49 protein-coding genes and 8 pseudogenes (1 of these 57 cut by a window edge) are annotated in these 56,071 nt (G+C 71.0%); 37 read left to right on the top strand and 20 right to left on the bottom strand.

Annotation, left to right across the window (positions count from 1 at the left end; translation table 11 throughout):
* Nucleotides 1–46: the final stretch of a M20 family metallopeptidase gene (locus IG90_RS0113185; protein WP_030582482.1), read on the top strand. It extends 1,142 nt beyond the left edge of the window; 46 of the gene's 1,188 nt are visible here — the last part of the coding sequence; its start codon lies off the left edge, out of view; it ends in the stop codon at nt 44–46.
* Nucleotides 47–75: 29 nt separating this feature from the next.
* Here IG90_RS0113185 and IG90_RS0113180 read toward each other — a convergent pair whose 3' ends face one another.
* Nucleotides 76–1,083 carry an ABC transporter substrate-binding protein gene (locus tag IG90_RS0113180; protein ID WP_030582479.1) on the bottom strand — a complete coding sequence of 336 codons (1,008 nt, stop codon included), beginning with the start codon at nt 1,081–1,083 and terminating at the stop codon, nt 76–78.
* Between the two features lie 148 nt (nt 1,084–1,231).
* On the opposite strand from IG90_RS0113180, the gene IG90_RS0113175 reads away from it, so the two are divergent.
* A complete protein-coding gene (locus IG90_RS0113175) occupies nt 1,232–2,023 on the top strand; it encodes an ABC transporter ATP-binding protein (RefSeq protein WP_030582476.1) in 792 nt (263 codons plus the stop codon).
* Between the two features lie 265 nt (nt 2,024–2,288).
* Here the strand turns inward: IG90_RS0113175 and meaB are convergent, their stop codons facing one another.
* From meaB to IG90_RS0113160, 3 genes are read right to left on the bottom strand one after another with little or no spacing between them, the layout of a single operon-like run.
* A complete protein-coding gene (gene meaB, locus IG90_RS0113170) occupies nt 2,289–3,308 on the bottom strand; it encodes a methylmalonyl Co-A mutase-associated GTPase MeaB (protein ID WP_030582473.1) in 1,020 nt (339 codons plus the stop codon).
* A gap of 12 nt (nt 3,309–3,320) precedes the next feature.
* Nucleotides 3,321–5,546, bottom strand: a complete 2,226-nt coding sequence (gene scpA / locus IG90_RS0113165; RefSeq protein ID WP_030582469.1) for a methylmalonyl-CoA mutase — start codon at nt 5,544–5,546, stop codon at nt 3,321–3,323.
* Nucleotides 5,546–7,408 carry a methylmalonyl-CoA mutase family protein gene (locus IG90_RS0113160; protein WP_030582466.1) on the bottom strand — a complete coding sequence of 621 codons (1,863 nt, stop codon included), beginning with the start codon at nt 7,406–7,408 and terminating at the stop codon, nt 5,546–5,548. Before IG90_RS0113160 ends, scpA begins: the two co-directional genes overlap by 1 nt.
* 268 nt (nt 7,409–7,676) lie before the next feature.
* Between IG90_RS0113160 and IG90_RS0113155 the strand changes: the two genes are divergently transcribed.
* Both IG90_RS0113155 and IG90_RS0113150 read left to right on the top strand, forming a co-directional pair.
* On the top strand, nt 7,677–8,213 hold the full coding sequence (locus tag IG90_RS0113155; RefSeq protein ID WP_030582463.1) for an SHOCT domain-containing protein: 537 nt from the start codon (nt 7,677–7,679) through the stop codon (nt 8,211–8,213).
* A gap of 121 nt (nt 8,214–8,334) precedes the next feature.
* Nucleotides 8,335–9,132 carry a tyrosine-protein phosphatase gene (locus IG90_RS0113150; protein WP_030582461.1) on the top strand — a complete coding sequence of 266 codons (798 nt, stop codon included), beginning with the start codon at nt 8,335–8,337 and terminating at the stop codon, nt 9,130–9,132.
* Between the two features lie 87 nt (nt 9,133–9,219).
* On the opposite strand, the gene IG90_RS39385 is transcribed toward IG90_RS0113150, so the two are convergent.
* The gene (locus IG90_RS39385; protein ID WP_233435946.1) at nt 9,220–9,615 is read right to left on the bottom strand and encodes a hypothetical protein; all 396 of its coding nucleotides are present in this window, start codon (nt 9,613–9,615) and stop codon (nt 9,220–9,222) included.
* Entirely contained in the window at nt 9,612–10,190 is a 579-nt protein-coding gene (locus IG90_RS0113140) for a hypothetical protein (RefSeq protein WP_030582455.1), read from the bottom strand. Before IG90_RS0113140 ends, IG90_RS39385 begins: the two co-directional genes overlap by 4 nt.
* A 225-nt stretch (nt 10,191–10,415) precedes the next feature.
* Between IG90_RS0113140 and IG90_RS0113135 the strand changes: the two genes are divergently transcribed.
* Both IG90_RS0113135 and IG90_RS0113130 read left to right on the top strand, forming a co-directional pair.
* A complete protein-coding gene (locus IG90_RS0113135; protein ID WP_030582452.1) occupies nt 10,416–10,820 on the top strand; it encodes a DnaJ family domain-containing protein in 405 nt (134 codons plus the stop codon).
* A 31-nt stretch (nt 10,821–10,851) separates the two neighbouring features.
* Nucleotides 10,852–11,349, top strand: coding sequence for a GNAT family N-acetyltransferase (locus tag IG90_RS0113130; RefSeq protein WP_030582448.1), 498 nt, complete (start codon nt 10,852–10,854; stop codon nt 11,347–11,349).
* Nucleotides 11,350–11,434: 85 nt separating this feature from the next.
* Here IG90_RS0113130 and IG90_RS0113125 read toward each other — a convergent pair whose 3' ends face one another.
* Nucleotides 11,435–11,815: a VOC family protein gene (locus IG90_RS0113125; RefSeq protein ID WP_030582445.1), complete on the bottom strand. Its 381-nt coding sequence runs from the start codon at nt 11,813–11,815 to the stop codon at nt 11,435–11,437.
* Between the two features lie 207 nt (nt 11,816–12,022).
* On the opposite strand from IG90_RS0113125, the gene IG90_RS0113120 reads away from it, so the two are divergent.
* Nucleotides 12,023–12,583, top strand: coding sequence for a DUF6328 family protein (locus IG90_RS0113120; protein ID WP_030582442.1), 561 nt, complete (start codon nt 12,023–12,025; stop codon nt 12,581–12,583).
* 6 nt (nt 12,584–12,589) lie between these two features.
* Here IG90_RS0113120 and IG90_RS0113115 read toward each other — a convergent pair whose 3' ends face one another.
* From IG90_RS0113115 to IG90_RS0113105, 3 genes and pseudogenes are all read right to left on the bottom strand, one after another.
* Nucleotides 12,590–13,402 carry a VOC family protein gene (locus IG90_RS0113115; RefSeq protein WP_030582439.1) on the bottom strand — a complete coding sequence of 271 codons (813 nt, stop codon included), beginning with the start codon at nt 13,400–13,402 and terminating at the stop codon, nt 12,590–12,592.
* Between the two features lie 143 nt (nt 13,403–13,545).
* Nucleotides 13,546–13,893 (bottom strand): annotated as a pseudogene (locus tag IG90_RS41115) (cation diffusion facilitator family transporter); the annotation flags it as partial.
* Nucleotides 13,894–14,088: 195 nt separating this feature from the next.
* A complete protein-coding gene (locus IG90_RS0113105) occupies nt 14,089–14,430 on the bottom strand; it encodes a DUF6479 family protein (protein WP_030582436.1) in 342 nt (113 codons plus the stop codon).
* A gap of 88 nt (nt 14,431–14,518) precedes the next feature.
* On the opposite strand from IG90_RS0113105, the gene IG90_RS0113100 reads away from it, so the two are divergent.
* From IG90_RS0113100 to IG90_RS0113070, 7 genes and pseudogenes are all read left to right on the top strand, one after another.
* On the top strand, nt 14,519–15,484 hold the full coding sequence (locus tag IG90_RS0113100) for an LLM class F420-dependent oxidoreductase (RefSeq protein ID WP_030582433.1): 966 nt from the start codon (nt 14,519–14,521) through the stop codon (nt 15,482–15,484).
* A 93-nt stretch (nt 15,485–15,577) separates the two neighbouring features.
* On the top strand, nt 15,578–15,967 hold the full coding sequence (locus IG90_RS0113095; protein WP_030582430.1) for a hypothetical protein: 390 nt from the start codon (nt 15,578–15,580) through the stop codon (nt 15,965–15,967).
* Nucleotides 15,968–16,122: 155 nt separating this feature from the next.
* Nucleotides 16,123–16,407 (top strand): annotated as a pseudogene (locus IG90_RS41870) (hypothetical protein); the annotation flags it as partial.
* Between the two features lie 107 nt (nt 16,408–16,514).
* Complete coding sequence (locus tag IG90_RS0113085; RefSeq protein WP_030582427.1) at nt 16,515–16,973, top strand: ATP-binding protein; 459 nt, start codon at nt 16,515–16,517, stop codon at nt 16,971–16,973.
* 161 nt (nt 16,974–17,134) lie between these two features.
* On the top strand, nt 17,135–18,547 hold the full coding sequence (locus IG90_RS0113080; protein WP_030582424.1) for an NADP-dependent succinic semialdehyde dehydrogenase: 1,413 nt from the start codon (nt 17,135–17,137) through the stop codon (nt 18,545–18,547).
* Nucleotides 18,548–18,595: 48 nt separating this feature from the next.
* Nucleotides 18,596–20,974 (top strand): phosphoketolase family protein, encoded by a 2,379-nt coding sequence (locus IG90_RS0113075; RefSeq protein WP_030582421.1) that lies wholly within the window; start codon nt 18,596–18,598, stop codon nt 20,972–20,974.
* A gap of 85 nt (nt 20,975–21,059) precedes the next feature.
* Nucleotides 21,060–22,019: a D-2-hydroxyacid dehydrogenase family protein gene (locus IG90_RS0113070; protein WP_030582418.1), complete on the top strand. Its 960-nt coding sequence runs from the start codon at nt 21,060–21,062 to the stop codon at nt 22,017–22,019.
* A gap of 29 nt (nt 22,020–22,048) precedes the next feature.
* Here IG90_RS0113070 and IG90_RS0113065 read toward each other — a convergent pair whose 3' ends face one another.
* Nucleotides 22,049–23,164, bottom strand: a complete 1,116-nt coding sequence (locus IG90_RS0113065; protein ID WP_030582416.1) for a baeRF3 domain-containing protein — start codon at nt 23,162–23,164, stop codon at nt 22,049–22,051.
* Between the two features lie 119 nt (nt 23,165–23,283).
* On the opposite strand from IG90_RS0113065, the gene IG90_RS0113060 reads away from it, so the two are divergent.
* From IG90_RS0113060 to glsA, 3 genes are read left to right on the top strand one after another with little or no spacing between them, the layout of a single operon-like run.
* Nucleotides 23,284–23,778 (top strand): DUF1269 domain-containing protein, encoded by a 495-nt coding sequence (locus IG90_RS0113060; RefSeq protein WP_030582413.1) that lies wholly within the window; start codon nt 23,284–23,286, stop codon nt 23,776–23,778.
* Between the two features lie 57 nt (nt 23,779–23,835).
* Complete coding sequence (locus IG90_RS0113055; protein ID WP_030582410.1) at nt 23,836–24,399, top strand: hypothetical protein; 564 nt, start codon at nt 23,836–23,838, stop codon at nt 24,397–24,399.
* Between the two features lie 15 nt (nt 24,400–24,414).
* A complete protein-coding gene (gene glsA / locus IG90_RS0113050) occupies nt 24,415–25,764 on the top strand; it encodes a glutaminase A (protein WP_030582407.1) in 1,350 nt (449 codons plus the stop codon).
* A 25-nt stretch (nt 25,765–25,789) separates the two neighbouring features.
* On the opposite strand, the gene IG90_RS0113045 is transcribed toward glsA, so the two are convergent.
* Together IG90_RS0113045 and IG90_RS0113040 are read right to left on the bottom strand one after the other, a co-directional pair.
* Complete coding sequence (locus IG90_RS0113045) at nt 25,790–26,608, bottom strand: endonuclease I family protein (protein WP_030582404.1); 819 nt, start codon at nt 26,606–26,608, stop codon at nt 25,790–25,792.
* 147 nt (nt 26,609–26,755) lie between these two features.
* On the bottom strand, nt 26,756–27,202 hold the full coding sequence (locus tag IG90_RS0113040; RefSeq protein ID WP_078585232.1) for a GH25 family lysozyme: 447 nt from the start codon (nt 27,200–27,202) through the stop codon (nt 26,756–26,758).
* Nucleotides 27,203–27,358: 156 nt separating this feature from the next.
* Here IG90_RS0113040 and IG90_RS0113035 point away from each other — a divergent pair, with 156 nt between their 5' ends.
* From IG90_RS0113035 to IG90_RS0113025, 3 genes are all read left to right on the top strand, one after another.
* The gene (locus IG90_RS0113035; RefSeq protein WP_030582399.1) at nt 27,359–27,571 is read left to right on the top strand and encodes a hypothetical protein; all 213 of its coding nucleotides are present in this window, start codon (nt 27,359–27,361) and stop codon (nt 27,569–27,571) included.
* Nucleotides 27,572–27,698: 127 nt separating this feature from the next.
* Nucleotides 27,699–28,853, top strand: a complete 1,155-nt coding sequence (locus IG90_RS0113030; RefSeq protein WP_030582395.1) for a methyltransferase — start codon at nt 27,699–27,701, stop codon at nt 28,851–28,853.
* A 159-nt stretch (nt 28,854–29,012) separates the two neighbouring features.
* Nucleotides 29,013–30,191: an acyl-CoA dehydrogenase family protein gene (locus IG90_RS0113025; RefSeq protein ID WP_030582392.1), complete on the top strand. Its 1,179-nt coding sequence runs from the start codon at nt 29,013–29,015 to the stop codon at nt 30,189–30,191.
* Between the two features lie 33 nt (nt 30,192–30,224).
* On the opposite strand, the pseudogene IG90_RS41865 reads toward IG90_RS0113025, so the two are convergent.
* A pseudogene (locus IG90_RS41865) lies at nt 30,225–30,691 on the bottom strand (NAD(P)/FAD-dependent oxidoreductase); the annotation flags it as partial.
* Between the two features lie 147 nt (nt 30,692–30,838).
* On the opposite strand from IG90_RS41865, the gene IG90_RS0113020 reads away from it, so the two are divergent.
* Nucleotides 30,839–31,756, top strand: coding sequence for a universal stress protein (locus tag IG90_RS0113020; RefSeq protein ID WP_051860051.1), 918 nt, complete (start codon nt 30,839–30,841; stop codon nt 31,754–31,756).
* Between the two features lie 88 nt (nt 31,757–31,844).
* Nucleotides 31,845–32,522, top strand: a complete 678-nt coding sequence (locus IG90_RS0113015; protein ID WP_030582386.1) for a helix-turn-helix domain-containing protein — start codon at nt 31,845–31,847, stop codon at nt 32,520–32,522.
* Nucleotides 32,523–32,562: 40 nt separating this feature from the next.
* Here the strand turns inward: IG90_RS0113015 and IG90_RS0113010 are convergent, their stop codons facing one another.
* On the bottom strand, nt 32,563–33,441 hold the full coding sequence (locus tag IG90_RS0113010) for a universal stress protein (RefSeq protein WP_030582383.1): 879 nt from the start codon (nt 33,439–33,441) through the stop codon (nt 32,563–32,565).
* A 179-nt stretch (nt 33,442–33,620) separates the two neighbouring features.
* Between IG90_RS0113010 and IG90_RS0113005 the strand changes: the two genes are divergently transcribed.
* The 7 genes and pseudogenes from IG90_RS0113005 (at nt 33,621) to IG90_RS0112980 (ending at nt 42,588) form a co-directional block, all read left to right on the top strand.
* A complete protein-coding gene (locus IG90_RS0113005) occupies nt 33,621–34,526 on the top strand; it encodes a universal stress protein (RefSeq protein ID WP_030582380.1) in 906 nt (301 codons plus the stop codon).
* A gap of 96 nt (nt 34,527–34,622) precedes the next feature.
* The gene (gene ppsA, locus IG90_RS0113000) at nt 34,623–37,031 is read left to right on the top strand and encodes a phosphoenolpyruvate synthase (RefSeq protein ID WP_030582377.1); all 2,409 of its coding nucleotides are present in this window, start codon (nt 34,623–34,625) and stop codon (nt 37,029–37,031) included.
* A 1-nt stretch (nt 37,032) separates the two neighbouring features.
* A complete protein-coding gene (locus tag IG90_RS0112995; protein WP_030582374.1) occupies nt 37,033–37,536 on the top strand; it encodes a flavodoxin domain-containing protein in 504 nt (167 codons plus the stop codon).
* 153 nt (nt 37,537–37,689) lie between these two features.
* A pseudogene (locus IG90_RS47080) lies at nt 37,690–37,851 on the top strand (hypothetical protein); the annotation flags it as partial.
* Nucleotides 37,852–38,316: 465 nt separating this feature from the next.
* Nucleotides 38,317–39,360, top strand: coding sequence for a zinc-dependent alcohol dehydrogenase family protein (locus IG90_RS45770; RefSeq protein WP_030582371.1), 1,044 nt, complete (start codon nt 38,317–38,319; stop codon nt 39,358–39,360).
* Entirely contained in the window at nt 39,347–40,180 is an 834-nt protein-coding gene (locus tag IG90_RS0112985; RefSeq protein WP_030582368.1) for an HAD family hydrolase, read from the top strand. Before IG90_RS45770 ends, IG90_RS0112985 begins: the two co-directional genes overlap by 14 nt.
* A complete protein-coding gene (locus IG90_RS0112980) occupies nt 40,177–42,588 on the top strand; it encodes a glycoside hydrolase family 65 protein (protein WP_030582364.1) in 2,412 nt (803 codons plus the stop codon). The genes IG90_RS0112985 and IG90_RS0112980 overlap by 4 nt, the downstream gene beginning before the upstream one ends.
* A gap of 38 nt (nt 42,589–42,626) precedes the next feature.
* Here the strand turns inward: IG90_RS0112980 and IG90_RS0112975 are convergent, their stop codons facing one another.
* A complete protein-coding gene (locus IG90_RS0112975) occupies nt 42,627–43,619 on the bottom strand; it encodes an Acg family FMN-binding oxidoreductase (protein ID WP_030582362.1) in 993 nt (330 codons plus the stop codon).
* A gap of 70 nt (nt 43,620–43,689) precedes the next feature.
* A complete protein-coding gene (locus tag IG90_RS0112970) occupies nt 43,690–44,283 on the bottom strand; it encodes a CBS domain-containing protein (protein ID WP_051860045.1) in 594 nt (197 codons plus the stop codon).
* Between the two features lie 407 nt (nt 44,284–44,690).
* Between IG90_RS0112970 and IG90_RS0112965 the strand changes: the two are divergent.
* The 3 genes and pseudogenes from IG90_RS0112965 to IG90_RS0112955 all read left to right on the top strand — a co-directional run.
* Nucleotides 44,691–44,852, top strand: a pseudogene (locus IG90_RS0112965) (universal stress protein); the annotation flags it as partial.
* 10 nt (nt 44,853–44,862) lie between these two features.
* Nucleotides 44,863–47,511: a cation-translocating P-type ATPase gene (locus tag IG90_RS0112960; protein WP_324604268.1), complete on the top strand. Its 2,649-nt coding sequence runs from the start codon at nt 44,863–44,865 to the stop codon at nt 47,509–47,511.
* 60 nt (nt 47,512–47,571) lie between these two features.
* Entirely contained in the window at nt 47,572–49,308 is a 1,737-nt protein-coding gene (locus IG90_RS0112955) for a sensor histidine kinase (RefSeq protein ID WP_030582349.1), read from the top strand.
* A 36-nt stretch (nt 49,309–49,344) separates the two neighbouring features.
* On the opposite strand, the gene IG90_RS0112950 is transcribed toward IG90_RS0112955, so the two are convergent.
* A complete protein-coding gene (locus IG90_RS0112950) occupies nt 49,345–50,043 on the bottom strand; it encodes a response regulator (RefSeq protein WP_030582346.1) in 699 nt (232 codons plus the stop codon).
* Nucleotides 50,044–50,162: 119 nt separating this feature from the next.
* Nucleotides 50,163–50,660 (bottom strand): annotated as a pseudogene (locus tag IG90_RS41850) (CBS domain-containing protein); the annotation flags it as partial.
* Between the two features lie 186 nt (nt 50,661–50,846).
* Between IG90_RS41850 and IG90_RS0112945 the strand changes: the two are divergent.
* The 3 genes and pseudogenes from IG90_RS0112945 to IG90_RS0112935 all read left to right on the top strand — a co-directional run.
* Nucleotides 50,847–51,086, top strand: a pseudogene (locus tag IG90_RS0112945) (site-specific integrase); the annotation flags it as partial.
* Nucleotides 51,083–51,364: pseudogene (locus tag IG90_RS0112940) on the top strand (amidase); the annotation flags it as partial. The pseudogenes IG90_RS0112945 and IG90_RS0112940, both read left to right, overlap by 4 nt.
* Before the next feature lie 201 nt (nt 51,365–51,565).
* Nucleotides 51,566–52,102: a DUF2087 domain-containing protein gene (locus tag IG90_RS0112935; protein WP_030582337.1), complete on the top strand. Its 537-nt coding sequence runs from the start codon at nt 51,566–51,568 to the stop codon at nt 52,100–52,102.
* A 408-nt stretch (nt 52,103–52,510) separates the two neighbouring features.
* Here the strand turns inward: IG90_RS0112935 and IG90_RS39375 are convergent, their stop codons facing one another.
* On the bottom strand, nt 52,511–53,062 hold the full coding sequence (locus IG90_RS39375) for an ISAs1 family transposase (protein WP_233435944.1): 552 nt from the start codon (nt 53,060–53,062) through the stop codon (nt 52,511–52,513).
* A 188-nt stretch (nt 53,063–53,250) separates the two neighbouring features.
* Between IG90_RS39375 and IG90_RS46865 the strand changes: the two genes are divergently transcribed.
* Nucleotides 53,251–53,403 carry a hypothetical protein gene (locus IG90_RS46865; protein WP_324604267.1) on the top strand — a complete coding sequence of 51 codons (153 nt, stop codon included), beginning with the start codon at nt 53,251–53,253 and terminating at the stop codon, nt 53,401–53,403.
* Nucleotides 53,404–53,672: 269 nt separating this feature from the next.
* Nucleotides 53,673–55,868 (top strand): serine/threonine-protein kinase, encoded by a 2,196-nt coding sequence (locus IG90_RS0112920; protein WP_030582334.1) that lies wholly within the window; start codon nt 53,673–53,675, stop codon nt 55,866–55,868.
* The last annotated feature ends 203 nt before the right edge of the window (nt 55,869–56,071 follow it).

Raw genomic sequence — 56,071 nt, 5'->3', positions numbered from 1 at the left:
CGCCGACTTCGCCGCCGCCAGGACCGCGGCCCGCGCCTGCGGCTGACGGAGCACGCCGTGAAGGTCACCCGAAGGTCACTTGGCCGAGAGCGCCTTGACGTAGTCGTCCAGGACGACGTCGGCGGCGAGCGGGCCACCGCGCGTGGACCACACCGAGCCGTCGACGGTCACCGCGTGGCCGTTCTTGACGGCGCCCAGCTCCTTGTAGGCGGGCTTGGACCGGACGTCCTTGAGCGCCTTCTCGCCGTCCGAGGTCAGCGTCGACAGGAACAGCCAGTCGCCGTCGATCTCGTTGATCTTCTCCAGGCTCAGCGAGGGCGTGTGGGCGTTGCCGTCCTTGTTCTGGGACTTGGGCCGCTTCAGCCCCATCTCCAGGGCGATGCCACTGGCGAACTGCTTGTTCTCCATCCAGCTCGGCCCGTCCGGGTTCCAGCGGACGATCGAGACCTCGGCGCCCTTGTGGGTACCGAGCTTCTCGCCGGCGGCCTTGGCGGCGGCCTCGTGGTCGGTGATGAACCTGTTGGCGTCGTCGAGCTTGTTGACGGCGTTGCCGATACCGCGGAAGAACAGCTTCCAGTCGTCCGCCGGCGCCATCGTCACCAGCGTGGCCGGGGTGATCTCGCGGAGCTGCTCGAGTACCTGCTCGTCCTGCATGTCACCGGCGAGGATCAGGTCGGGCTTCGCGGCGACGACCTTGTCCATGACCGGCTGCAGGAGGTTGCCCACGATGTCGATGCCCTCGACCTTGTCGGCGAGGTAGGCCGGGGGCTTGTCCAGGCCCTGCCCGTTGGTGATGCCGACCGGCTTGAGGTCCAGGGCCAGCACCGCGTCCAGGTCCTCCTGGGTCAGGGTGACGATGCGCTTGGGCTCCGCCGGTATCTCCACGGCCTTTCCGGTGGCGTCCTTGACCGTGCGGGTCGCGGAGGAGGCGCTGTCCGCCTTGCCGGCCTTGTCCCCGGAGGACTTGCCCGAGTCGGAGTCCGTGCCGCAGGCCGTAAGGAGCAGGGCGGCGGCTCCGAGCGTGGCGACTGCTTGCGCCGCTCTTCGGACGGCGGCGCGGGCGGGGCGGTGGTGCAGGATCATCAAGGACTCCGGGTTCAACGGGACATGAAGCGGTGACGGCCGGACGGTCGCACTGATGCGGCCGTCGGCTCGTGAGCGAGCTAAGGTTAGCCTTACTTTAGTGGCATCGGGCAAATGGTGCCCCATACCTTCGGAAAGGCCGGTCCCTGTGGAAATCCGTGTCGAACAGCTCACCGCTGGATACACCGGTCATACCGCCGTGGACCAGGTCGACCTGACGGTCCCCTCCGGACAGGTCGTGGCGATCGTCGGCCCCAACGGCTGCGGCAAATCGACCCTCCTGCGCTCCATGGCCCGCCTCCACCAGCCCCGCTCCGGCACGGTGTCCGTCGGCGACGCCGACATCTGGCAGCTGCGCCAGCGCGACGCCGCCCACCGCATCGCCCTGCTGCCCCAGGCCCCGCAGGCCCCCGAGGCGGTCACCGTCGCCGGACTCGTACGGTACGGACGCCACCCCCACCAGGGCCTCTTCCGCCAGTGGTCGCAGGAGGACGAGGCGGCCGTCACCCGCGCCCTGGAGGCCACCGGCACCGCGGCTCTGGCCGGCCGCCGGATCGACCAGCTCTCCGGCGGCCAGCGACAGCGCTGCTGGCTCGCCATGGCCCTCGCCCAGGAGACCCCCGTCGTCCTGCTCGACGAGCCCACCAGCGCCCTCGACATCGGCCACGCCGTGGAGGTCCTGGACCTGGTCCGCGAAGTCGCCGCACAGGGCCGCACCATCGTCATGGTCGTCCACGACCTCGCCGCCGCCGCGCGGTACGCCGACACCCTGGTCGCCATGCGCGACGGGCGGATCATCGCCTCGGGGCCGCCCCGCGAGACCGTGGACGCCGCACTCGTCCAGGAGCTCTACGGCATCGAGGCGGAGATCCTCACCGCGACCTCCGACGGGGCGCCCGTCGTCGTACCGACCGTGCGGGCGCCCGCCGTCGGTGTCTGAGAGCCTGTCAGGTGGCCTTCGATCGGAAAGCGGACGCGGTCCGGTGCGTGCGGTTCCCAGGCGTCGAGAGGTCCTCCTAGCGGAGCTATCAGGATATTTCGGCAACACCGGAAGCGTGCGTGCCAGGGCGTGTCCGCCCGATCAGAGGTCACCCGACAGGCTCTCAGACACCGCCACCCCACGCCGGCCCGCAGGCGCCCGAAACGCCGAGGGGCCCTCCGTCCGGGGGCCCCTCGGTCCGTATCCGCCCCATGGGCCGACGCGTTCAGGCGGACTCTCCCGCACCCCCGCCACGGAGCGTGCCTCCGCGATACACGCCGAGGATCTCCTCGGCGGCCAGGGTCGCCGTCAACGTGCCCTCCCGGACCCGCTGTTCGAGCTCCGGCGCCAGCTTCCGCACCTCCGGGTGGCTGCGCAGACCGTCCAGCAGCTCGTCGCGGACCATCGTCCACGTCCAGTCCACCTGCTGGTCCCGGCGCTTGGCCGCGAGCCGCCCGGTCGACTCCAGGACCGCACGGTGCTGCTCCAGCCGCTCCCACAGGGTGTCCAGGCCGAGCGACTCGCGCGCGCTGCACGTGAGTACGGGGGGCGTCCAGGCCGCGTCCGCCGGGTGCATCAGCCGTAGCGCACCCGCCAGTTCGCGGGCCGCCGAGCGGGCGTCGCGTTCGTGCGGGCCGTCGGCCTTGTTCACCGCGATGACGTCCGCCAGCTCCAGGACGCCCTTCTTGATGCCCTGCAACTGGTCGCCGGTCCGGGCCAGGGTCAGCAGCAGGAACGTGTCGACCATGTTGGCCACCGCCGTCTCCGACTGTCCGACGCCCACGGTCTCGACCAGCACCACGTCGTACCCCGCCGCCTCCATCACCACGATGGACTCCCGGGTCGCCTTGGCCACCCCGCCCAGCGTGCCCGCCGTGGGGGAGGGGCGGACGAAGGCGGCCGGGTCCACCGCGAGGCGTTCCATCCGGGTCTTGTCGCCCAGGATGGAACCGCCCGTACGGCTGGAGGACGGGTCGACCGCAAGCACCGCCACCCGGTGCCCGAGCCCCGTGAGCATCGTGCCGAGCGCGTCGATGAACGTGGACTTGCCCACGCCCGGCACCCCGCTGATCCCGATCCGCCGGGCCGCCCCCGCGTGCGGCAGCAACCGGCTCAGCAACTGCTGTGCCAGCAACCGGTGTTCGGCCCGCGTCGACTCGACGAGCGTGATCGCACGCGCCACGAACGCGCGCTTCCCGTCGAGCACTCCCTGGACGTAACCGTCGATGTCGATCTTCGCAGCCATCCGGTCAGCGGCTCACAGCTCGTGGCCGAGCGCGGCGCCGAGCCGCGTCACCAGGTCGTGGGCCGCGTCCGGGATCACCGTCCCCGGCGGGAAGACCGAAGCGGCGCCCGCCTCGTGCAGGGCCTCGATGTCCTGCGGCGGAATCACCCCGCCCACCACGATCATGATGTCCTCGCGCCCCTCGGCGGCCAGCTCCTCGCGCAGCGCGGGCACCAAGGTCAGGTGCCCCGCCGCCAGCGAGGAGACGCCCACGATGTGCACGTCGGCCTCGACGGCCTGCCGCGCCACCTCGCCCGGCGTCTGGAACAGCGGGCCGACGTCCACGTCGAAGCCCAGGTCGGCGAAGGCCGTGGCGATCACTTTCTGGCCCCGGTCGTGGCCGTCCTGCCCCATCTTGGCGACCAGGATGCGCGGACGGCGGCCCTCCGCCTCCTCGAACGCGTCGACCAGCGCGCGGGTGCGGTCCACCGAAGGGGAATCCCCTGCCTCTTTGCGGTACACACCGGAGATCGTACGGATCTGCCCGGCATGCCGCCCGTACACCTCCTCCAACGCGTCCGAGATCTCCCCGACCGTGGCCATCGCCCGCGCCGCGTCGACCGCCAGCGCCAGCAGATTGCCCTCCAGGCCCGGACCCGGGTCGCGCACGGCCGCGGCCGTCAGCGCCCGCAGCGCCTCCTGGCACGCCGTCTCGTCGCGCTCCTCGCGCAGCCGGCGCAGCTTGTCGATCTGCTGGGTGCGCACCGAGGAGTTGTCGACCTTGAGCACATCGATCTTCTCGTCGGTCTCCACCCGGTACTTGTTGACCCCGATCACCGGCTGCCGCCCGGAGTCGATCCGCGCCTGCGTGCGCGCGGCGGCCTCCTCCACCCGGAGCTTGGGGATGCCCGCGTCGATGGCCTTCGCCATCCCGCCGGCCGCCTCCACCTCCTCGATGTGCTGCCAGGCCCGGTCCGCGAGGTCGCGCGTCAGCTTCTCCACGTACGCGCTGCCGCCCCACGGGTCGATGACCCGGCAGGTACCGGACTCCTGCTGGAGCAGGAGCTGGGTGTTACGGGCGATCCGCGCCGAGAAGTCGGTGGGCAGCGCCAGCGCCTCGTCCAGGGCGTTGGTGTGCAGCGACTGGGTGTGCCCCTGCGTCGCGGCCATCGCCTCCACGCACGTACGCGTCACGTTGTTGAACACGTCCTGCGCGGTCAGCGACCAGCCCGAGGTCTGCGAATGGGTGCGCAGGGACAGCGACTTGGGGTTCTTCGGGTCGAACTGCTTCACCAGTCGCGCCCACAGGAGCCGGGCCGCCCGCAGCTTCGCGACCTCCATGAAGAAGTTCATGCCGATCGCCCAGAAGAACGACAGCCGCGGCGCGAACGCGTCGACGTCCAGACCGGCTTCCTGCCCGGCGCGCAGATACTCCACGCCGTCGGCCAGCGTGTACGCCAGCTCCAGATCGGCCGTCGCCCCGGCCTCCTGGATGTGATAGCCGGAGATCGAGATGGAGTTGTAGCGCGGCATCTTCCTTGAGGTGAACGCGAAGATGTCGGAGATGATCCGCATCGAGGGAGACGGCGGATAGATGTAGGTGTTGCGGACCATGAACTCCTTCAGAATGTCGTTCTGAATGGTCCCGGCCAGCTTCTCGGGCGGTACGCCCTGTTCCTCGGCCGCCACGATGTACAGCGCCAGCACGGGGAGCACCGCGCCGTTCATCGTCATCGACACCGACATCCGGTCCAGCGGAATGCCGTCGAACAACTGACGCATGTCGTAGATCGAGTCGATCGCCACCCCGGCCATGCCGACGTCACCGGTCACCCGGGGGTGGTCGCTGTCGTAACCCCGGTGGGTCGGCAGGTCGAAGGCGACCGACAGCCCCTTCTGTCCGGCCGCGAGGTTGCGCCGGTAGAAGGCGTTGGACTCCTCGGCCGTGGAGAACCCGGCGTACTGACGGATCGTCCAGGGCTGGTTGACGTACATCGTCGGGTAGGGCCCGCGCAGATACGGGGCGATGCCCGGGTACGAGTGCAGCGCGTCCAGGCCCTCCAGGTCCTCGCCGGTGTAGAGCGGCTTGACCGTGATGCCCTCGGGCGTCTCCCAGAGCGGGGCCTCGGCGTCGTCGGCCGCCTTGGTCACGGCCGCCTGCCACTCCCCGGCGGATCCGGCGGGCGGTGCGGTGGACGCCAACGGCACGTCGGAGAAGTCGGGAACGGAGGGCTTCCGTTCCGTGGGCGATGTCGGCATCACGCCACTCCCATGCGGTCGAGTACGGAGGTGAGAACGGCGACCGCGTCGCAGCCCGCGAAGATGTAACTGTCGACACCGGCGTACTCGCCGGGCCGGCCGGCGAGGAACACCTGCGCGGCTCCCGCCGACTTGAGCGCACCGGCCACCTGCTCCGCCTGCTCGGCGTACAGCGCGTCCGACGAACACAGAGCGGCGAGTGCCGCCCCGGAGGCGGTCAGCGCGTCGGCAGCCGTGCCCGCGTCCACCGACACCGGATCGTGCACCGCCTCGATCCCGCCCGCCCCGAAGAGGTTGACGGCGAACGAGACCCGCGGGGTGTGCGCGGCGGCCGGGCCGAGCGCGGCGATGAACACCTTCGGGCGGCTTCCGGTCGCCGCGAGGTGCGCGTCCGACCGGGCGCGCAGCGCCTCGAACGCCTCGTCCCGCCGGACCCGGGGCAGACCGCCCGGAGCCCCGGCGTACGCGTCGGCCGCCGGCTCGCGCTCCACCGGACGCTCGCCGGGCATCGGGAACTCGCTGACCCCGGTGATCGGCTCCTTGCGGCGGGCCAGCTTCGCACTGCGCGCCGCCCAGGTCGCGGCGAGCCGCTCCGCGACCATCCCGGAGCGCAAAGCGGCGGGCAGTCCGCCGACCCGCTCGGTCTCCTGGAAGAGCGCCCAGGCGGCCGCAGCGAGTTCGTCCGTCAGCCGCTCCACGTACCAGGAACCGCCCGCCGGGTCGATGACCCGCGCCAGGTGCGACTCCTCCATGAGGATCGTCGAGGTGTTACGGGAGATCCGCCGCGCGAACGCGTCCGGCAGGCCCAGCGCGTGATCGAACGGCAGAACGGTCACGCAGTCCGCACCGCCGACGCCCGCGCCCAGCGTGGCCAGCGTGGTGCGCAGCATGTTCACCCACGGGTCGCGGCGCGTCATCATCACCGGCGAGGTGACGGCGTGCTGCCGCTGGGCACCGGCGGCGGGAGCACCGCAGGCCTCGGCGACCCTCGCCCACAGCCGGCGCGCCGCGCGCAGCTTGGCGATGGTCAGGAACTGGTCGGCGGTGGCCGCGTAACGGAACTCCAGCTGCCCGCAGGCCGCCTCCACGCTCATCCCGGCACCGGTCAGGGCCCGCAGATAGGCGACGCCGGTGGCCAGGGAGAGCCCCAGCTCCTCGCCGGCCGAACCGCCCGCCTCGTGGTACGGCAGCGCGTCCACGGCGATGGCCCGCAGTTCCGGGTATGCGGCCTCGCATCGCTGTGCCCAGCGCACGGCGGGGGCGAGGTCCGCCTCGACGCCCGTCCGGGCCTCGTGGCCGAGCGGGTCGGCGCCCAGCGTGCCGCGCGCCTGGTGCTGGGCGACGCCGCGTTCCTCGTACAGCCGCAGCAGTTCCGTCGCCGCGGCGTCCAGGTCGGCCGGGGCGTCGAGGGCGACGGGTGCGAGGTCGAGGTACACGCCGTCGAGCGCCCGGGCGAGCCCGTCGACGGGGACGCCCGCCGGACCGCCCACCGTGAGCCAGAGCGAGGTGACCCCGTTCTCCAGATCGCCGAGCACCGCCTCGTTCAACCGGGCGGGGTCGGTCAGGCTGTGGCGTTGGCGCACGTCCCAGCCGCCGGCCGCGTTCCCTTCGGCCCTGCTGCCCCGGGTGAAGGGGGCGAAGCCGGGAAAGCCGGTGTCCGGCGACTCGTCGTGCGCGGTGTAGAGGGGGCGGGTGGTGAGCCCGTCCTCCAGTGTGGTGGACAGCGCTTCCTCGGCGGCCGAGCCCGAGACTTCCTTGCCCGACTTGCGCAGAACGCCTTCGACGAGGCTCTGCCACTGGTCATGGGAGGGGTCGGGGAACGCGGCGGCCGGAGAGAGCCCGTCAGCAGGCTGGACCGTCATGCTCAGATGCTAGGCCAGCGCGCCGAACCAGCAGCAGGGGCACCTGCTGTGACCTTGCCCTCTCGAACATGTACTTGATCCTTTACATACAGTCGCGTAACCGGCGTGACGGACGGACCATGGGCAACACGGCGACCCTCGACATCGGGATGAATCGGGACACTGATGCATATTATGTGGGAAGTTTCCTGATTTCTTATGCCATCCCTGGAATGCCGTATCCACCCCGGCGCCCCTGCGGCCGCCGGGATACGGAGAGGACACGACCGTGGCCGTCGGACCTGTGGAGTACCTCGTCATCGCTTTCCCCGGCAGTCGCTTCGCCGGGTCGGTCGCCCCCGCGCTCGCCGACGCCGTGTCATCCGGAGCCGTACGCGCCGGCGACCTGGCCTTCGTCCGTCGGGCCGGGGGTGGCGCGCTGACCCCGGTGGAACTGCGGGAGCTGGACCCCGAGGGAACGGTTCCCGCCGATGCGGCGGAGGGCGGGGCGGCGGCGGTACTGGGCGCGGCGGACGTCGACCGGCTCGACGGGAGCGTGCCGACGGGTGATGCCGTGGCGATCGTCGTCCGGGAGGACCTGTGGACCACACAGCTCGCCCGTACGGCGCGCGAGGCGGGCGGAACCTTCGTCGCGCACGAGCGCCTCGGCGCCGACGGGGACGGTGGGTCCGGTGGTTCCGGCGAGGAGGATGCCGCGGGAGACGACATCATCACCCGGCTGGAGCGGCTCGCCGAACTGCGGAAGCGGGAGGTCCTCACCGACGCCGAGTTCGTGGAGCAGAAGACGAAACTCCTGTCGGACTGAGGTCCGGCCGGCGCCCCGGGGTGCCGCCCGGCGTTTTCCGGTGGTGCATTCCTTGCCGCATGCGACGTTGATCCTGATATGTGGAATTCCTGGAATTCATCGGGGAAAGAGGCAGTTCATCGTGCAGACCGCCCGGACCGTTCCGGCCGCCACCGTTGTCAATCTGCGCGACCTGGGCGGCATCGCCCTGGGCCGTGACCGCCGGGTGCGGCAGGGCGTCCTGTTCCGCTCGGGCCAGCTGAGCGAGTTCGACCCCGAGAACGACCGGGCGGTGTCCGCACTCGGTATCCGCACCGTCGTGGACCTGCGCACCGCCGACGAGCGCCAGTGGGCCCCGGACCGGCTGCCGGACCGGGCCAGGCTCTTCGTCGCCGACGTCCTGGGCGACCACCCGGGCGTGGCGCCCGCCCGGCTGCGGTCCCTGCTCGCCGACCCGGTCGAGGCGGAGCGGACGCTGGGGGGCGGCCGGGCCGAGGAACTGTTCGCCGAGACCTACCGGAAGATGGTCCTCTCGCCCGGCGCCGCGGCCGCCTACCGCGCCTTCCTGGAGACGGCGGCCGACCCCGGTGCGCGCCCGGTGCTCTTCCACTGCACGGCCGGCAAGGACCGTACCGGCTGGGCGGCAGCCGTCCTGCTGATGATCCTGGGAGCGGCCCGCGCGACGGTGCGGTCGGACTTCCTCGCGGTCAATCCCGCCGTACGGGCCGCCTTCGCCCCGTACGTGGCGAAGTTCCTGGACGGCGGGGGCGACCCCGCCGTCGCCGCGGCGATCATCGAGGTCCGCCCTCGCTACCTGGACGTGGCGCTCGACGCCATGGACGAGCGCTGGGGCGGCCTCGACGGCTATGTGCGCAACGGGCTGCGCGTGCCCGACGCCGCACTGGAGCGGCTGCGCGACGGCCTGGTCATCCGTGGCTGAAGTGACGGAGAACGCGGTGCGGGGGCCGGTCCGCCCGGAATCACCCGGCCGGACCGGCCCCCGCACCGCGCTCCGGGCAAGGCCCGGCTACAGGCGTACGAGGCGTTCCGTCAGGTCGCGGTAGTGCTGGAGGGCGATCCGCAGATCCTCGGTCCCCGCCCCGGTGGCCGAGTCGCTCCCGCCCTTTCCGGCGCGCAGTCGCCGCCCGCGTTCCTCCAGGGCGGCACCGAGGCTCGCGACGGCCTCCCCGAAGGTGGCGTCGGCGTCCCGTACCGCCCGCTGCGGATCCTCCACGAACCCGGTCACCGCCTGCTGGATCCGGGCGGCGAACGCCTCCTGCTCCTCGGCGGTGAACAGCGGCCGCCCGGGGCGCCGGCCGTCCTCGGCGACGGGGCCCCGTGCGGTCGCCGGCCCGGGTTCGGCGTGCTCGGCGTGGTCCGTTCCGCCGGGCAGGGGAGTCGTTCCGTCGGATGTCTGCGTCATGATGTGCCGCGTCCCTTCACCAGGTGCCGGTTGCCGTGCTCATGCCCCGACGGGCCGTCCGCGAGGAGGGCGTCGAAGAGCCCGCGGGCCTCGATCAGGGCCTCGCGCATCTCCTCGGTGCTCGCCTCCCCACGCCGCGCGGTGTGCACCCGGCGGTAGCCCTCGACGTGCGTGGCGTGGTGGACGGAGAGCGCGTCCGTACGGTCCTCGAAGTCCTCGCCGGCCGGGAAGCCGCGCTCGCGCGACAGGTCGGCCAGCAGCGCGTCGGCTTCGGTGAGCGCCCGCTCCGGCGATTCGACGAACAGTTCCTGGACGCTCGCCCAGCGGGCGGCGTAACCCGCGCGGGCCCCGTCGGTCAGCGGGCGCTCCTCCAGGTGCCCGTGTCGCTTCACCCGATCGCGGAGCTCCTGCTCGGCCGCCGTGGTGTCGCCGTTGTGCCGGGCGACCACGCGCTCGTACTCCGGTCCGAAGCGGCTGCGCAGTCCCCGGCCGCCGGCGAGGCGTCCACGGAGCAGGAAGAACGCGGCGATGGCCACCACGGCGACCACGGCGATGATGATGATCGCTGTCGTCATGGCTACCGCCCCCAACGCTCATCGGCCGGTACGTAGATCTGCTGTCGCACAGTGGTCAACCCCTTTCGGTCCGGGCCCGGCGTCGATCGCCGAACGGTGTGCAGGAGTTCGTGTACCCCCGGATCCCGGTTCGAGGCAGCCGCCCGGCGGCGGAAGGCTCCGCGCGGCGTTCTGGGTTGGGTAGGGTCAAGGAGTCGGATCGGCGGCAGGTCGGAGGGGCACGCGATGACGGAGCGCAAGCCACCGGGAGTCAGTTTCGAATCCTGGGTCGACCGGCAGATCCACGAGGCGGAACAGCGCGGCGACTTCTCCGCGCTCCCGGGCTTCGGCAAGCCGATCGCCGGCCTGGAGCGCCCGTACGACGAGGCCTGGTGGATCAAGCAGAAGATGCAGCGGGAGGGCGTGTCGATGCTGCCGCCCGCGCTGGCCCTGCGCAAAGAGGCGGAGGATGTGCCCGGCGCGGTCTCCGCGGCCCGCACCGAGGCCGAGGTGCGGCGCATCCTGACCGAGGTGAACGAGAAGATCGAGCGGGCGATCCGGATGCCTCCCGAGGGCCCGCCGCTGCAGCTGAAGCCCTTCGACGTGGACGGGACCGTACGCCGCTGGCGCGAGGAACGCCGATCGGCCTGAAGCGGCCGTCACGCTGGGTCATACTCGCTGTATGGGATCGGACAGGGCAGGACGCCGACGCGGGCGCGCCCCGCACCGTGCCGACGTGGTGGTCCGCCGGGCCGGGGCGGGCGACGCCGGCCGGCTGACCCGGCTGGTGCGCACATCACGCGCCTACGAAGGCCCGTACGCACCGATGGTCGAGGGCTACCGGATCGGCCCGGACTACATCGGGACGCACCGGGTCTTCGTCGCGGCGGACAGCGGTACGGGCCAGGTCCTCGGCTTCTACGCACTGCTCCTCGATCCGCCGGAACTGGACCTGATGTTCGTCGCCGACTCGGCCCAGGGGCTCGGCATCGGCCGACTGCTCATCTCGCATCTGCGTGAGGAGGCCCGGAGCGCCGGCCTCACGGGCGTCCGGATCGTTTCCCACCCGCCCGCGGAGGGCTTCTACCGGAGCATCGGCGCCGAACCCGTCGGCACGGTCCGGGCCAACCCGCCGGCCGTGATGTGGGACCGCCCCGAGTTGCTGCTGCGGACCGGCTGAGGCGCGCTGGGCCCGGCACGGCCGAAGCCCGGCCGCGTTGTGCGGCCGGGCTCGAGGACGAGGCAGGGGGGGCGGCCGGTGGTGATCAGCCGCCGTACGGGCGAGTGATCAGCTCCAGACCATGACCGCTCGGATCGGGGAAGTACACGCCCCGACCGCCGTCGTTGTGGTTGATCTCGCCGGGCAGCTTCTGATGGGGATCGGCGTAGTAGTCGATTCCCAGCTCCTTGATCTTCGCGAACGCGGTGTCGAACTCCGCCTCCGAGATGAGGAAGGCGTAGTGCTGCGGGGTGATCGAAGCGGCGGGAACCGTCGCGAAATCCAGCGTGACGCTGTTCGCGAGAACGACCGGAATGAACGGCCCCCACTCATCTCCGACCGTCAGGCCCAGCAGATCCGCCAGAAATCCGGCGGACTCGCGGTTGTCCCGGCAATGGACGATGGTGTGGTTCAACTCGACTGACACGGTGGAATGCCTCCAACGGGCATCTCACGGGCTACCTCCACGCCTCACCCGGCCGGTGACCGACGCGCGATGCCCTGCGGTGATCATAGGCACGCCGTACGCACCGGTCCACGGGGTTACGCCCGTCACCGCGGGGAACCTGTGAGATCCGGCAATCGGGACGCCGCCACCCCAGCCCGGGGGCTCTTGAGGAGGAAGGGAGGCCAGGTGACATCCAGCAGAGGCCGTCAGGAGACTGAGGAGGAGCGGGCGGACCGGCAGTGGTCCGAACTCCTCCAGGAACTGCGCGTCGCACAGACCGGGGTGCAGATCCTCTTCGGCTTCCTGCTCGCGGTGGTCTTCCAGTCGCGGTTCGAGGACCTGGGGGACACCGACCGGAACATCTACGTCGTCACGGTCATGCTGGGCTCGGCGACCGCGGCGGCGCTCATCGGCCCGGTGTCGTACCACCGGCTCCTCACCGGCCGCCGGATGAAGCCCGAAACGGTCATCTGGGCGTCCAGGATGACCGTTCTCGGCCTGGTGCTGCTCTTCGGCACGATGTGCTCGGCGCTCCTGCTGATCCTGCGCGTCGCCCTCCACAACCAGCTGGCCCTGTGGCTGGTCGGCGCGATGGCCCTGTGGTTCCTGGCCTGCTGGTTCGTCTTCCCGGTGTGGGCCCTGGCCCGAGGGCGCTCCGCCCGGCGCGAGGACGGGAACGATGACGAGGGCGGGGAAGGGGACGGCGGGGGAGAGCCGCCCGCCGGGGGGAGCGACGACAGGCCTTAGAGCCGGTCAGGCCGGGCTGCGCACATTGGTCACCGCGAACAGCGCGCCGTCCGCATCCCGCAGCGTGACCTCGGTGCCCCCGAAGCCGGTGCGCTCCTCGACGAGGGCGCCGCCGTGCCGTCCGGCCGCGGCGACCGTCGCCGCGAGGTCCGTCACCGGGAACTGGACCTGCCAGTGCGGGCGTACCCACGGGTCGACCGCGGCCTCCACGGCTCCGGAGCTGATCCGGGCCAGCGGATGCCCCTCGCACCGCACGATGACCTCCTCGCCCTCGTATGCCACATCGCAGCACCCCGGCCGCCCGCTCGCCCAGTCGAGTACCTCGCCGTAGAAGATCGCCGCGTCGAAGGCGTTCCGGGTCCGCAGTCGCAGCCAGGCGTGTGCGTGGTCGGCCGGGGCCGGAGGCGAGGTGGAGGGTTCGGAGCGCTCCCAGAGGCCGAAGGACGCCCCGTCCCGGTCCGATGCCAGCACCCCGCGCCCCGCGCCGAGCGTCAGCGGCCCCACCGCCACGGTCCCGCTGCGCTCGCGGACCCGGGCGGCGGCCACGTTCGCGTCCTCCACCGCGAAGTACGGCGTCCAGGCCACCGCGACGTGGTACGCCGACGAGACGGCGAAGACACCGGCCACCGGCACCTCGCCGCGGTAGGCCACGGAGAAGTCCGCCCCGAGCCGCCCGGGGCGGAACGACCAGCCCAGCACCTGGGCGTAGAACCGCTCGGCGGCCGCCAGGTCCCGGGTCATGAGGGTGACCCAGCACGGTGCGGCCGGCCCCGTCAGGGGTGCCGCCGATGAGGCCGTACGGGGATCGCTTCCGGTCATGTGGTCCACTGCCTTCTTCCGGGAGCGGCGTCATGCCCGGCCGCTGCGGTCCAGCAACCAGCCTTGACCGGCCCGCCCGGTCCCGCAACGCGGGTCATGGCGTGTCCGGCGGATCAGGGCCGGGTCCGCCGGACACGCCCAGGTCACAGCCCGGCGCGCGGCGGGGCGTTCGTGATGTCGAGGAAGATCTGGTCGGCCTGCGGCCACCGGCCGGACATCGCCGCCCGGACGCGCATCGAGACCTCCTCCACCCGCTCGCTGTCGATGCCGGAGACGAGGTCGATGCGGGCCGCCACCAGCACCGAGTCCATGCCCGGCCGCATCGTGAGGAGCTCGGCGACGTTGTCGATCTCGTGCTGGCGCATCAGGAAGCCCACCAGATCGCGGCGCAGTCCGGGATCGACGGACTCGCCGATCAACTGGTCACGGGCGTCCCGTCCGAGCCGGAAGGCCACGTAGACGAGCAGCAGCCCGATCCCCGGCGAGGCCGCCCGAGTGGGCTGCCTCCGACAACAGGGCGGGGGAGCCGGAGACCAGCCCGCCCGAGGTTGTGGCCGCCGCGATCACGCGGCTGGCCGCGAGCGCCACCAGGACCGTGAGACGGGTACGTCGGTCGGCGGCCGAGCCGGCCATCTCCACCTCCTGAACAGAGGGGGCCGGCGCGACGCCCCCGCCGTACGGGCCGGTCAGCCGCGAGGCCGCTCATCGTCGGGCGGCAGCGGCCCGTTGCCGTGGTCCTTGAGCTCGTACGGCGTCAGGGCGTGACCGTCCACGGGGAACTGGTCGGAGGAATGCGGGTCGCGCTGCTCGATGTGGGTGCGCCGCTCGGGCTTCCGCGGCTGCTCATAGGGCTGGGGCGGCGGTGGCTCGGCGTCGTGCTTGCGCTTGCTGAGGATGAAGCCGCCGATCAGCAGGGCGACGACGGCCAGCGCCACGATGGGCAGGAGGATCCCGAGGGCCCCCGTGCTCGCCGCCAGCGGGACCTCGGAGGACACCACGACTGCGTTGACTCCATTCAGAACATCCATGTAACCCGCATACCCCGGGAGGAGGGCATCAGTCTGCTGTTCACATCAATTCATGTTTTATGGGTATCTCCCGGGAAACGCGTTTCGCATGGTGCGAATCGGCTACACGATGATGACCGAACAGACCGGACCGCGTGAGCTCGTCGGCGACGTGATGGCGGCGGAAGAGGCCGGGTTCGACTTCTCGGTCACCTCCGACCACTACTTCCCCTGGCTGGCGGAACAGGGGCACGCCCCCTACGCCTGGGCGGTGCTGGGCGCCGCGGCACAGGCCACCTCGCGCATCGGCCTGATGACGTATGTGACCTGCCCGACCACCCGCTACCACCCCGCTGTCGTCGCCCAGAAGGCGGCGACGGTGCAGATCCTCGCCGAGGGCCGCTTCCGGCTCGGTCTCGGCTCCGGCGAGAACCTCAACGAGCACGTCGTCGGCGGTGGCTGGCCCGCGGCCCCCGTACGGCTGGAGATGCTGGAGGAGTCCGTGCGGATCATCCGGCAGTTGCTGGAGGGGCGGACCCTCAACCACCGCGGCACCCACTTCGACGTGGAGAACGCCCGGCTGTGGGACCTGCCGGAGACCCCCGTCCCGGTGGGCGTCGCGGTCTCCGGCCCGGACTCCTGCGCGGTCGCCGGAGCCCACGCCGACCTGGTGATCGCCACCGAGGCCAAGAGCTCTCTGCTGGAGGCCTTCGACCGGCACGGCGGCGCCGGCAAACCCCGCGTCGGCCAGCTCCCCGTCTGCTACGACCGGGACCGGGACGCGGCGGTCGCCCGCGCCCACGAACAGTTCCGCTGGTCGGTGGGCGGCTGGAAGGTCAACGCCGAACTCCCCGGCCCGGCCGCCTTCGCCCAGGCCACCGGCCACGTCCGGCCCGAGGACGTCGCCTCCGCGATCCCGTGCGGGCAGGACGTCGGGGAGTTCGTGGCCGCGGTCCGCGCCTACACCGACGCGGGCTTCACCGAGATCGCCCTGGTCCAGGTGGGCGGGGAACACCAGCGCTCCTTCATCGAGTGGGCGAGAACAGCCCTACTGCCCGCACTGCGGGAGCTCTAGACACTTTCGCGCGCTTCCCGTGTCGCCGCCGGCCGGATACGGGGTCAGCCTGGAGTGGTCCCGACGGCCGGCACCCCAGCGGAAGGAACCACGGTGAACAGCACCCCCGAACAGAACGGCGAGGATCACCCGGCGGGCCGGGAGGTGGTGGTCTCGCTCAGCCGCTGCGACACCCAGGACGCGCGAACCGTGTTCGACGTGCTCGCCGCCTCCTTCGCCTCGGACCACCCGATGGGCGAGACCCCCGCGCCGGTCTCCGGCCCCCGCCCGACCGTCTGGGTCACCACCGTCGACGTGTCCGAACCGAGGGCCGACGCCACCCCGGCCCGCCTCACCGCACCGGTCACGGTGGACGCCCAGGGCGGCTACTGGGCCGTCGACCGGCTGCGGACCCACCTCACCGGCGCCTTCGCGGTGAGCGTCGTCGGCACGGCCGCCGGGGACCAGGAGCAGGAGGTCAGGCTGCGGCTGGAGACCCGCTGACGGCCCGGACGAGAACACGACCGGGGTCACCCGCCCCGCGGCGAAGCGAAAGGCGTACGCATGGATTCCCTCGCTCTGGGAGCTGGTCTCGAACCCAGGGCCGAGGCCGAGCCGCGTGGCGCCCCCGCCACACCCGCCGTCTCACCGGGTGACCGGACCTCGTCTCTTACCGCGTGCCCGTCTGCGCGGACACGGCCGACATCCAGGCGCACTGGATCGAGGAGGACGACCGCCACCTCGACCCGATGGGCTCCAAGGGCATCGGCGCGATCGGGATCGTCGGCACCGCCGCCGCCATCGGGAACGCGGTGGCCCGGCTGCGCGAACCCCCCACCCGGACACCTTGCTGCCCTGCCTCCTGCGACCGAGCACCGCCTCCCACCTGGACGGACGGCCCAGCTGTTGCGCGTCCGGCGTACGCGGCGCACCCTAATGAGTGACCCAGAAGTTATCAGCGCTCACGCTTCGTGTTCGGGGGTCGTTCGTACGACGGGGTGAAAGTACGACGGGGTGAAGCGCGTGGGCCTCGTGGTGAGGAGCCTCGACGATGACCGTTCCACTCGACCGGCACTACTCGGTCGAAATGCAGGTGTCGGCTGAGCGCGTTTCCCAGCTGCGGCGGATCGTCGCCGCACACCTTCGTCACTGGAGTCTCGACCTGCACGTCCGGCCGGTGTGCCGGGCCCTGGACGAACTCCTGGAAAACGTCCACCGGCATGTCGGCGACGGCAACAGCTGCGTCCTCGAACTCCGCTGGACCGGACGGCACGTGACCGTGTCCGTCGCGGACAACAGCGCCCGGATGCCCCGGCTGCTGCCGGCCGGCGGCGGGCTGAGCCGGGTCATGGCCCTGAGTGACAGCTGGGGCACCTGCCGGACCACGGACGGCAAAGTGGTCTGGTTCACCCGCTACGCCGAGGCGCCGCAGCCCGCGGGGCTGCTCCCGTACACCCCGCTGCCCGGCGTCCGCACCGCCCGCCGCAGCCCCCTCGCGGCGCTCGTGTAACCGCCCCACAGGCGGCCCGCTCGCCCGGCCGACGCGGAACGTGCTGCCCCCGGCACGCATGATCCGCGTCGGCCGGGTACGTGCAGGGGAGGGGAGGGCCGCGTTGCGCGGACCAGTGCGGCGCGGCACGGTCGGAGTACCGATGCAAGGAGGCCACTGCCATGCCCATCGCGACGGTCAATCCCGCGAACGGCGAACTGATCAGGTCTTTCGACGCCCTCGGCGAGGAGGAGACCGAACGCAGGATCACCGCCGCCGCGGAGACCTTCCGCCAGTACCGCACCACCCCCTTCGAACAGCGTGCGGCCTGGCTGAACCGGGCCGCCGACCTCCTCGACGAGGACCGCGACACCATCGCCCGCACGATGACCGTCGAGATGGGCAAACCCGTCACGGCGGCCCGTGCGGAGGCGGCCAAGTGCGCGAAGGCGATGCGCTGGTACGCCGCCCACGCCGGGGGCCTGCTCGCCGACGAGCACCCGGACCCCCACGACGTGAAGGACGCCGGCGCCTCCCGCGCGCTGGTCCGCTACCGCCCGCTCGGCGTGGTCCTCGCCGTGATGCCGTGGAACTTCCCGCTCTGGCAGGTGGTGCGCTTCGCCGCCCCCGCGCTGATGGCGGGCAACACCGGACTCCTCAAGCACGCCTCGAACGTCCCGCAGACCGCCCTCTACCTGGAGGACCTCTTCCACCGCGCGGGCTTCCCCGCCGGCTGCTTCCGTACGCTGCTGATCGGCTCGGGCGCCGTCGAGGCGGTCCTGCGCGACCCGCGCGTCGTGGCCGCCACCCTCACCGGCAGCGAACCGGCCGGGCGCGCCGTCGCCGCCACCGCCGGTGACGAGGTGAAGAAGACCGTCCTGGAACTCGGCGGCAGCGACCCCTATCTCGTCCTGCCCTCGGCGGACGTGGAGAAGGCCGCCGCCACCGCCGTCACCGCCCGCGTCCAGAACAACGGCCAGTCCTGCATCGCCGCCAAGCGCTTCATCGTGCACGCCGACGTCTACGACGCGTTCGCCGAGCACTTCACCGCGGGCATGCGCGCCCTGACCGTCGGCGACCCGCTGGAGGACGCCACCGACATCGGCCCCCTCTCCACCGAACAGGGTCGCACCGACCTGGAGGAACTCGTCGACGACGCCGTCGAGCGGGGCGCGCAGGCACTGTGCGGCGGGCGCCGTCCGGACAAGCTCGGCGGCGGCCTGGAGAACGGCTGGTTCTACGAGCCCACCGTGCTCGCGGGCATCACCACCGCCATGCGCGTCCACCGCGAGGAGACCTTCGGGCCGGTCGCCACCCTCTACCGGGTCGCCGACCTCGACGAGGCGATCCACCTGGCCAACGACACCCCCTTCGGCCTCAGCTCCAACGTCTGGACCCGCGACCCGGGCGAGCAGGAGCGCTGCGCCCGCGACCTGGAGGCCGGCGGGGTCTTCTTCAACGGGATGACCGCCTCGCACCCCGCCCTGCCCTTCGGCGGGATCAAGCGCTCCGGCTACGGCCGTGAGCTCGCCGGACACGGCATCCGCGAGTTCTGCAACGCCACCACACTCTGGTACGGCCCCGAGGCGTCCTGACATCCCACCACCGCCCGTGCGCCGTCACCCCACGAGGAGATCCGCTCCGTGAGCGACACCCGTACCCCCTCCACCCCCTCCGACGACGAGCTCGCCGCGCTCGACGCGCACTGGCGCGCGGCCAACTACCTCGCAGTCGGCCAGATCTACCTGATGGCCAACCCCCTGCTGACCCGGCCGCTCGTCCCCGAGGACATCAAGCCCCGCCTGCTCGGCCACTGGGGAACCTCGCCGGGGCTCAACCTCGTCCACACCCACCTCAACCGGGTGATCAGAGCCCGCGACCTGAGCGCGCTGTGCGTCTGGGGCCCCGGCCACGGCGGACCCGCCGTCCTCGCCAACTCCTGGCTGGAGGGCAGCTACTCCGAGACCTACCCGGACGTCGGCCGGGACGCCGAGGGCATGGGGCTGCTCTTCAAGCAGTTCTCGTTCCCCGGCGGCGTGCCCAGCCATGTCGCGCCCGAGACGCCCGGCTCCATCCACGAGGGCGGCGAACTCGGCTACGCCCTCAGCCACGCGTACGGCGCCGCCCTCGACCACCCGGACCTGCTGGTGGCCTGCGTGGTCGGCGACGGCGAGGCCGAGACGGGGCCGCTCGCCGCGTCCTGGCACGCGAACAAGTTCCTCGACCCGGTCCACGACGGAGCCGTCCTGCCCATCCTCCACCTCAACGGTTACAAGATCGCCAACCCGGCGGTCATCGCCCGGATCCCCGAGGAGGAACTCGACCAACTGCTGCGCGGCTACGGGCACGATCCCCTCTACGTCACCGGCGACGACCCGGCCGCCGTCCACCGGGCGCTGGCCACCGCCATGGACACCGCCCTGGACCGCATCGGCGCCCACCAGCGGGCGGCCCGCGAGGACGGTGCGACCGAGCGCCCCCGCTGGCCCATGATCGTGCTGCGCACCCCCAAGGGCTGGACCGGCCCCGAGGAGGTCGACGGGCTGCCCGTCGAGAACACCTGGCGCTCCCACCAGGTCCCGCTCTCCGGCGTCCGCGACCACCCCGACCACCTCCGGCAACTGGAGGCCTGGCTGCGCTCCTACCGCCCCGCCGAACTCTTCGACGCGGAGGGCCGCCCCACCGAACAGGTCCTCGCCTGCGTACCCGAGGGCGAGGCCCGGCTCGGCGCCACCCCGTACGCCAACGGCGGTCTGCTCCTGCGTGACCTCCCGCTGCCCGACCTGGCGGACCACGCGGTACGGGTCGACAAGCCCGGCACCGCCCTCCACGAGCCGACCAAGGTGCTCGGCGGCCTCCTGGAGAGCGTCATGGCCGCCACCGACGGCCGCAGGGACTTCCGGGTGGTCGGCCCCGACGAGACCGCCTCCAACCGGCTGGACGCCCTCTACCGGGCCACCGGCAAGGCCTGGCAGGCCGAGACCCTCCCGACCGACGAACACCTCGCCCGCGACGGCCGGGTGATGGAGGTGCTCTCCGAACACCTCTGCCAGGGCTGGCTGGAGGGGTACCTCCTCACCGGACGCCACGGCCTCTTCTCCAGCTACGAGGCGTTCGCCCACATCGTCGACTCGATGGTCAACCAGCACATCAAGTGGCTGCGCACCTCGCGCCGGCTGCCCTGGCGGCGCCCCATCGCCTCCCTCAACTACCTGCTCACCTCGCATGTCTGGCGCCAGGACCACAACGGCTTCTCGCACCAGGACCCCGGGTTCGTCGACCACATCCTGAACAAGAGCCCCGAGGTCGTGCGCGTCTATCTGCCGCCGGACGCCAACACCCTGCTCTCCGTGGCCGACCACGCGCTGCGCAGCCGGGACTACGTCAACGTGATCGTGGCGGGCAAGCAGCCGACGTTCGACTGGCTCACGATGGAGGAGGCCCGCGCCCACTGCGCCCGCGGGGCCGGGGCGTGGGAGTGGGCCGGGACCGAGGACGGCAGCCGCGAGCCGGACGTGGTGCTCGGCTGCGCCGGGGACGTACCCACCCAGGAGACCCTGGCCGCCGCCGACCTGATCCGCCGCCATCTGCCGGAGCTGGCCGTACGCGTGGTCAACGTCGTCGACATCGCCCGCATGATGCCGGAATCCGAGCACCCGCACGGCATGCCGGACTCCGAGTACGACGCCCTGTTCACCCGCGACAAGCCGGTGATCTTCGCTTATCACGGCTACCCGTGGCTGATCCACCGGCTCGCCTACCGCCGGACCGGCCACGCCCACCTCCATGTGCGCGGCTACAAGGAGGAAGGCACCACGACCACCCCGTTCGACATGGTGGTCCGCAACGACCTCGACCGTTACCGGCTGGTCATGGACGTCATCGACCGGGTGCCCGGCCTCGGAGGCCGCGCCGTCGCCGTACGCCAGGAGATGGCGGACGTCCGCACCCGCCACCACGCCTGGATCCGCGAGCACGGCACGGACCTGCCGGAGGTCGTGGACTGGAAGTGGGGCGGCTGACCGCGTCGTTCACGGGGTCCCGCCCTTCCGGACCGGCCGGTGAGCGATCATGGGCGGTGACCCGAGACCCACCGGAGAGGCCGCCATGAAGCTGCGCTGTGCTGTGATCGACGACTTCCAGTCCGTGGCCACCACCGTTGTCGACTGGTCGCCCGTCACCGCCGACGTCGAGGTCGTGTCGTTCGCCGAACACCTCGCCACGGAGGACGAAGCGGCCACCGCACTCGCGGACTTCGACATCGTGGTGACCCTGCGCGAGAGGGTGTCCTTCCCGGCGGAGCTGTTCGCCCGGCTGCCCCGGCTGCGGCTGCTGATCGCCTCCGGCATGCGCAACTCCGTCATCGACTTCGACGCCGCGGAGCGGCACGGCGTCGTCGTCTGCGGCACCGCCAGCTCCTCCACCCCGCCCGTCGAGCTCACCTGGGCGCTGCTCCTGGGCCTGGCACGCGGGATCGTCCCCGAGGCGGAGGCCCTGCGCACGGACGGGCCCTGGCAGTCCACCCTCGGGGCCGATCTGCACGGCCGGCGGCTCGGTCTGCTGGGGCTGGGGAAGATCGGCGGCCGGGTGGCGCAGGTGGGCCTGGCCTTCGGCATGGAGGTCCTGGCCTGGAGCCAGAACCTCACGAGGGAACGTACCGACGAGGTCGGGGCGACCCTGGCCGCATCCAAGGAGGAACTGCTGGCCACCAGCGACTTCGTCTCCGTGCACCTGGCGCTCGGCGAACGGACCCGGGGCCTGGTCGGCGCGGCCGAACTCGCCCGGATGCGCCCGACCGCGTACCTGATCAACACCTCCAGGGCGGCCATCGTCGACACGGGCGCCCTGCTCGCGGCGCTGCACGCGGGCGCCATCGCCGGCGCGGCCACGGACGTCTTCGACATCGAGCCGCTCCCGGCCGGCCACCCGGTACGCACGGCCCCGCGCCTGCTCGCCACCCCGCACCTGGGCTACGTGTCACGCGCCAACTACGAGACCTACTACGGCCAGGCCGTGGAGAACATCAGGGCGTTCCTCGACGGGCAGCCGCTCCGCCGCCTGAGCTGACGGCGGAGGACCGCTCATTGCGGCTTCGGTCAGTAGCGCAGCGCCGCCGCGATCCGACCGTGGTCAGCCAGCGAGCCGTCCTCGACGAACGCCACGTCGGCGCCGCTGTCCAGCGCCGCTTCGACCAGTTCGTCGACGATGTCCTCGCGGACCGTGCCGTCGGCGCTCTGTGTGCTCCCCTCGGGCACCGGCTCCAGGTGCTCGTCGGTCACCTGCACGGCCGCCTGGAAGTGTTCCTCCACCGCGACCAGCCCCGCCCGGCCCTCCCGGACGGCGGCCCACACCTCGTCGAGACCCCCGGCGAAGGAGTGCGCGCCCCGGGCGTGGTCGAGCCGGGTCTCCACCTCCGCGGCCGCCAGGCGTCCGCCCTCGTCGAGGGCGGGCCGCAACTCCCTGAGGACCTCGGTGGGCGACAGGTCGGCCGGCGCGCCCTTGGTGACCCGGCCGAGGGCGGACCCGGAGCCCGTGCCGACCTCGTCCAGCAGCGCGAGAGCGGGGGCCAGGCCCATCAGGTAGAGCGGCCGAGGATCATCGGCGAGCACCGCGCGCAGCTTCTCGTCGACCGTACGGAAGAAGTTCCGGGTCTCCTCGTCGGTGAAGGTGCTCGGGGTGTCCCCGATCCGCTCCTCGCGCTGCGGGTTGGGCGGCTCCTTCGGCGCGGTCAGCGGGAAGCCGTCCGCCTCCTCCGGCCGGATGCCGTCGCCGGTGCCGATCCACAGCGTGGCGTGGTCGGCGGCGACGGTCAGCGCCCGGAACGGCCGGGTCTGGGCCTTGGCCGCGACGAGGTTGCGGGTGAGGTAGGTGTCGCTGAGCACCACCCGTTCGGGTGCGGTGCGCGGAAGCTGCCAGATCCAGTACTCGTCGGTGGTGGCCAGAAGCACCAGGGAGTCCAGCGCCTTGCGGGGGTCCACCTCGCCGGCCGCCCGCTCCAGCTGGGCCTGGAGGGCGGCCCGGACCTCGCGGCTGACCTGCGGATCGGCGTCGAGACGGTGTCCGGCCTCGGCCACCAGGTTCCGCAGGCGGACCGGGTCCTGCGCGTTGTCGGGGGCCTTGCGGTGGGTCGGCATGGTCAGGGACAGGGCCGGATAGGGCCGGGTCGCCCGCAGCTCCCGCAACAGGTCGGCGGTCAGGGCGTCCGTATCCATCGTTCCCTCCCAGGGCTCGAACCCGCTCCCGTATGAAGCGGATGCTTCGACGAGTCAATTCATACCTTTTGATCCTAATATGAGCGAGTTGTTGCTCCTGGAGTGCGGGAGGTTGCGCGATGTCCACGCTCACGGTCTGGAAGTTCCGGACGGCCGACGGTGCGGAGAATGTCGAGGAGGCGCTGAAATCCCTTCAGAAGGAAGGGCTGCTCAAGATCCTCGACGCGGCGGTGGTGAGCTGGCCCGCCGACCGGGCCAGGCCGCGCACCAGACAGCTGCTCAACCTCGTCGGCGCCGGGGCCCTCAGTGGGACCTTCTGGGGCATGCTCTTCGGGCTGATCTTCCTCATGCCGCTGCTGGGCGCGGCCATCGGAGCGGCCGCCGGAGCACTCGGCGGGAAGCTCGCGGACGTCGGCATCGACGACGACTTCATCGCCGAGGTCAAGGAGAAGGTGACGCCCGGGACCTCGGCGCTGTTCCTGCTGACCATGAACGAGGTGCCCGAGCGGATCGGCGCGCAGCTGCCCGGCGACGGCGCCGAACTCCTCCACAGCAATCTCGACACCGAGCGCGAGGCGAAGCTCCGCGACGTCTTCGGCGACGAGACGGCGTGACCCGCGCGCACCCCCCTTCCTCGCCTGGATCCCCTCTCTGGATTGGACGGGCTGTCCGTGAAAGCGAACCTCCCCGCGCGCCGGGCGCGTGGCCGCCGCGCCGCCCGCACCCTGGCCCCCCTCGCGGCGGCTGCCCTGCTGTTCGCCGCCACGGCGGCCTGCGACTCCGACACGAGCAGCGAAGGCACCGACCGGGGCGTCCACACCCTCACGCCCGAGCCAAAGGAACCGCCGTCCGAGGCCGCGAGCCCGCGCACCCAGGAGAGCTTCGCGGCCTCGGTGTCCGCCGAGTCCGAACGCGTACGGCAGGAGGCGGCCGAGCGGCTGGACGAGGTCGAGGGCCGGGGCAACGCGGTCGGCGACGTCTCGGTCAACGGACTGCCGCTCACCGCGTCCGAGGAGGTCCGCAGCGCGCTCGTCCGGGTCACCAACCCCACCGACGAGGCCGCGTTCTACGCCGTGAAGGTGGAGTTCGTCGACGCCGAGGACAAGGTCCTCGACACCGTCGTCGTCGGCGTCCAGGACGCACCGCCGGACCGCACCGTCACCGCTCAGGCCAACAGCCGCAAGGCCGCCGGGGTGAAGACCTTCCCCCGGGTCGCCCAGGCCGAGCGCGGCTGAGGGGGGGCGCGGGCCGTGAGCGCCGCCGACGCGGTGACCGACTCGCTCCGGAGTCTGCGCGCCCGGTTCGTCGACGTACGGGAGGGGAAACCGGCCGACTACATCCCCCAGCTGGCCCTCGCCGACCCGGACGCCTTCGGTCTCGCGCTGGTCAGCATGGACGGACACCGCTACAGCGCGGGCGAGGCCGAGGTGCCCTTCACCCTCCAGTCCATCTCCAAACCGTTCGTCTACGCCCTCGCACTCTCCCTTCTCTGCCTCGACGAGGTGAGCCGCTGGGTGGGCGCCGAGCCGAGCGGCGAGGCGTTCAACGCCATCAGCCTCGAACCCGGTACGGGCAGGCCCGCCAACGCCATGGTCAACGCCGGCGCGATCGTCACCACCGCCCTGATCCCCGACGCCCCGGACGAATCCGCCTTCGACCGGATCCTGCACTGCCTCGGCCACTTCGCCGGGCGCGAACTCGACGTCGACGAAGAGGTGTTCAACTCCGAGTCGGTGACCGGCGACCGCAACCGGGCGCTGGCGTACCTGATCCGCTCCACCGGCACCATGCCCGTCGACCCGGTCCTGGCGGTCGACCGCTACTTCCGCCAGTGCGCGATCCGCGTCACCGCCGTCGACCTCGCCACGATGGCCGCGACGCTCGCCTACGGCGGGGTGAACCCGGTCACCGGCGAGCGGGTCGTCTCCGCCGAGGTCGCCGCCCAGGTCCTCGCCGTCATGGCGACCTGCGGCATGTACGACGGCTCCGGCGAATGGCTGCTGCGCGTCGGGCTGCCCGCCAAGAGCGGGGTGTCCGGCGGCCTCATCGCGGTGGGTCCCGCCCGCTTCGGACTCGCCACGTACAGCCCTCCGCTGGACACCACCGGCAGTTCGGTACGCGGCCACGCCGCACTCGCGGCACTCTCGCGACGCTACGGGCTCCACCTCATGCTCAACCCCGCGCTCCCGGGCTCCACCGTCACCCTCGTCACGACCGCCGACGACCTGCGATCGGCGCCCTCGACCGAGCGCGAACGGGTCCTCCACGAACAGGTCGGCGTCGTCGTCGCCCAGGGGGCCATCGACTTCACGGCCGCCGAACGCGTGCTGTACGCCCTGGACGAGTCCGGGCCGGACGGCGGCTCGGTGGTGCTCGACCTGCACGACGTCACGTCCGTCGACTCCGTGGCCCTGGCGATGCTGCACGACGGGCTCGCGCGGCTCGCCGGCGACGGCCGGCGCGCGGCGGTCGTCGATCCGGACGATCTGCTGGGCCCGCCCGGCCTCGTACGGGAGCGGACCGGCCAGGACCTGCCGCGCTACGCCACCCGTGAGGGTGCCGTCGAAGGCTGCGCGCGGGCCCTGGCCGGGGAGGGCTGAGCGGGGACTGCCCGATGAGCCGTGACTACCAGATGGATCCGACCCATTCGGGGTGGTCTATGAACGGGTTCCGGTTGTGCTGGAACTGCTCGAATATGACGTCGTTGCGGCGCTTCTCGAAGGTGTCCGGCGGGTCCTCCTGGCTCCACTGCTTCAGGACGGACAGCTTGCCCATCTTCGGCGCGGACCCGTTGTTGACCTGGTCGTTGGGTTCGAGGTCGGCGAAGGAGTCGTTCCCCTCGTAGCGCACCGCCATGTAGAGGATCATGCGGGCGACGTCGCCCTTGACCGCGTCGCGCGGCTCGAACGAGTCGCCGTCGGTGAAGTTGCCCGGTGCGGAGCCCAGTTCGCTCCCGCCGTTGTCGAAGTCCTTGTTGCCGCGCGTGGAGTTGACCTGGACGTCGGTGGGTCGCAGATGGTGGACGTCGGTTCCCGGGCCCGTCGCGGTGCCGAAGTCGCCGTGCGACTTGGCCCAGACGTGCTCCCGGTTCCACTGGCCCGAGTTGCCGCCGTTGTCGTTCTTGGACTGGGAGCGCCCGGTGTACAGCAGGACGACGTTGGAGGCGTTGGCGGGATCCTCGTCGGTCGCCTTGAGGGCGCCCCACACCTGGCTGTAGGAGAGCTTGGTCTGGTCGCTGATGATCGTGTGCAGGGCGGACTTCAGCTCGGCGCCGGTCTTGCCGAGCGCGTCCTGGTAGTAGGTGTCGTCGAGGGCGGCGGAGGCGGTGGTGTAGCGGTCGGGCGAGGCGTCCGCGGGGGCTGCGGCGGCGGTGCCGGCGAGCACGGTGACGGCCGCTGCCGCCGCCAGCAGTGGACGCGCGTAGAACCAAGGGCGACGGGACATGTGGGGTGTCCTCTCCGAGACGCGGGCGTCGCGGGAAGACCCTGGGTGGGGGTGCCCCCGCGGCGGCCGGGCGGTAGGTGGTCAGCCGGGAGCCTTCCACACGCACCGTGTCCCAGGTGTGAACACTGTGTACCTATCATGTGCAGGTCAAGAATGGGGGTGCGAGAACCCGCCGGGAACAGGCGTCTGCCCCGGCGGCCCAAGGCCTCCGGGGCGGACGGGGCGTCTCGGCCCGGTGCTGTCCGGTGCCCCCCGGCGGCCCGGTCGCGCAGGGCCCGGACCTCGGATGAACCGGTCCTTGTCCGCGTTGCTCGCCCGCGTCCCGCCGCCGGTCGGTTCCCGGTCGACCGCGAGCAGATCGCCTGCCTTCTCCGGGGCCCTGCTCATGAAGTACGCCACCTGGTCCGCCACATCCCCCGGCCGGAGGAAGTGATGGAAGCCGTTGGCGCACTCCGAGTGCCGGGCCCGTTCCACCTGGGAGTCCGGACGCGGATTGCCGTAGGTGCGGCCTTCGGTGGATCTGATGAGGGCGATGTCGAGACCGTCCGTGTCGTAGGAGGTCTGATAGGCGCTGACGTCGACACCGTGGAGCATGGGCACCGCCTCGGGGACGGGGCTGCGACCTCCCTCTTCTGCCCACTCCCCAGGCCCGCCAAGGGCGGATTCACCCTCCCGGGTAGCGGGCGCGCGCTCCTCGGATGCGGTCGGGTCCGCGGGGGGCGAGAATTGCCGCAAGGACGAGGAGGCGGCATGAGCGAAGAGTCCGAATCCGTATCCGCGGCCGTGTCCGGGCCGGGGGGCATCACGCCCGACCGGCTCCTGCACACGGGCGCGAGCGACCGGCCGAGCGCGGAGGACCTGGTGCTGGCCTCCGGGCGGGACCTGACGCCGGAGACCCTGGAATGGGCGCGGCGCAAGCTGGCCGCCGAGGGGCGGTCGGCCATCGACAAACAACTGCCCTGACGGCCCGGCGAGGCCCGCTGGAGCACCCGGCGGGCGGTGCGCGGAGCCGTAAGCCGAGGTCATGGCGGCCGAGGAGCCGGGGAGCGTGTGGGGCGCCCCCGGCTCCCTCGGCTAGCCTGAGTGACATATGAACCGTCTGACGACCTCACAGGGCGCTTTCGAGCTCGCCCGTTTCCCCGAGCACCCGCGCGATCCCTTCCGGGCATGGGACGCCGCCGACGAATACCTGCTCCGGCAGCTGACGGACCCCGAGACGGGCCCGGTCGACCTCTCGGGGACGGTCGCCGTCGTGGGGGACCGGTGGGGAGCGCTCGCCACCGCGCTGGCCGGGCACCGGCCCGTCCAGATCAGCGACTCCTACCTGGCCCGGCGTGCCACCCTCGCCAACCTCGACCGGAACGGTCTCGACCAGGACGCGGTCCGGCTGCTGTCCTCGCGTGACACCCCGCCGGACCGGATCGACGTCCTGATCGTCCGGGTGCCCAAGTCCCTGGCGTTCCTGGAGGACCAGCTCCACCGGATCGCCCCCGCCGTCCACGCCGGCACCGTGGTCATCGGCACCGGCATGGTCAAGGAGATCCACACCTCCACGCTCAAGCTCTTCGAGCGGATCATCGGCCCGACCCGCACCTCCCTCGCGGTGCGCAAGGCGCGGCTCATCTTCTCCACCCCGGACCCCGCGCTGCCGCGTACGCCGAGCCCGTGGCCGTACCGCTACGAGCTGCCCGCCGACGTGGGCCCCGTCTCGGGCCTGACCACCGTCAACCACGCGGGGATCTTCTGCGCCGAGCGCCTCGACATCGGCACCCGCTTCTTCCTGAAGCACCTGCCCACCCGTGGCGGGGCCGTCCGGGTCGTCGACCTGGGCTGCGGCAACGGCGTCCTCGGGCTCTCCGCCGCCGTCGCCAACCCCGACGCGCACGTCACCTTCGTCGACGAGTCCTACGGGGCGGTGGCCTCCGCCGAGGAGACCTTCCGGGCCGGTGCGCCGGACGGCGCGAAGGCCGACTTCCTGGTCGGCGACGGACTCGGCGACCTCGATCCGGGCAGCATGGACCTGGTGCTGAACAACCCGCCCTTCCACTCGCACCTCGCCACCACGGACGCGACCGCCCGCACGATGTTCGCCGGGGCGCGGACCGCCCTGCGCCAGGGCGGCGAGCTCTGGGTCGTGGGCAACCGGCACCTCTCGTACCACGTCCACCTGCGGCGGATCTTCGGGAACTGCACCACGGTCGCCGGCGACGCGAAGTTCGTGGTCCTGCGCGCAGTCAAGCGCTGACCGGGAGCGGCGCACCCGGCGCCGCTCACCCGGCGTCCGCCGGGCTCACCGTCCGGGCGCGGCTGCCGGCCGCTCTGCGACCCTTCCGGATTCTTGCAACACGTTCTAGTGTGTGCGCCGCCGCACACGGACGACGCCGAGCGAGACTCTGGAGGGGCCGTGCACCTCGAATACACGCCCGAGCAGCATCGGCTGCGCAGCGAACTGCGCACCTACTTCGCGACCCTGGTGCCCGACAACGCCTACGCCCGCTACGCGGAGCCCGCCGCGCAGAAGCGTTTCTACCGCGACACGGTCCGCAGGCTCGGCGCCGACGGATGGCTGGGGGTCGGCTGGCCGAAGGAGTACGGCGGCCGGGGACTGACCCCGATGGAACAGTTCATCTTCTTCGACGAGGCCGCCCAGGCCGGCGTACCGCTGCCCCTGATGGCCCTGAACACCGTCGGACCCACGATCATGCAGTTCGGCACCGACGAGCAGAAGGCCCACTTCCTGCCCGGAATCCTGGCCGGGGAGATCGACTTCGCGATCGGCTACAGCGAACCGGACGCGGGCACCGACCTCGCCGCCCTCAAGACCCGCGCCGTCCGGGACGGGGACGAGTACGTCGTCGACGGGCAGAAGATCTGGACCACCAACGGCGACACCGCCGACTGGGTCTGGCTCGCCGTGCGCACCGACCCCGACGCCCCGCCGCACAAGGGCATCACCATGCTCCTGGTCCCCACGAGCGACCCCGGCTACTCCTGCACCCTGATCAACACCCTCGCCTCGCACGACACGACCACGAGCTACTACGAGAACATCCGCGTCCCGGTGTCCCGCCGAGTCGGCGAGGAGAACAACGGCTGGCGGCTCATCACCAACCAGCTCAACCACGAACGCGTCACCCTCGCCGCCCACGGCACGATGGCGGTCCGCGCCCTGCACAACGTCCAGAGCTGGGCCGCCGGCACCAAGCTCGCCGGCGGCCGCCGCGTCATCGACCTCGGCTGGGTCCGCGCCCTGCTCGCCCGCACCCACACCCGCCTCGACGCGATGAAACTGCTCAACTGGCAGATGGTCGCCGCCCTCCAGGACGGCACCCTCACCCCCCAGGACGCCTCGGCGGTCAAGGTCTACGGCTCCGAGGCCCGCCGCGACGCCTACGCCTGGCTGATGGAGATCGTCGGCTCCGCGGGCACGCTGAAGGAGGGCTCTGCCGGTGCGGTGCTCCACGGCGAACTGGAACGCGGCTACCGCTCGGCGGTGATCTTCACCTTCGGTGGCGGCAACAACGAGATCCAGCGGGAGATCATCGCGTGGACAGGGCTGGGGATGCCGCGCGTGCGGCGGTGAGCGATGGTGACGAGGATTCGTGGGGCCTGGAGTGCTCAGTGCGGCGAGGTGGCGCTCGGCGTCGAGGGCTGCCGAAGCGCCACTGGCCGGCGGCGGTGACGGCCTGCCGACAGGTGTGGTCGACGACGTCGCCCGAGCCGAAGACGCCCGGGATGATCGTGCGGGTCGAGGGTGAGGCGACCTGGAGGTATCCGGAGTCGTCCAGACCGAGCTGAGCCCGAAGAGCTCGGTCCGCAGGTCGTGGCCGATCGCGATGAACAGCCGGTGACGGCGAGCTCCCGGGTAGCTCCGGTGAAGTCCCGCAGTACGACGCCGCTGAGCATGGAGCCGTCCCTTTTGAGGGCGGCGCCTTCGGTGTCGAAGGCGGAGGAGATCTTGTCGTCGCCGAGGGCCCGGTCCTGCGTCGTTCTGGACGCTCGGAGGGCCGAGCGGCGGTGGACGACGGTCACCGACTTGGCGAGACGGGTGAGGAAGGTGACCTCTTCCGTAGCGGTGCCGCCCCTGTCCGGCACCGATCAGCCCACGGCACCGCGCCGCACCGGCCGTGGGACGGACAGACGATGTGGGGACCGACCGGCCCTGGCCCGGCATGGTGCCCGGTGCCAACCTGGGGACAGTCAATCCTTCGAAGAAGGGTGGTGGGCATGATGCAAGCGCCGCTGGTGGTAGGGGTCGACGGCTCTGAATCGAGTCTCCAGGCGGTGGACTGGGCCGCTGACGAGGCCGCGCGTCATGCGACCCCGCTGAGGCTGGTGTACGCCTCGCTCTGGGAGCGGTACGAGGGCGCGGTGTTCTCGGGCGGCCTGGAGCGGCCGGCGGGTCGGATTCTCGCCGAGAACGTCATCGGCGCCGCTGCCGAGCGTGCACGGCTTCGCGTGCCCGGTCTGGCCGTCTCCACCGAGGTGCTCGCCGAGGACGCGACCAGCGCCCTGCTGAGAGAGGGAGCCTCGGCCTCGGCGGTCGTCGTGGGATCACGGGGGCGCGGGCAGTTGGCGTCCGTGTTGCTGGGCTCGGTGAGCCTCGTCGTGGCGGCCCGCTGCGCGTGCCCCGTGGTCGTGGTGCGTGGGGATGACGTAGCGCTCGGCTCCCGACACGAACGCGTGCTCCTGGGGGTGGGCGGCAGGGACGCCGAGGCTCCCGCGGTGCGCTTCGCCTTCCGTGAGGCAGCCGCTCGCGGGTGCACCCTCAGTGCTCTCAGCGCCTGGCGCCACCCGACCCCGAGGCCCGTGGAGCACCCGCTCATTGCGGGCGATCCGGCACACTCGGCGGAAGCGCGGGCCGCCGCGCTTCTCGACAAGGCACTCGAAGGACCGGCCCGGGAGTATCCGGATGTCCGGGTGAGCAGAGCCACCCCGGAGGGGGCGGCTTCCAAGATCCTGGTCGAGCGGTCGGCCGCTGCCGACCTGCTGGTCGTCGGAGCACGGCGTCAGGGGAGTTTCATCGGCCTGGAGCTCGGCAAGGTTGCCCACCGAGCGTTGCACCACGCCGCGTGCCCCGTCGTCGTCGTGCCCCAGCGCGTCACCGATGCCGCGACGGGCGACGTCCGGGTCCCGCCGCCGGGATGACCTCCGCGCTGCGTCCGCTCCCGGTTCTGGCTAGCGTGAGCCGCATGACCCGCCCCGGTGGGAGAAGTCGAGGAGCAAGGAGCCAGCGATGTCCTCAGCACCGCCTCCGGCCAAAGGCGACATGGGCCGGCGCATCGCGGCACGCCGCCTGCAGCTGGGACTGTCCCGGCAGGACGTAGCGCTGCGGGCAGGAGCCGCGCCCGGCTACATCGAGTACGTCGAGGAACAGCCCGCCACACCGGGCATCGGCTTTTTGCTCCGGCTGGCCGACGCGCTGGAGACCACGGTCCAGGAGCTGTCGGGAGGTACGGGCGACCTGCCGCCCGGCATCGGCCGGGGAGCCCGGGGGGCCCGGATGGTCGAACTCGACGAGGCCATGTGCTGGACGCTGCTGGGAGACCACGGCGTAGGACGGGTCGCCCTGACGCTTGCGGACGGACCGGTCGTGCTGCCGGTCAACTACCAGGTGCTGGACGGCGAGGTCATGTTCCGTACGGGGGGCCGTTCCCTGCTCGCCGGAGCCGCCGACACGGAGATCGCCTTCGAGGCCGACCATATCGACGACGCCTTCAGTAAAGGCTGGAGCGTGTTGATCGTCGGAACCGTGCGCTCGGTGACGGACGAAGAGGCCGCCCAGCGGCTCAGGGAAACGGCGTACTCGGCTCCCTGGGCAGATGAGAAGCGTGAGCACGTCATGCTCCTCGGGGCCCGTCGAGTCACCGGGCGGAGGATTCTTGTTCCCGATGCCCCGGGCGACGCCGACTGATGCGGGCCCGCAACCACGGAGGCGCTGGCCACGGCTGACGTCACTCGTAGGGGACTACGGCAACCGGTGCGGAGCTGTGGTGAATCACGGCGTGGGTGACGTGGCCGACATGGGGCCCCACAGGTCTGCTGCTGCGCCGCCCTACAACGACCAGATCGGCTCCCTGGGACGCCTGGACGAGCTCGCCGGCCGGCGGAGTTGTGACCAGCGTCTCCGAGACGTCGACCTGGGGGAATTCGGCACGCCAGGGGCGCAGCATGTCGGTCAGTGTTCGGGCGGCGTGCTGACCGAGTCCGCTGCCGACATCGGGGTCGAGGATCGCCGCGTAGGTGTAGGTTGCCGGCAGCGACCAGCTGTGTACAACCTGCAGTGCAGCGCCTCTGCGGGCCGCCTGTTCGAAGGCGAAGGCGAGCAGCGGGTCGCAGGGGTGGGAGACATCGAGGCCCAGGGCGATCCCGGGGCGGCCGCCGGAGGGCACCTCGGAGGAGGCGGTGGCGTCGGTCTCCTGCGGACGCACGAGAACCACCGGGCTCCGCGTTTTCGCCACGACGCCCAGTGACACCGAGCCGATCAGGAAGCCGAGGAGTCTTCCGAGTCCCCGTGAACCCAGAGCGGTGACCTCGGCTTCGTTCGCGGCGCGTGTCAACTCGTCGACGGCCCGGCCCCGAACCAGTTCCGTGGTCACGTCCAGGCCGGGGTGGTCCCGGCGGGCCCTGTCCGCGGTGTCCCGCAGCAGGGCCTCGTACCGTTCGACGAGTGACTGTGTGAGGGTCTGCGGGATCTCCGGGGTGGTTGGCCACTCCTGCACGTGCACGAGGTGCAACGGGACACCGCGCAGTGCGGCCTCACCGGCGGCCCACCGCGCTGCCGCGGGGCCTCCCGGTGAGTTGTCCAGCCCGACGGTGACGTGACGCGTCATGACAGCGCCTCCTCGGTGTACGGGGCTCCTGGGGCGGAACCCTGGGTCCAGCGTCTCGCCGCGGTCCCGGTGGAGGGAGGGCCGACAGGTCTCGATCGGGACCGAACGGCCCATGCCGACCGCGCGCCGCGGTGGAACCGTTGCATGTGCAGGCCTCTGGATCATCCCGAGGAGGAGACATGACCGGCACTACTTCCGACCCTGTCGCACTCGGTGCCGTCGTCGTCGGTGTGGACGCGTCCGCCGCGGCACGGGCGGCGGCGCTGTGGGCTGCGGAGGAAGCGGACCATCGAGGTCGCACTCTCCATGTCGTCCATGCCGCTGACACCCAGAGGCGAATGCTCTACGCGGGTGTGGAAGCCGTCCAGGCGATACTCGAGGCCGGCCGTGACCTGCTGACCGAGACGGCAGAGGCGGTGGGTGACCGATACCCCGGCCTCGTCGTGACGACGGAGCTGAGCCGCGTCGACCCGGTGGGCGGGCTACGCGCGGCGGCCGGAGGTCGCGGGACGATCGTCGTGGGAAGCCGTGGCTTGGGCGGCTTCGGTGCCCTGATGCTCGGATCTGTCGGGCTGGGGCTGGCGGCGCGGACCGAGGCGCCTGTGATCGTCGTGCGGGGCGAGCCCGACCGGCCCGCGGCCGGCGTGATCACAGCGGCGGTGCACGGCGCGTCCGACCTCGACTGGCTGATGCTGGCGGCCGCCGAGGCGCGGGCCCGCAAGGCCTCACTCCGGCTGCTGAGCGTCTGCAACGTCCTGGCTCAGGTCGGCACGGTCACCACCATGCTCGACAGCCTCGGCGAGGTTGCGAAGCAACAGGTGCACGAGGTGACCGCGATGGCCGTGCGGATACGGGAGGTCTATCCCGACCTCACGGTCACCCACCACGTCGAGACGGGGACCAGCGTCCCGGGAATCCTCGTCGAGGCCTCGAAGCACACAGATCTCATGGTCCTGGGAAGCCGACGGCACATGCTCGGGCTCGGACCGGCACTCAGCCGGGTCAGTCATGCCGTTCTGCATCACGGGCACTGCCCCGTCGAGATCGTCCCCCCTGAGTACGTGGGCACGGCCGAAGGACCGTGACCGGATATCCCGGGGAGGCCGGCCCGGCACTCGGGCACGCCTCCCTTCGGGCGCTGTTCCCCGCTGACTTCGTACGCGAACCTTACGGAGACCGCCATGGCATCTCGGCGACATGTCATTCCGTTCACGGAACTCGGCCGGCAGGACGTCGGAAGCGTAGGAGGGAAGAACGCTTCGCTCGGTGAGCTGACCGCACACCTCGGCGCCGCGGGCGTGCGCGTCCCGCCGGGATTCGCCACGACTGCTCAGGCGTACGAGGAACTACTGGCCGCGCACGGCTTGCGCGCCTCCATCGAGGATCAGATCGCGCGTCTGCACGACGGCGCCCCGCTGGAGGAGGTCGGTCGGGCCATCCGCGCGCTGATACTCCGCGAACCACTGCCGACGTCGCTCCCGGGCGAAATCGTCACCGCCTACGAGGACCTCGCTCGCCGTACGGGCGGCGAGGGTCCCCCCGTCGCCGTGCGCAGCAGCGCTACCGCCGAGGACCTGCCCGAGGCCAGTTTCGCCGGTCAGCAGGACACGTACCTCAATGTGCGTGGACCAGAACAACTGCTCGAATCCTGCCATCGCTGTTTCGCCTCGCTGTTCACCGACCGGGCCATCGACTACCGGGAACGCATGGGCTTCGACCACCTGTCCGTCGCGCTGTCGGTGGGTGTGCAGGTCATGGTCCGTGCGGACCGGGCCGGCGCAGGAGTGATCTTCACCCTGGACCCCGAGACCGGATTCCCCGACGTGATCGTGGTCAGTGCGGCATGGGGGCTCGGCGAGACGGTGGTGAGCGGACAGGTCGACCCCGATGAGTACACCGTCTTCAAGCCCAGCCTCGACGACTGCTCCCTGAACCCGCTGATCGATGTGCGGGTGGGCGCCAAGCGGCGCAAGACCGTGTACGCGGAGACCGGACTCACCCGCACCGTGGACACGACCGCGGCCGAACGCATACGGCGGGTGCTCGGCGACGACGACGTCCGCACCCTCGCCGGATGGGCCGCAGCTGTCGAGGAGCACTACGGCTGCCCGATGGACCTGGAATGGGCCAAGGACGGGGTCACCGGGGAGCTCGCGATCGTCCAGGCTCGCCCCGAGACCGTTCAGTCCCGCCGACGCATCACCGCGATTCGGGAATGCCGGCTGACGGTGGACCCCGGTCGGCCACTGATCGAAGGGACAGCCGTCGGTGAGGCGATCGGACAGGGACCGGTCGTTCCGCTGACCGCCCCGGTCGCCCGGGAGGAATTTCCCGAGGGCGGCGTCCTGGTCACCGGCCTCACCGACCCGGACTGGGAGCCCGTGATGAAGCGTGCCTCGGCGATCATCACCGATCACGGCGGACGCACGTCCCACGCGGCCATCGTCAGCCGGGAGCTCGGAGTCCCCGCCGTCATCGGCACCGGCTCTGCGACGCGCGTCCTGCGACAGGCACGCGACGTCACGGTGTCCTGCGCGGAAGGAGATCGCGGGCGCGTCTACGACGGACTGCTCCCCTATGAGGAGCGCGAGACCGATCTCTCGGCCCTCCCGAAGACGCGTACGCGCATCATGCTCAATCTCGCCGATCCGTCCGCCGCCCTGCGGTGGTGGCGCCTGCCTGCCGACGGGGTCGGGCTCGCCCGGCTGGAGTTCATCGTCGCCCATCAGGTGAAGGCCCATCCCATGGCGCTGCTCCACCCGGAGAAGCTCGACGCGGATGACCGCCGCGGCATCGAGCGGCTCACCGAGGGATACCCGGATCGAGGGGCGTATTTCGTCGACCGGCTTTCCCGGGGCATCGCCCGGATCGCCGCATCGCGCTGGCCCGACCCCGTGGTGGTGCGTACCAGCGACTTCAAGACCAACGAGTACGCGCGGCTGCTCGGGGGCCGGCCCTTCGAGCCGGACGAGGCGAATCCGATGATCGGCTGGCGAGGCGCCAGCCGCTACTACAGCGATGGATACCGCCGGGGATTCGCCCTGGAATGCCGTGCCCTGCGCCGGGTCCGCGACGAGATGGGCCTCACCAACGTCGTCGTCATGATTCCGTTCTGCCGGACGCCCGGCGAGGCCGACCTGGTGCTCGAGGTGATGGGCGAGCAGGGTCTCAGACGCGGGCGGAACGGGCTGAAGGTCTACGTCATGGCGGAGATACCCTCCAACATCATTCTTGTCCGGGAGTTCGGCGAACGGTTCGACGGCTTCTCCATCGGAAGCAACGACCTGACCCAGTTGACGCTCGGCGTCGACCGGGACTCGGAAGCACTCGCCCATCTGTTCGATGAAAGCAACGCGGCGGTCACTCGCAGCATCCAGCGCCTGGTGGCCGGAGCCCATGAGACTGGACGCGCCGTCGGTCTGTGCGGCCAGCGGCCCAGTGACGATCCCGCTTTCACCGAGTTCCTCGTGAGAGCCGGCATCGACTCGATCTCTGTGGCCCCGGACAGCTTCACCGCGGTGAAGGAACATGTGGCGCGCGCCGAGGACCGCCGGAGAGATCGGGACGCCCAATCGGGAACAGGTGAATGACATGCGCAGCACACGTGTACTGATCGCCTACGGAAGCAAGCACGGGGCGACACAGGAAATCGCCGAGGAGATCGGAGAGGCGCTTCGCTCCGACGGAATCGACGCAGGGGTGATGTCCGCCGACCGTGTCGACGACGTGAGCGACTACGACGCCGTGATTCTCGGTGGCGCTGTCTACGCCGGACGCTGGCACGTCGACGCCCGCCGGTGCGCCCGACGTCATGCGGGACAGCTGAGGCAGCGGCCCGTCTGGCTCTTCAGCAGCGGTCCGGTCGACGATTCGGCCGAACGGCGGGACATCGCGCCGGTACGCGGGGTCGCCCGCTGGATGCAGCGTCTCGGCGCACGGGAACACATCACGTTCGGCGGGGCCCTCACGGCGGAGACGCCGGGCCGGATCGCCCGCAGCCTGGTCCGACAGGGGAAGGGCGGCGACTTCCGCAACCCGGAACGCATCCGCCGGTGGGCCGACCACATCGCAACCGAACTCACCTCGTCCACCTGACCGGTCGAGTGGCTCAGGGCTGTTCGGAGTCAGGAGGAACGGCATGGTGAAGGGCAACGACCACGAGCGGCCCGTCGACGAACGCTGCTCCGTGGCCCGCCGCCCCGGGCACCCCTGCGGTCCGCCCGATGAGATCGCGCCACGGGGTCGGCGATGACTGAGGAACCACCGACCGACAGCAAGGACGATGTCTTCCCGACTCCCGGTGAGGCATTCGATCCCAGCGAGCCGGTTCCCCGCCTTCGCCGCGAGCTCGCCACCGGCCCCGAAGGGCTCTCCGCGCGCGAGGCCTCCCGTCGCCTCGCCGTCCATGGCCCCAACGAAGTGCGGTCGAAGACACATCGCTCCTTCACCCGCGAGGTGTCCGCACAGCTCGCCCAGAGGTCGGCTTCGAACCGTGCACGAGCCGCGCAGAGATCATCGGGTGCCCCGGCCCGGGCTCCGTCACGCATGACCGTCCGCAGCAGTGGCTCCGTGCCCTCGGGAGGCTCCTCGGTCTCCAGGCCGATCACGTCCCGGAGTCCCGGTCCACGGAAGACCTGCCCGGGTGAGCAGAGCCGCACGGGAGCCTGGAAGGACAGGCGGCGGTGTCGGCCGGCGCATGACGAACCCCCTTGCCGTCGATGCGGGAGCACTCCCACATTCTCACCGGCGCCCTCGGACAGCGGGGGCCCGCCGGGGGCTCTGCTGGGTACCGACCGGCCCATGCGAACCACCGGGCCGTGGAGTCAGTCTGGTAGCGACCCCCGGGGGGACCACAGACAGGAAGAAGGCCATGTCATGAAGGCACTCGTCTTCCAGGAACCGGGCCGCACCACGTGGCGGGACGTTCCCGACCCGGGCATCGAGGACCCCGCCGACGTCATCGTGCGCGTCGACGCGGTCACCATCTGCGGTACCGACCTGCACATCGTCAAGGGTGATGTACCCGAGGTGACCCCGGGGCGGGTACTGGGCCATGAGGCGGTGGGCACGGTTGTGGAGGCCGGCGGCGACGTCCGTACCGTACGGCCGGGGGACCGGGTGCTGGTCTCCTGTATCTCGGCCTGCGGGAGGTGCCGCTTCTGCCGGGAGGCCCGCTACGGGCAGTGCCGGGGCGGAGGCGGCTGGGTGCTCGGGCACACCATCGACGGAACCCAGGCGGAATACGTCCGCGTGCCGTTCGCCGACCTCTCGGTTTATCCGCTGCCCAACTCCGTCGACAGCGTCGACGCCGTCCTCCTGGCGGACATCCTTCCGACCGCCTACGAGGTCGGTGTCCGCAACGGCTGCGTGAGCCCGGGCGACACCGTCGTCGTGGTCGGCGCAGGGCCGATCGGCCTGGCCGCCATCGCCACCTCCCGCCTCTACTCGCCCGAGCGGGTCATCGCCGTCGACCTCGCCGACACCCGGCTGAACGCCGCACGGTCTCTCGGCGCGGAAGCAACCGTCCGTGCCGACGAGGAGCCGCAGCAACTCGTCGCGGATCTGACGGACGGGCTGGGAGCCGACGTGGTCATGGAAGCGGTCGGCGTGCCGGAAACCTTCGAGATGTGTACGCGGATGGTCCGGCCCGGCGGCAGGGTCGCCAACATCGGCGTGCACGGCAAACCGGCCACCCTCCACCTGGAAGATCTCTGGATCAAGGACGTCACCATCACCACGGGCCTGGTGGACACGTCGTCGACCCCGATGCTGCTGCGGATGCTGGCGAACGGCAGGCTGCCGTCGGCCGAGATGGTCACGCACCGGTTCGAGCTGGGGCAGATGGAAGAGGCGTACGACGTGTTCTCCCGGGCAGCGGACACCGGAGCCCTCAAGGTCGCACTCCATGCCCCGCAGTGATCCACCGATTCACACCTGGCCGGTGTCCCCCTCCGAGGAGGCGGACACCGGGACCGGATCCGGTGTCGCGCCCGGCACACGGGGCGTCGTCTTCGACACGGACGGTGTACTGCTCGATTCCGCGTCCCTTCACGCCGCTGCCTGGAAAGTCGCCTTCGACCGCTGCATCGAGAAGCTGAGGCCCGGCGATCCGCGGCAGCCTCCCTTCGACGCGAACGCGGAGTACCGACGCCTCGTGGACGGCAAAGCACGGCTTGACGGAGCCCGCGCTTTTCTGAAGGACCGGGGCATCGTGCTGCCACTGGGCGCACCGGACGACCAGCCCGGCTGCACCAGCATCCGGGCGGTAGCCGCCGGCAAGGAGCAGGCCTTCACCCGCATGCTCTCGACCCGGGCCGTTCCCGTCTTCGACGACGTGGCCCCCGCACTGCGAGCTCTTCGCGGCAGGGGACTTCGGTGCGCCGCGGCCTCCGCGTCACGGCATGCCGGGGCCCTTCTGGAAGCGGCAGGAATTCTCGGCCTCTTCGACACCGTGGTCGACGGCAGGGACGTGGCACGGCTCAGACTTCCCGGCAAGCCGAACCCCGCGCTGTTCCTGGAGGCCGCGTCCCGGCTGGGACTGCGCCCGGCCGAGGCCGCGGTGGTCGAGGACGCGGAAGCCGGGGTGTCGGCGGCCCGTCGTGGAGGCTTCGGGCTCGTCGTCGGGCTGGACCGGGCATCAGACACCGGAAGGGCTGCTGCACTGCACAGCATGGGTGCAGATCTTGTGCTGCGCGACCTTGCCGCTCTCGTCGACGAGGTACGGGTGGAAAGACCATGAACGATGCCTGGAGCTGGAACTACTCCGCCTACGATCCGCACACGGAACGGCTGGTCGAAGCCCTGTGCACCGTCGGCAACGGCAGGTTCGCCACTCGGGGCAGCGCTCCGGAGTGCGGCGCCGACGACGTGCACTACCCCGGTACCTACATGGGCGGCTGCTACGACCGCCTCACCTCCACCGTCGCCGGGAGGACGGTCGAGAACGAGGACATGGTCAACCTCCCGAACTGGACGCTGCTGCGCTACCGCTGCCTGCCCGAGGACGGACCACCGGGGGAGTGGCTCACGCCCGACTCCGCCGAACTGAGACGCTCCACCACGCATCTGGACCTACGAGAAGGAGTCCTCACCCGTCGTCTGCTCTACCGAGACGGTGCAGGACGCGGTCTGCGCGTCACCCACCAGCGGTTCGTCCATATGGGAACCCCCTGGCTCGCCGCTCAACGCAGCGTGTTCAAGGCCTACGGCTGGAGCGGCCGAATCGAGGTCGAGTCGATTCTCGACGGCACCGTCACCAATGCCGGAGTGGAACGCTACGGGGACCTCGACGGACAGCACCTCACCGAGCACCGCGAAGGAGCGGAGCCCGGGGGAGTCGCCTGGCTCACCTGCCGGACCGTCCAGTCGGCGGTCCACCTCGCTCTCGCTGTCCGCACGATCTCCAGCCCGGCACGACCCGCCGAGCACGTTCATGCCGCGCGGGCTGCCGTGCAGCGGTTCGTTCTCCCGGTCTCGCCCCGCAACTCGGTGACGGTGGCCAAGACGGTCGCCCTGCACACCTCACTCGATCGGCCCGCCGGCGACCCGCTTGTCGCAGCCCTGGAGGGCCTTACCCACGCTCCGGTGTTCGGCCGACTGCTCCGTTCGCACAGATCCGCCTGGCAACGTCTGTGGAACCAGGCTGAGCTGCACGTGCCCGGGAAGAGCGGGCACATTCTGCGCCTGCACCTGTTCCATCTGCTGCAGACCCTGTCGCCGCACACGGCAGAGCTCGACTTCGGGGTGCCGGCCCGGGGGCTGCACGGAGAGGCGTACCGGGGCCATGTCTTCTGGGACGAACTGTTCGTACTGCCGTATCTCACGCTCCATTTCCCCGAAGTCGCCCGAGCGACCCTGATGTACCGGCATCGGCGACTTCCCGCAGCCCGAGCGGCCGCCCGGCGTACCGGAGCGCGCGGAGCCATGTACCCGTGGCAGAGTGCCGGGTCCGGTCGCGAAGTGACCCAGTCGACGCATCTCAACCCCGCCTCCGGCCGGTGGCTGCCGGACCACTCCCACCTCCAGCGCCATGTGGGGTCCGCAGTGGCACTCAATGTCTGGCGGTACGCACAGGCAGCGGGTGATCCGGGGTTTCTCCACTCGGCCGGAGCGGACATCCTGCTGGAGGTGGCCCGGTACTGGGCGAGCGCGGCGACCTTCGACCCGGGGCCGGGCCGCTACCGGCTGCGGGGGGTCGTCGGTCCCGACGAGTACCACGACGCGTATCCGGGGGCCGGCCGGCCGGGCATCGACGACAACGCCTACACCAACGCGATGGCCGCATGGGTCCTGACACGGGCCTTGGAGGTCTTCGACGCACTGCCCGATCCCCGGCGCGAGGAGCTCGCGGAGCGACTGGCGATCGACTCGCAGGAGCACGCGCGCTGGGACGATGTCTCCCGCCGTCTTCACCTGCCCTTTCATCGCGGCGTGCTGAGTCAGTTCGAGGGTTACGGGGATCTTGAGGAACTCGACTGGGAGCGCTATCGCCGCCTCTACCCCGGCATCCGGAGACTGGACCGGATCCTGGAGGCGGAGGGCGACTCGGTCAACCGCTACCAAGCGTCCAAACAGGCCGATGCCCTCATGCTCGGCCATCTCTTCCGGCCCGACGAACTGGCCGCTCTCTTCGGTCGCCTCGGCTACCTGATCGACGACGAGATCTGGGACAGGACGGTCGCCTACTACCTTCCGCGCACCAGTCACGGATCGACGCTCAGCAGTCTGGTGCACGGCTGGGTGCTCGCGCGTCAGAAGGGTCCGGACGCCTGGAAGTACGTGGAGGAGGCGCTTCTCAGCGATGTGGCCGACATCCAGGGCGGTACAACCGGCGAGGGCATCCACCTGGGCGCCATGGCCGGAACACTTGATCTGGTCGCGCGAGGCATCACAGGGCTGGAACCCGGCGAGGAAGGCCTGCGTATCGACCCCGTGGCACTCAGAGAAATACCTCGCTTCTCCTTCACACTGTGCTTCCAGGGCCACCGCGGGGTGCGGCTCCGCATGCTGCCGGGACGCGTCGGTATCAGTGTGCCGCCCTCGCCGCAGGGCGCGCTCGTGGTGCTGCTTCCGGAGGGCAGAAGCGTGGCTGTGCCCCCGGGGAGGGAGCACTGGTTTCGCCTGCCTCCGAAGGAATCCGGGAAGTGAACGGACAGCCGCGGAACGAGCCGGACCGCGTACCGGTGTCAGGCGATGTCCAGAACCTCCGTGACCTGTCGTCTGGGCGTGACCTGGCCCGAGGGCCCGTATCCGAACCGAATGATCATTTGCACGAAGCCCATTCTGGAGTTCGGGTCACGTGTGAGGTGCCGAAGCTCAGGCCACTCCAGAGGCTGCGAGATGACGGAGGTCGCGAGTCCGTCGAGAGTGGCCTGGAGGAGCACGCGCTCCATGGCCTGTCCCGCCCTGAGCCAGTCCGCGGGAAGATCCGTTTCCGTCCCCAGCAAGGCGATCTGCGGCCGCTCCTCGAAGTTGGTGGACGCCCTGTCCCGTGAGCCTCGCGGCACGTCGAAGTCCCGCACTGGGGCGGTCACGTCGTGCTGACGGGGGCCGAAAGCGTACGAGGGGATGCCGTCCGTGTCCGGGCCTTCCCCGGCCCTGCCCGTGCGGGTCCAGGTGGCGATTTCGGCGCGCATGGCATCGTTGGCCGATTCGAAGAGCTCCGCGTCGTGCACCAGGTCCAGGACGGCGTCGGCGTGCCAGACTCCGGGAACGACCAGCCGCGCCCCTTCCAGGAGCGCTGCCGTGCTCAACTCGTCCAGGATCTCGGGGGCAGCCGCTTCGTCCGAGAACGGACTGCGGCTGGTGTGCCGGAGCCGCACGGCAGGGTGCAGGTCAGCCAGCAGGTGATCCGTGGTTTCGGACTCCTCCAGCACGACGTCGGCGAGACGCCATGGGTCGCGACGGTCGGGCAGAAGACGGGCCACGGTGTTCCAGCCACGGTGCGCGGCAGCCACCCGTAGATTCAGCAGCGCCGCCCCGCATCCGATATGCAGGTTGCGGTTGTCCGGGTCCCCGATGGGCAGCGCACGGTCCGGATCGCCGTACAGCGAGAGGAGGCGCGTTCCGGGGCGGTGGACGAACTTCCAGGGTTGCGCGTTGTGCATGGACGGCGCGGTCACGGCCTCCTCGACGAGCGAAGGGACGACTGCGGTGACGCGTTGTTCGATCGTCGGCATGGTCTTCCTGTCTCCTGTCGGTCATCGTCTTCCTACGTACTCGCCGGAGAAGCCGTCGCCGGAGTGCGTTTCAGGTGGGCCAGGAAGCAGCGTCCGGCTTCTTCGGCGAAGACGCGTCGCCGGGCTGTACCGAGATGCGGTCGACGACGGCGACGACTCCTTCCGTTCGGGAGGTGAGTGCGAGGGCGGCACGGATCAGGCTCCGCTGCGGCAGCCGGCCGGCCAGGACGACAACACCGTCGAGCACGTGGACCTGGACGGCATCGGCCTGGACACCCAGGACAACGCCGAGTACGTCGTCCCGGATCCGGAGCTTCACCTCGGCGTCCGGCCGGACGAAGAAGCCCAGGAGGTCACGTCTGGTCACCATGCCGACCAGGCGCTCCTCGTCGTCGACGACGGGGAGCCGCTCGCAGCCTTGCCGAGTCATGAGCCGGGCTGCCTCCGCCACTGTCTGCTCGGCGTAGACGGTGACAGCCGGAGACGACATGACTCCGCCGACCGCGGGGGCCTGCCGACCGGGCAGATCACTCGCCGAAACCAACCCCACGACGTGATCGTCCTCGTCCACCACCGGGACGCCGTTGATGGCGTGCCGGTCGAGCAGCCCGGCCACTTCCGCTGATGGCGTCGAGCACTCGACCGTGACCACTTCGTCCGTCATCAGGTCACCTACCCGGAGATGCCGCATCCTGCCGCGCCTCCACTTCTCCCCACTGTACGGAGTGCTTCCGATACCACCGTCCAACACCGCCCGCATCAGGCGCAGGGGCCGAACGGTCCCGTCCGGAGGCCGACCGGCTCCACCCGTATGACGCCCGCCGGGGGCCTCTGCGGTAGGGGCCCTTCGGACCCCGGCTTGCCCCCTGCGGCCCCTTTCGGGAGGAAGACCGAGTGTCAGCCTGGAACAGTGCCACCGCACTCGGTGCGCGGAGCGTCCCTCCAGGGAGGCATCGGAAGCGCCCATTGCCGGGGAGACGAACATCGGAGCACGTCATGAACAGCACGGAGACCCGTCAGGAGATCGTGGTGGGTGTCGACCCCCGCGGTGACCGGCCCCCGGCCGTTGCCGGCTCGCCGGTCGAAGTCCTGGCCGAAGCGGGTGAGCACGCCCTGGGCATCGTGGTGGGCCGACTGGGTGAGGGCGGGTACACCGGGATGCGGGTCGGGTCCGTCGTGCACGGTCTCCTGCACCGGGCCCACTGTCCCGTCATCACGGTCCCCGCCCTGTGAGCCGGCCGTGATGTCTCCTGCGGAAGGTGAGACAGGCGGCGGCCCTCGCCGCCGGATGCCAGGGCTCACCCAGGCCGAGGCCGCCCGTCGACTCGCCGAGGCGGGACGGAACGAAATCGCCGTCCGAAGGGCGCGCCCGCTGTACTCCAGAGTGCTCGCCCAGCTCGGAGACCCGCTGATGACGGTGCTGATCGCAGCCGTCGCCCTCACCCTGGCGATCGGTGATCACGCCGATTCCGTGGTCATCGGACTCGTCATCGTGGTCAACACCACCGTGGGTGTCGCTCAGGAGATACGAGCCGACAACGCCGTTGCGGCACTGTCCGCGCTGTCCGCGCCACACGCCCGGGTCCGCAGAGAAGGAACGGACCGCGACGTCCCGGCCGCCACCGTCGTGCCCGGAGATGTTCTCCTGCTGGCGGAGGGGGACATCATCGCCGCAGACGCCGCGATCGACGAAGCGGCTGCGCTGTTGGTCGACGAATCCATGCTCACCGGAGAGTCCGTTCCCGTGGACAAGGACAGGGCCGCGTCGCTGCAAGCCGGAACCGTCGTCGTCCGTGGCAGGGGGGTCGCGACCGTTACCGCCACCGGGGGAGCCGCCGCCCTCGGCCGTATCGCCGCCCTTCTCGACGACCGCCGCAAGCCCACGCCTCTCCAACTGCGGCTGGCCTCTCTGGGGCGCGTGCTCGCGGCTGTGACGCTGGTCCTGTGTGCCCTGGTTCTCGCACAGGGGCTCGTGCGGGGGCTGCCCCTGGGAACCATGGCGGTGACCGCCATCAGTCTCGCTGTTGCCGCGGTGCCGGAATCACTTCCCGCCGTCGTCACCCTGGCCCTGGCTCTCGGTGCCCGGCGTATGGCAGCTCGTCATGCGCTGGTGCGTCGGCTCCCCGCGGTGGAGACGCTCGGCTCGGTATCCGTGCTCGCCACCGACAAGACCGGCACGCTGACCGAGGGGCGCATGGTCGTGCAGTACGTCTGGACACCCCGGACCACTGTCGAACTCCAAGGAGTCGGCTACGAACCGGAGGGGGACGCGCTGACCGAAGGACGGCCCGCAGGTCCCGCGGAACGGCATTCCGCACAGGAAGTGCTCACAGCGGCGGCCCTGTGCAACGACGCCGCCCTACGGCCCCCGCCGTCCGCGTCACCCGACAGCCGCTGGGAGGCCCTCGGCGACCCCATGGAGGGCGCTCTCCTCACGGCGGCCGTCAAGGTGGGGTGTCCGGACCTCGCGGAGCTGGCCTCCACCCATCCCAGAGTCGCGGAAGCTCCGTTCGACAGCCTCCGCAGGAGGATGACCACCGTCCATGCGGTGCCCTCTGGTGGCGTCCTGGTATGCCTGAAAGGTGCTCCCGAAGCCGTCCTTGCTCCGTCGGTCCTCACCGACTCCGCGGAGACGCTACGTCTCGCCCGTGCGGAAGCGGCACGGTTCGCGGCGGGCGGCCATCGCGTGCTGGCTGTCGCCTCCGGTCTGCGTCAGGAGACGCCCAGACCGGTCACGGCCGGGGAGTCAGGTCTGAGGCTTCTGGGCCTCGTGGCACTGAGTGACCCACCGAAACCACGCGCTGCTGCCACGCTGGCTTCGTGCAGGGCCGCGGGGATCACACCGATACTCGTCACCGGTGATCACCCCGCTACAGCGAGTGCCGTGGCCGACCGCGTCGAACTGCTCGGCCCGCACTCCACCGCCGACCGCGTCGTCACCGGCGAGGACGTGGCAGCGGGCCGCGTTCCCGACCTCACGGCGGTGCGGGTGTTCGCCAGGACGGACCCGCAGCAGAAGCTCGACATCGTGGCCGCCTGGCGCGCCCGCGGCGCGATCACCGCGATGACCGGCGACGGCGTCAACGACGGCCCGGCACTCCACCAGGCCGACATCGGCATCGCCATGGGCGGCCGGGGCACCGAGGTCGCCCGCCAGGCGGCTGACCTGGTGCTCACGGACGACGAACTGTCGACCGTGGTCGCCGCGATCGAGGAGGGACGCAGGGTGTTCGACAACATCCGGCGCTTCCTCGTCTACGGCATGGCGGGCGGTGCGGCGGAGATTCTCGTCATGCTGATCGGCCCGCTCCTGGGCCTCCCCCTGCCCCTGCGTGCCGGACAGATCCTCTGGATCAACCTCCTGACCCACGGGCTGACCGGCGTGGCCATGGGAGCGGAGCCGGCTTCCCCGGGTGTGATGCACCGCCCCCCGCGTCGCGCGGATCAGCACATTCTGGGAGGGGGCGCCTGGCAGCAGTTGCTGCTGACAGCGACTGTCGTCACAGTTGTCAGTCTCGGTGCAGGTCTGGCAGCTCAGGCATGGGACGAGCCGTGGCAGAGCGTCCTCTTCCTGGCCCTTCTCGCCGCCCAGCTGGGAGTGGTCCTCGGCCTCCGGGATCGGCCGATGACGTTGGACAACCCGTTCCTCCTGGCCTCCGTCCTGGCCTCCGCCCTGCTGGCGGCGGCTGCTCTCTACTTCCCGCCGCTGGGCGCCGTACTGGACACCGAGCCCTTGGGGTGGAGGGCCGCCGGCCTGGCCATTGCCTGCGCCCCGGCCGGATTCCTCGCGGCCAGGCTCGCGCGTGCCACCTTCCGTCCCGGGAACCCCCGTCACCTCCACGAACGCGGTGCCGACTTCGCCCGACATGAGGCGATCGATGCCGCGGGTTAGATTGGAACCGCATCGCGTTCATGCGCGTACGTCGCTTCTCGCGGCCGTCGGAGGTGCTCCATGGGCGGTGTCGGTAACGACGATCACCGGCTCCCGCGGTTGAGACGTGACGAGCTGCTCGACGAGCTTCAGGTGCACGTCGGCCAGGTCCGGGGAGCCCAGGACCGGTTGAACGGCCTTCTCGACGCTGTCATGTCGGTGGGGCGGGAGCTGGCCCTGCCCCAGGTGTTGCGCGATGTCGTCGAATCCGCCGTATCCCTCGTCGACGCCGAATACGGAGCCCTCGGCGCAGTGGGGAGCGACCAGAACCTCGCCGAGTTCCTTCCGGTCGGCATCGGCGACGGGACACGGCGACAGATCGGCGGCCTCCCCACCGGCCACGGCCTTCTGGGCGAGTTGATCCGACACCCGGAACCGCTGAGACTGTCCGAGCTCTCCGGTCATCCGGCCTCGGCGGGATTCCCGCCCCACCATCCGCCGATGCACTCCTTCCTGGGAGTGCCCATCCGCGTGCGCGACGAGGTGTTCGGCCATCTGTATCTCACACAGAAGCGTGGGGCGGCTGATTTCGACGCGGAGGACGAGGCTGTCGTCTCGACCCTGGCCGTCGCAGCCGGGATCGCCGTCGAGAACGCCCGCCTCTACGAAGAAGGGCGGATCAGGGAGCGATGGCTCGCCGCCAGTTCCGGACTCACCAGTGCTCTGCTGTCGGGTGAGGCCGAGTCGGAGGTTCTCGAAGGCATGCTGGGACAGGCTGTCGAGATAGCGGGGGCGGACCTTGGGGTCTTCCACCTCATCGGCCCGGGCGGCGAGATGACCGGCTCGCTGGCTCTGGGGGAGAAGGCGGAGTGTCATCGGGGCGTCGTCTCCCCGACCAGTCGAGGCACGCTTGCCGCCGCGGCGCTCGCCGAAGACGGCCTGGTCACGGTGGCGGATGTCAGCAGCGACCCACGGGTGCAGGTGCAGCGCGAGCGGTGGGACGGTTTCGGGCCGGCGGTGGCTGTCACGGTGGGGACCAAGGAACGGCTGAGCGGGGTCATGATCCTCGCGCGCGTCCGGGACAGGGTGGCGTTCGTGAGCGCGGAGATCACTGCACTGCCCGGTTTCGCCGGGCAGGCAGCGCTGGCGTTCGAACTGGCCGACCACCGCAGCGACTCCGAGCGGATGAGCCTGCTGGCCGATCGTGAGCGGATCGCCCGAGACCTGCACGACTTGGCCATCCAGCGGCTGTTCGCCACCGGAATGACGCTGCAGAGCGCCCGTCCCTTGGTGGAGCACCTGGAAGCGGCCGAGAAGCTGGACCGTGCCATTGATGATCTGGACTCCACCATCAAGATCATCCGTACCACCATTTTCGGTCTCAGGGAGCAGGAGACACCGGGGCAGGGGCCGAAACTCCGTTCCCGAGTGGTCCAGGCGGTGGACGCTGCCACGCCCGCGCTCGGATTCACGCCCGCCCTCCGTATGGAGGGGCTGATCGACACCGACGTGCCCCGGTTGGTGGCCGATCACGCGGTCGCGGTTGTCGGCGAAGCCCTCAGTAATGTCGCCCGGCACGCACGGGCCCGGCGGGCCGAGGTCTCGGTCATCGCCGACGACGGCGTCCTCACAGTGACGACGAGCGATGACGGGGTCGGTCTGTGTGCGCCGGAAGGAGGCAGGCGCAGCGGTATCCGGAACCTCACGGAGCGGGCCGAGCGGCTGGGAGGCACTCTGTCCCTTCGCACGAAGCCACATCCACGGAGCGGCACAGTGCTGGAATGGCGGGTACCTCTCACTCCGGCCGCACCTGACTGACTCACGTCGCCTCTCGTCGAAGCGCAGCGCGCGCACTCACCGCTCGTGCTGCCGGTGCTCCCGGACCTCGGCCGCAATCACGGCTGCCTGCACCCGCCGCTCCACCCCGAGCTTCCCGAGCAGGCGGGAAATGTGGTTCTTGACGGTCTTCTCCGACAGGTAGAGCCGCTTGGCGATCTGCCGGTTGGTCAGGCCCTCGCCGATGAGATCGAGAACGGAACGCTCGCGCTCGGAGAGGACCGCGAGCCTCTCGTCCTGCGGGGGTGAGTCGGCCTCGGTCTCGGCCTCGCGCAGGGACCGCATGAGCCTGGCCGTGGTCGACGGGTCGAGCATCGACCGGCCCGATGCCACGGTCCGTACGGCCGACACCAGGTCCGAACCGTTGATCTGCTTGAGCACGTATCCGGCCGCGCCCGCCATGATGGCGTCGAGCAGAGCGTCGTCGTCGTCGAACGAGGTGAGTATCAGGCACGCGAGATCGGGCATGCGTGATCGCAGTTCCCGGCACACGGTGATGCCGTTCCCGTCGGGCAGCCTGACATCGAGCACCGCCACGTCGGGTCGCAGCGCCGGTCCGCGGGCGAGGGCTTGATCAGCCGTCGACGCCTCGCCGATGACGACGAGATCCTGCTCGGCCTCCAGGAGGTCCCGTATCCCGCGGCGAACGACCTCGTGGTCGTCCAGCAGGAAAATGCGCGACACGGCGGCGGCGGTGTCAGTCCGTGTATCGCTCATCTGCGGTCCTTGCTGTCGGATGCGTCTGTTGCGCCCCTACCGGACACTGTCCCAGGGTGCCGGTCCCTGTGCATGTGGTGGATCGGCCCATCGAGGTCACCGCCACGGAGGGAATGCGGCTACCCGAGGTCCATTCGCACGTCCACCACTCCTTCGACCGCCCGAACGGCGTCGGCCAGGAGCTGCACCATGGAACGGTCCGCCAGAGAGCCCTTCAGAGTGACCACGCCCTGCTCCACCGCGGCGTCGAGAGCCGGTGGAGCTATCGGTCCGAGTACCTCACCCCTGATCTCGGCGAGGAGGTCCTCATCCGGTCTGAGGAAGACCTTGAGCAGGTCGCCTCGGCTGACCACTCCCTCCAAGAGGCCCTCGGAGTTGACTACGGGGAGACGTTTGACGTCTCTGCGCGCCATGATGCGGGCTGCTTCGGCCATCGTGGCGTCCGGATGAACGGTGACGGCCGGGCTGGACATGAGGTCTTCCACCAGCACCGCAGCGGCCCTGAAAGCTTCGTCGAGTCGCACGGCCGCAGGTGGACCACCCTCGTGCAGTGCTTCCTTGGGAAGCAGATCCGCCTCCGAGACCACTCCGACGACGCGTCCTTCGCCCGCGAGCACCCGGTGTGGCAGGGGCCGATCGGCCCCTGCCACACGCCCGCCGGGCTAGGCTTCGCCCCGGTTCTTGGAGACGAGGACACCAACTTCTTTCCCCGGCCTGAAAAAAATGGGACCGCTGCCGCCGCCTTTCTGATTCCGGCACGTCTGTTGCTTGAGCTCGTTGACATCAGTGCAGGTCACAAACGGATCGCGCGCCGCGAGGTGAACCTGCGGGAGAAGACCCTGTGGCGGAGGCTCTACGAGACCGCCGGGCGGGCCGACGAGATCCGCGGCGTCAACATCGAGGGCCTGGACTTCTCCGGGCGCCGCTGCCCGGTCAAAGCCAAGGGCGCCCGGATCAAGGCCCGCCGCCGCGGCCAAGCGCGCGAGGACGTCGTGCTGGAGACGGTCTACTGGGACGCCGGCACTGCCCGGCTCCTGCCCCGTCGTTCACCGAGCCACCGGTCGAGCCGGGGCTGGAGTCGCGGGACAGGGCAGGCCGGGACCGGGTCGGGGCGGGGATGCGCCTGTGCACCGTGACCAGCTTCGTGGGCGTGCCCGGCGTGGCCGTACCGACAGGCGTGGTCGAGGGGCTCCCCTGCGGAGTGCAGATCGTCGGGCGCGCGTTCCGGGAGGACCTGTGCCTGGAGGCGGCCCAGGCGATCGAGAACCGGCTCGGAGTTCTCACACCGGTCGACCCGCGCGTGGGAGGCCGGGCCGCTTGAGCCCTTGTTAGTAGAGAGGGCGCCCTCGGCGGCCCTTCCGCATCCCTCACCCTCAGCATGCCGACCTCGTGCCGAACGGCATGGCTGAAAGGAAACCGTTCACCGTAAACCCGCTTCAACGGCAGCACGAGATCGCGGTATGTGTAGAGACGCCCGAGGCTCCAACGACGATCGCTCGGAACGACAACCGGAATGGACGCCATGAACACGGCCCCCACCGAGGACCACTCACCCTCCTGCCGCGACGTGGTCGGTCTCCTCGCCCAGCCCGACCGGCGCGCCGCCTACGCGGCCCTCACCCTCGGCGCGACCTCCGTGGCTGAGGTCGCCGAACTGGCCAAGCTCCGCCCACCGGCCGCTGCCGCGGCCCTGCAGAAGTTGACGGACGGCCGGATCGCCGCCTTCGACAGCGAAAAGCGCACGTACACGCTGCTCGACGACACATTCCGGCGCGCAGTCCAGGCCGAGGTCAGGGTCTCCGGTCGGGGCGGCGGAGACGGGGCGGGCTCCTACTTCCGCCGTGGCCGGCTCACGTCCGTTCCGGGCAAGGCGGAGGTACGCAGCCGTGTTCTGGCCGTTGTGAAGGACTCGTTCGAGCCTGGCGTGACGTACTCCGAGGCCAAGGTCAACGCGATCTGCGGCGAATGGTTCGACGACTGGGTGAGCCTGCGCCGTGCCCTCGTGGACGAGGGTCTGCTGCGCAGAAACGAGTCCGGCACCACCTACGAGCGCGTCTGACGGATGGTGCGCGTATTGGCCGGCGACGCCAACGGTGCTGTGATGCCGGGGCGGCAGGGGCCGCATCGGCATGCTTGTGGAGGTGCATGCCGGCCGTACGGCAGTATCTGGCTGCTTCCGGCCACCATCGGCGCCGCGTTCCTCACCCTCGGTTCACCCTGTTCGTGGCCCCCGAAATCAGGCGCACCACGATTCAGGGTGGCGACCCGCCGGCGGGTTCACCCGGCCAAGCCGGCGGCCGGGAAGATGCCTGGTTCTCTTTCTGCTACGCGTCGCCGACCTTGTGGGGGCCGCGCAGTGGCCTCTGATCCAGTCCGCGATCTGGGCGCCGGCAACCGCGCCGGGCGGCAGGCCGATGATCAGGTAGACGCGCTCGATGGTGAGCTTTCCGCTGGTGAAGTCCTTCCTTCAGCGCACGACTTGAAGGGCCTGGCGGGCGTCGGGGTAGTCGAGGTGGGCGAAGGCCACGGTCTTCAGCCGCCGGATCCCCAGGCGGTGGTGGGCCCGGGTACGGTCGTAGTGGTCGAGCGTGATCTCTCGCCAGGGCAGGCGTCGGACGCGGTCGAACACGCCGGGATGGTTGGCCTTGACCTGGGCGATGTAGTGGGCACCGCGCTCGCGGAGGTAGGTGCCGTGAGCGTGCTGGGTGTGCAGCGCGTCCGCGGTGATGACCGTGCCGGTCAGGTCGACGCTGTCCAGCAGGGGCCGGAAGGCGAGAATCTCGTTGCTCTTGTCGGCGACCTGGCGCTGGGCCAGGACGTGACCGGTGTAGTCCATCGCGGCGAGCAGGGTGACGTGCCCGGTGACGTGGGTGCGCGAGCCGCGCAGGGCCTTGCCGTCGAGCTGGACAAGCAGACGGCGCAGGGTGTGGGAGTGCGGGTCGGTGAGGAAGCCGAGAACCCGGCAGACCCATGCAGGGACGTCGCCGATCCTGGGCCTGCGGGTCTCGACGGTGGACATCCGAGTCACCGATCTCGTGGACGACCTCAAGACCGGCAAGACCACCGTCAAGACCGTCTACGCCGTTCATAGCCTGACCGCCCGAGCAGGCCAACCCGGCTGAGCTCGCCCAACTCGTCCGAGACCACTGGAAGATCGAAGCCCTGCACCACGTCCGCGACACCACCTTCGCCGAGGACGCCTCACAAGTGCGCACCGGTAACGCGCCCCGCGCGATGGCCACCTGGCGCAACCTCGCCATCGGAGCCCTCCGAACAGCCGGAACGAAGAACATCGCGGCCGGCCTCCGCCACAACGCCCGCAACCCCCACCGCCCCCTCACACTCCTCGGCCTCAGATGATCACGAACCGGGCGTCACGCAACTACGCCGAGGCCCTGGCGCGCGGAGATTTCTGCGTGGGGGGTGTCATCACCTTGGCGCGCTCAAGGAGTGCGGGGTCGCGACGGAGCAGGTCCGCCCACTCACGGCGATGCCAGGCCCGGGACCCGACAAGCGCCCCGCCGCGTACACACTCCGCGTACCGGCAGCCATACTGGACGGGCCGGGGAGGGTGCAGCACCACCAGCGGGAACGACGCAGCGGGGAACGACGGGGGCGGGAAGCGGCAGATGGCGGACACCAGGCTGATCCAGAGCCGGTACCGGCTGCTCGAACTGATCGGGCGCGGGGGCATGGGCGAGGTGTGGCGCGCCCGCGACGAGTCGCTGGGCCGTCAGGTCGCCGTCAAATGCCTCAAACCCATGGGCCCCCAGCACGACCGCGCGTTCACCCGCATCCTGCGCGAACGTTTCCGGCGCGAGGCCCGGGTGGCCGCCTCCCTCCAGCACCGGGGCGTCACCGTCGTACACGACTTCGGCGAGTACGAGGGCGTTCTGTACCTCGTCATGGAGCTGCTCGACGGGCACAACCTGAGTCAGCTCCTGACGGCGAACCAACAGCACCCGCTGCCCGTCGAGCACGTCGTCGACATCGCGGAACAGGTCGCCGACGCGCTCGGCTACACCCACCGGCAGGGCATCGTCCACCGCGACCTCAAGCCCGCCAACATCATGCGGCTGACCGACGGCACGGTGAAGATCTGCGACTTCGGCATAGCCCGCCTCGGCCACGACATCAGCATGACCTCCCGGCTCACCACCACCGGCCTCGCCATGGGCACCCCGCACTACATGTCGCCCGAGCAGATCAGCGGCAAGGAGGTAGACCACCGAAGCGACCTCTACTCACTGGGCTGCGTCCTGTACGAGATCGCCACCGGCGTACCGCCGTTCGACCAGGAGGACGCCTGGGCCGTGCTCGTCGGACACCGCGACACCCCGCCGGAACCGCTGCGCACCCACCGGGCCGACCTGCCCGGATTCTTCGACCGTGTCGTCCTCGACCTGCTCGCCAAGGCCCCCGAGGAGCGGCCGGTGGACGCCGGCGACCTGCGCCGCCGCATCGTCCTCGGCCGGACCGGGGAGCAGCCCGCGCTCGGACCGGGGCCCCTCGCACACTCCGTGGCCGGACGGGCACCGGCCCTGCGCGAGATCGCCCTGCCCGCCTGGACCCGCTCCATGACGGCCGGTCACCGGGCGACCGGCGCGAGCGGCCCCGTCGCCGAACGGCCGGACCCGGCCGCCGGACTGACGGGGCAATGGACCACCGCGACCGCCGCCGCCGCTCCGCACTCCCACACCTTCGTCTCCGTGTCGGCCGTGCCCCCCGCTCCGGACCTCCTCGCCACGCTCGAGGGCCGCCACAGCGTGGGCATCGACCTCGGCCGCCTGGGCCGCTGGGAGGAGGCGGGGGAGGTGCACCGCGAGGTCGCCGCCGAGCGCGGCCGGATCCTCGGCCCCGACCACCCCGACACCCTCGCCAGCCACTACGAGATCGGCCTCACCCTCAGCCGTACGGGCCGGGCCGAGGAAGCGCTGCGCGAGTTCGCCCGGGTCGCCGAAGGCCGCGAACGCACCCTGGGCGCCGGCCATCCGCAGACGCTCGCCGCCCGCCAGGCGACCGCCCACGCCCTGGGCCGCCTCGGCCGGCACGCCGAGGCCCACCAGGTGTACGAAGCGGTCCTGGCCGTCCGCGAACGCGTCATGGGCCCCGACCACCCCGACACCCTGCGCTGCCGGCACAACCTCGCGTTCAACCTCAGCCGGCTCGGGCGGCCGGAGGAGGCCTGGCAGCTCGCCCGGGACGTCGCCGACGTCCGCGCCCGGCTGCTCGGCCCGACGCACCCCGACACCCTCGCGACCCGCTACGAAGTGGCGTACATCCTGGGCAGGCTGGGCCGCTGGGCCGAGGCGCTGGAGACCTACCAGGACGTCGCCCGGGCCCGCGCGAGCACCCTCGGGGCCGACCACCCCGACACCTTCGCCGCCCGCTACGAGGCCGGCATCAGCCTCGGCCGGCTCGGCCGCGACGCGGAGGCCCTGGAGCTGTACCGGTCCCTGGTCGCCGACCGCACCCGGACCGCGGGGGCGGCCGACCCCGAGACGCTGCGCGCCCGCCACGGCCTCGGGGTCAACCTGGGGCGGACGGGCCGCTGGGAGGAGGCGCTCGCGGAGGCGCGCGACGTCTGCGCGCTCCGGGAACGCACCCTGGGGCCCGATCACCCCGACACGGTGATCAGCCGCCGGGAAGTCGCCGCGGGGCTCGGCTGGCTCGGCCGGTGGAGCGAGGCCCTGGTGGCGTACCGGCAGGTCGCCGAGGCACGCGGCCGGGTGCTGGGCCCCGACCACCCCCAGACGCTGGCGGCCCGCGACGACGAGGCACACTGCCTGGAGCGGCTCGGCCGGTCGGCGGACGCCGGCCGCTGATCCACGCGGAACTGCCGGACGCTCTCCCGCCGGCCACCCGCGCGCGGAACGCGGCCGGCCGCGACGACCGACGAGGAGGACCGGTTCGTCGGCCTGACACCGCGTCCCGCGCCCACGGAACGCGGCGGGCCGCCGCGCTGATCCGCCCGAACTCGCGCCCGAACACGTGCCCGCGCCCCACGCCCGCCCGCCGCGCCCCCCCC

The organism is Streptomyces anulatus (assembly GCF_000721175.1).
In the GTDB taxonomy this organism is placed as follows: Bacteria; Actinomycetota; Actinomycetes; order Streptomycetales; family Streptomycetaceae; genus Streptomyces; species Streptomyces anulatus_C.
Note: the sequence above shows the minus strand (reverse complement) of the source record. Positions and strands in the feature narration are given on the sequence as shown.

Bases quoted from the DNA above. Each gene is read 5' to 3' on its own strand.
- IG90_RS0113180 (WP_030582479.1), bottom strand. From the start codon at position 1,083: ATGATCCTGCACCACCGCCCCGCCCGCGCCGCCGTCCGAAGAGCGGCG.
- meaB (WP_030582473.1), bottom strand. From the start codon at position 3,308: ATGGCTGCGAAGATCGACATCGACGGTTACGTCCAGGGAGTGCTCGAC.
- scpA (WP_030582469.1), bottom strand. From the start codon at position 5,546: ATGCCGACATCGCCCACGGAACGGAAGCCCTCCGTTCCCGACTTCTCC.
- IG90_RS0113160 (WP_030582466.1), bottom strand. From the start codon at position 7,408: ATGACGGTCCAGCCTGCTGACGGGCTCTCTCCGGCCGCCGCGTTCCCC.
- IG90_RS39385 (WP_233435946.1), bottom strand. From the start codon at position 9,615: ATGACGCAGACATCCGACGGAACGACTCCCCTGCCCGGCGGAACGGAC.
- IG90_RS0113140 (WP_030582455.1), bottom strand. From the start codon at position 10,190: ATGACGACAGCGATCATCATCATCGCCGTGGTCGCCGTGGTGGCCATC.
- IG90_RS0113135 (WP_030582452.1), top strand. From the start codon at position 10,416: ATGACGGAGCGCAAGCCACCGGGAGTCAGTTTCGAATCCTGGGTCGAC.
- IG90_RS0113130 (WP_030582448.1), top strand. From the start codon at position 10,852: ATGGGATCGGACAGGGCAGGACGCCGACGCGGGCGCGCCCCGCACCGT.
- IG90_RS0113115 (WP_030582439.1), bottom strand. From the start codon at position 13,402: ATGACCGGAAGCGATCCCCGTACGGCCTCATCGGCGGCACCCCTGACG.
- IG90_RS0113105 (WP_030582436.1), bottom strand. From the start codon at position 14,430: ATGGATGTTCTGAATGGAGTCAACGCAGTCGTGGTGTCCTCCGAGGTC.
- IG90_RS0113100 (WP_030582433.1), top strand. From the start codon at position 14,519: ATGGTGCGAATCGGCTACACGATGATGACCGAACAGACCGGACCGCGT.
- IG90_RS0113085 (WP_030582427.1), top strand. From the start codon at position 16,515: ATGACCGTTCCACTCGACCGGCACTACTCGGTCGAAATGCAGGTGTCG.
- IG90_RS0113080 (WP_030582424.1), top strand. From the start codon at position 17,135: ATGCCCATCGCGACGGTCAATCCCGCGAACGGCGAACTGATCAGGTCT.
- IG90_RS0113070 (WP_030582418.1), top strand. From the start codon at position 21,060: ATGAAGCTGCGCTGTGCTGTGATCGACGACTTCCAGTCCGTGGCCACC.
- IG90_RS0113065 (WP_030582416.1), bottom strand. From the start codon at position 23,164: ATGGATACGGACGCCCTGACCGCCGACCTGTTGCGGGAGCTGCGGGCG.
- IG90_RS0113060 (WP_030582413.1), top strand. From the start codon at position 23,284: ATGTCCACGCTCACGGTCTGGAAGTTCCGGACGGCCGACGGTGCGGAG.
- IG90_RS0113045 (WP_030582404.1), bottom strand. From the start codon at position 26,608: ATGTCCCGTCGCCCTTGGTTCTACGCGCGTCCACTGCTGGCGGCGGCA.
- IG90_RS0113040 (WP_078585232.1), bottom strand. From the start codon at position 27,202: ATGCTCCACGGTGTCGACGTCAGCGCCTATCAGACCTCCTACGACACG.
- IG90_RS0113035 (WP_030582399.1), top strand. From the start codon at position 27,359: ATGAGCGAAGAGTCCGAATCCGTATCCGCGGCCGTGTCCGGGCCGGGG.
- IG90_RS0113030 (WP_030582395.1), top strand. From the start codon at position 27,699: ATGAACCGTCTGACGACCTCACAGGGCGCTTTCGAGCTCGCCCGTTTC.
- IG90_RS0113020 (WP_051860051.1), top strand. From the start codon at position 30,839: ATGCAAGCGCCGCTGGTGGTAGGGGTCGACGGCTCTGAATCGAGTCTC.
- IG90_RS0113015 (WP_030582386.1), top strand. From the start codon at position 31,845: ATGTCCTCAGCACCGCCTCCGGCCAAAGGCGACATGGGCCGGCGCATC.
- IG90_RS0113010 (WP_030582383.1), bottom strand. From the start codon at position 33,441: ATGACGCGTCACGTCACCGTCGGGCTGGACAACTCACCGGGAGGCCCC.
- IG90_RS0113005 (WP_030582380.1), top strand. From the start codon at position 33,621: ATGACCGGCACTACTTCCGACCCTGTCGCACTCGGTGCCGTCGTCGTC.
- ppsA (WP_030582377.1), top strand. From the start codon at position 34,623: ATGGCATCTCGGCGACATGTCATTCCGTTCACGGAACTCGGCCGGCAG.
- IG90_RS0112995 (WP_030582374.1), top strand. From the start codon at position 37,033: ATGCGCAGCACACGTGTACTGATCGCCTACGGAAGCAAGCACGGGGCG.
- IG90_RS45770 (WP_030582371.1), top strand. From the start codon at position 38,317: ATGAAGGCACTCGTCTTCCAGGAACCGGGCCGCACCACGTGGCGGGAC.
- IG90_RS0112985 (WP_030582368.1), top strand. From the start codon at position 39,347: ATGCCCCGCAGTGATCCACCGATTCACACCTGGCCGGTGTCCCCCTCC.
- IG90_RS0112980 (WP_030582364.1), top strand. From the start codon at position 40,177: ATGAACGATGCCTGGAGCTGGAACTACTCCGCCTACGATCCGCACACG.
- IG90_RS0112975 (WP_030582362.1), bottom strand. From the start codon at position 43,619: ATGCCGACGATCGAACAACGCGTCACCGCAGTCGTCCCTTCGCTCGTC.
- IG90_RS0112970 (WP_051860045.1), bottom strand. From the start codon at position 44,283: ATGACGGACGAAGTGGTCACGGTCGAGTGCTCGACGCCATCAGCGGAA.
- IG90_RS0112960 (WP_324604268.1), top strand. From the start codon at position 44,863: ATGTCTCCTGCGGAAGGTGAGACAGGCGGCGGCCCTCGCCGCCGGATG.
- IG90_RS0112955 (WP_030582349.1), top strand. From the start codon at position 47,572: ATGGGCGGTGTCGGTAACGACGATCACCGGCTCCCGCGGTTGAGACGT.
- IG90_RS0112950 (WP_030582346.1), bottom strand. From the start codon at position 50,043: ATGAGCGATACACGGACTGACACCGCCGCCGCCGTGTCGCGCATTTTC.
- IG90_RS0112935 (WP_030582337.1), top strand. From the start codon at position 51,566: ATGAACACGGCCCCCACCGAGGACCACTCACCCTCCTGCCGCGACGTG.
- IG90_RS39375 (WP_233435944.1), bottom strand. From the start codon at position 53,062: ATGTCCACCGTCGAGACCCGCAGGCCCAGGATCGGCGACGTCCCTGCA.
- IG90_RS0112920 (WP_030582334.1), top strand. From the start codon at position 53,673: ATGGCGGACACCAGGCTGATCCAGAGCCGGTACCGGCTGCTCGAACTG.